Genomic DNA, 57,671 nt, shown 5'->3' with positions numbered 1-57,671 from the left:
ACTTCCGTATTTTTCTTTGTAATATTCTAAGGGTTTTAATAGCCTTATCATGGCTATACCACACTCATGTTTTAAAACATCACTCATTATAAAATTGCTTTCCTTTTTTTATTGTTCTTTTCAGAATTATAACAAATATGTGTTCTGAAATTTATTTTAAATTAAAAACGCGCTCAAAAATTGAGCGCGAAGTGTTATGATAATTCTATTTCAAACTGCGTTAGTTGCTTAAATTGCAGTAATCGTTTATGTACTTCTTCGTTTGATAAATTAACCATGCGCTCTGTTCCAAATTTTTCAACACAAAACGAGGCCAGTGTTGAGCCGTAAATAATAGCGTTTTTCATGTTTTCAAAAGAAAAATCGTTTGTTTTAGCAAGGTAACCTGCAAAACCGCCAGCAAACGTATCGCCTGCTCCTGTTGGGTCAAACACTTCTTCTAATGGTAATGCTGGTGCAAAAAACACGTTTTCATTATGAAATAGCAATGCACCGTGTTCTCCTTTTTTTATAACTACGTATTTAGGGCCCATTTCATGAATTTTTCTTGCAGCCACAACTAAGCTATACTCTCCAGTTAATTGTCTTGCTTCTTCATCATTTATGGTTATAACATCAACGCGTTTTATTACGTTGTGTAAATCTTGTAATGCAGAATCCATCCAAAAATTCATGGTATCTAAAATTACCAAATCTGGTTTACTTGTCATTTGATCTAGCACACTAGATTGGACGATTGGATGTAAATTACCTAACATTACCACATTAGCATCTTTATATTCACTAGGAACCACAGGGTTAAAATCTGCTAAGGTATTTAGTTCTGTAACTAAAGTGTCTCTAGAGTTCATGTCGTTATGATAACGTCCACTCCAGAAAAAGGTTTTACCTTCTTTAACAATTTCTACGCCTTGAAGATTGATGTTTCTGTTTGATAATAAATCTAAATATTCTTGAGGAAAATCTCCGCCAACTACTGATACGGCAGCGGTATCTACATTAAAATGTGATGCAGCTAACCCTATAAATGTTGCAGCACCACCTAAAATTTTATCGGTTTTCCCGAATGGCGTTTCAATAGCATCAAAAGCTATAGTGCCAACAATAACTAATTTACTCATAAATGAGGTGTGATAATTTTGTGCAAATATAGGGCTTTTAAATGCGCAACCAATATAATTTTTTAAGTGGAGTGACTTATTAAAAAATGTTGTGTCTTATAATCAAATGCTATTATTAATTTAATTATAATTGAGGGGCATGAGTTTACTTGTGTCCTTTGGTTTTTTTATTTTCTACCAAAATCGGCAGGAATTTCGCCCCATGCTTTTGTTTCCCATTTAACAATAATAGTAATGTAGGTATTGGTTTTTAGCCAGTGTTCAGCTCTTTCAATTAAATCGAAAAGCGTTTTGTTTTTGGTATTGCGTTCTAGTTTAGTGTTGCATTTTTTCTTCTTAACCCAACTTATAGCCGTTCTAGAATCGGTATAAATAATTCTGTTGCTGTCATGCTTTTGTAAAAATGCTAAACCGTGAACAATGGCTAAAAATTCACCAATATTATTGGTGCCTTCATCAAAGGGGCCTTGAATGAAAAGTTGTTTTTTTGTTTTAGTGTCAACACCACGGTATTCCATTTTACCAGGGTTACCGCTAGAGGCAGCATCAACAGCTATAGAGTTGTAATTGGGCTGTCCAATTTTTTTTAATTGAGCTTCTGTGAGTTCACTTTTAAAACTTTTATTTTTTCCAACGTAATCAAAATAATTACCTTTTAGTGCTTTTTTAGCTTCATCAAAAGTGGCGAAAGATTTATATTGCGCGCCTTCAAAATTGTTTATTTGTGCTTTACAATCGTTCCATGATTCAAAAATACCAGTTTTGTGGCCTTTCCATACGGTGTAATATTTCTTCTTTTTTTTTGACATTATTAGTATCCTGAATGTGTTTCAGAATTTGAATTATTAAGACTCTTTTTTACAAGTTATTCAACAGTTTCTCTACAACCTTTGGAAAGTGCTCCATTTCTAAGGCATGAATTTTTTCAGCTACGTCATGGGCGTTATCTGTTGGTAAAACTGCGCATTTGGCTTGAAAAATAGTGGCGCCTTCATCGTAGTTTTCGTTAACGTAATGTATAGTTATACCTGTTTCGGTTTCTTTATTTTCAACTACGGCATTGTGCACATTCATACCATACATACCCTTGCCACCAAACTTTGGAAGCAATGCCGGATGTACATTTATAACCTTATTTGGAAATTCATTTAAAATATTTTCAGGAAATTTCCATAAAAAACCAGCCAATATAATAAGGTCTGGTTTTGCTGTTTTTAAAATGTTTAAAACATCATTAGTTTTTGTAAAAGCAACCCTGTTAAATGACAATGCGCTTACTTGCAGTTTTTTAGCTCTGTCTAAAACTTTGGCATGAGGATTGTTGGTAAGCACTTGAATAACAGATACATTATCACTGTTTTGAAAAAACTTAATTAAATTTTCAGCATTAGATCCGCTACCGGATGCAAAAATTACTACACGCTTCATAATACAGCTTATAATGTTAAAATTATTACAGCAAAAAAAAGAATAATTATTAACATTTAGTGGGTAAAAACAAATTACTTGAAAGTTATTTATTAAATTACAAACACATTTTTATGCTAATGGTGTGTTTTAAAAATAAAGTTTTTTATTTTTGCCAACTGAATTAAAACTTAAAATTAAAAAATTATGTCAGACATTGCATCAAGAGTAAAAGCGATTATCGTAGACAAATTAGGAGTAGATGAAAACGAAGTAGTTGCAGAAGCAAGCTTCACAAACGATTTAGGAGCAGACTCATTAGACACTGTAGAACTAATTATGGAATTTGAAAAAGAATTCGATATTCAAATCCCAGACGATCAAGCTGAAAACATTGCAACAGTAGGTCAAGCTATATCATACATAGAAGCTGCAAAATAAGCTATTATATTCATGGAATTAAAGAGAGTTGTAGTCACAGGTTTAGGAGCTTTAACACCAATAGGTAATACCAAAGATGAATATTGGGATGCCTTAATAAATGGTAAAAGCGGTGCTGCGCCTATAACATATTTTGACACCGAAAATTTTAAAACTAAGTTTGCTTGTGAGGTTAAAAACTTTAAAGTAACAGATTTTATAGATCGTAAAGAATCTAGAAAAATGGACAAATTTGCGCAATACGCTATGGTTGCCGCAGATGAAGCTATTAATGATTCTGGTTTAAATCTAGACGAAGTAAATAAATTACGTGTTGGTGTTATTTGGGGAGCAGGAATTGGTGGATTAGAAACATTTCAGCAAGAAGTATTAAACTATGCTGAAGGAAACGGATCTCCAAGATTTAACCCATTCTTTATTCCTAAAATGATTGCCGATATAGCTCCGGCAAACATTTCCATAAAACATGGTTTTATGGGGCCTAATTACACAACGGTTTCTGCCTGCGCCTCTTCAGCAAACGCATTATTTGATGCATTAAACTCTATTAGATTAGGGTACACAGATGTAGTTGTAACAGGAGGAAGTGAAGCAGCAGTAACTATAGCAGGAATGGGAGGTTTTAATGCTATGCATGCATTATCAACAAGAAATGAAAGCCCAGAAACAGCCTCAAGACCTTTTGATGGAAACAGAGATGGTTTTGTTTTAGGTGAAGGAGCTGGTGCATTAATTCTAGAAGAATATGAACATGCAAAAGCCCGAGGTGCTAAAATTTATGCCGAAGTAGCAGGAGGTGGTTTATCTTCTGATGCTTACCATATGACAGCGCCACACCCTGAAGGCTTAGGTGTAGTTGAGGTTATGAAAAATTGTTTAGAAAATGCAGGACTTAAACCAGAAGATGTAGACCATATTAATACACATGGAACCTCTACACCACTTGGTGATGTGGCTGAACTTAAAGCCATATCAAAAGTATTTGGTGGTCATGCTAAAAACATAAATATTAATTCAACAAAATCAATGACAGGTCACCTTTTAGGTGCCGCAGGTGCTATTGAGGCTATTGCAAGTATTTTAGCAATAGAACACGGTATAGTACCACCAACAATTAACCATACAACGGTTGATGAAAACATTGATGCAGAGTTAAATTTAACACTAAACAAAGCTCAAAAACGCGAGGTAAATGTAGCAATGAGTAATACATTTGGATTTGGCGGTCACAACGCTTGTGTATTATTCAAAAAAATATAGATAGAATCCCGAGTGAAAAACATTCGTAACATACTAAATTCCCGTTTTAAACGCAACGGGAATTTTTTTATGGAATTAACCCAAATATTAGGGTTTAAGCCTAAAAATATTTTATACTTTAAAAAGGCATTTACACACAGGTCTATGAACTTAAAAGATGCTGAAGGAAATGCCATAAATTACGAACGCCTAGAGTTTTTAGGTGATGCCATGTTAAGCGCCGTAATAGCAAGCCATTTATATCAAGAAGTACCAAGTGGTGATGAAGGATACCTTACAAAAATGCGCTCAAAAGTAGTAAGTAGAGAGCATTTAAATGAGTTAGGTAAAGAGCTTAACTTAATAAAACTAGTTGAAAGTAAAATACCTCAAGGACAATTTGGTGATAATATACACGGTAATCTTTTTGAAGCCCTAGTAGGCGCTATTTTTTTAGATAAAGGGTATAAACACTGCGAAAAATTTATATTTAAACGCGTTATTATTCCGTATGTTGATATTGAAAAACTTGAGGGTAAAGTAATAAGTTACAAGAGTTTACTAATAGAATGGTGCCAAAAAGAAAAGAAAACATTTAATTACAATGTGTATGATGATACCGGTAATGATGATGTTAGGCACTTTGCAGTAAAACTATCAATAGATAATAAAATTGTGGCCAAAGCCCGAGCAACTTCAAAAAAGAAAGCAGAAGAAAAAGCATCAAAACGTGCATTTTTTGCGTTTCAAAATAAAATATCAAAAATGTTAGAATAAATTTCAGTTAAAAAAGAAATTAACTATAACGTTTTAGTTAGCTTTATCTTTAAGATTAAGTAAAACCTAACATAATTCAATATTATAAATATTATATTTACGCCAATTATATTTGGGTATGGCAATACACAAACTTGTTTTAGATGATGTTGAAGCAGACCTATATACCTTAGTGGCAATACACTGCACACTTGAAGATTATAGGCTAGCATATCTATTAAATAAGTTTTTAGGAATAACGCTTACAAGGAAACCTTCAGATTTAGATTTTAACAATGGAGAATTTACCTATTCAATTTTTGAGTGGGAAGACTGTAAGCAACAAACCCTTTGGAGCTTAGCAAAAAATGTTTGCAAAACCGAAGTATATAGGCAAGGTAACAACAACTCATTGTTTAATTTACAAGAAAAAACAACCAAGATAAATTACCTATTGCCAGAATTTAAAAAAGTAAATTATCTTTTAAAAATAGAAGACCAAATTAACTTAAGCAAACAAAAGCACATACTTAATAGTATTTTACAAATACCACAAGTTGCAACAGCTTACAGTATAGAAACCAATCAATTAAAATCTAAGGACCATTTAATTTTTAGCTAATGTCACAAAGAAAAAAAACCAAAATAGTAGCTACCTTAGGACCCGCTACAAGCAGTAAAGAAGTATTAAAAGGCATGCTTGATGAAGGTGCTAATGTATTTAGAATAAATTTTTCTCATGCAGATTATGATGATGTAAGTGAACGCATAAAAATGATAAGAGAACTCAATGATGAGTATGGTTATACTGCTTCAATTTTAGCAGATTTACAAGGGCCAAAACTACGCGTTGGGGTAATGAAAGAAGAGGTTGTTGTAAACCCAGGTGACGAAATAGTTTTTGCAACTGGCGAACGTTTTGAAGGCACAAAAGAACGTGTTTACATGACCTATAAAAACTTTCCGCAAGATGCCAAACCAGGTGAACGTATTCTATTAGATGACGGAAAATTAATTTTTGAAGTTGTATCTTCAGATTTAAAAAGCGAAGTAACAGCCAAAGTAATACAGGGTGGCCCGTTAAAATCTAAAAAAGGTGTTAACTTACCAAACACTAATATTTCTCAGCCAGCACTAACAGAAAAAGATATAAAAGATGCCATTTTTGCCATTAGCCAAGAGGTAGATTGGATAGCGCTTTCATTTGTACGTCATGCCGAAGATTTAATAGAATTACAAGATTTAATTAACAAACATAGCGAACACAAAATACCAATTATAGCCAAAATAGAAAAACCTGAAGCTATTGAAAACATTGATAAAATTGTTTCGCAATGTGATGGCATAATGGTGGCAAGAGGTGATTTAGGTGTTGAAATTCCTGCTGCCGATGTACCATTAGTACAAAAGCAATTAGTTTTACGTGCTAAAAAAGCAAGAATACCGGTTATTATTGCAACTCAAATGATGGAAACCATGATTTCTAGTTTAACACCAACTAGAGCAGAGGTGAATGATGTTGCAAACTCAGTTATGGATGGTGCAGATGCCGTAATGCTATCTGGTGAAACATCGGTTGGTAAATATCCTGTACAAGTAATTAGGCAAATGGCTAGCATTTTAACAAGTGTTGAAGATTCGCCATTAATTCAAGTACCACAATTACCACCGCATATTCGAACAAACCGATATATAACAAAATCTATATGTTATCACGCCGCTAATATGGCTAATGAAATTGATGCGAAAGCAATTTCAACATTAACAAATAGTGGTTATACAGCGTTTCAAATTTCAGCTTGGAGGCCATCATGTCATATTTTAGTATTTACTTCAAACAAGCGTATATTAACGCGTTTAAGTTTACTTTGGGGTGTAAGGGCTTTTTATTATGATAGGTTTGTAAGTACTGATGAAACTATTGAAGATGTAAATAAAATGGCTTGTGAAAAAGGTTATTTAGAAGAAGGTGATATGTTAGTAAGTTTAGCTGCTATGCCAATTCAAGAAAAAGGAATGGTTAATACATTAAGAGTTACTGAAATTACTAGTTGTAGCTTTTAATTTTTAAATATAAACTAAAAAAGAGAGACATTTGTCTCTCTTTTTTTATACAATAAGTTGATTACTTTTACCAAGCTCCAATAAAGTGACTACCATCTACATTTACTAATTCGGCACCTTTGGTTACGTTACCAGTTTCAGTATCTACAACGTAAATATTACCATTTTTACCAACAGGTGCAGCGGTTAAATAAATATTATTACCATCTACAGCATAGCTTTGGTATTGAAACATTTCCATATCTATTTCATAAGGAATGCCTTCTAATTTAGTGGCTGTTTTTGCGTTTAAATCTATTAATGCAAAGTAAGACTCTGGTCGTCCAGAGATACCATCTTGAGAACCATCATGTCGGTAAGCCAATACAGCTTTACCATTAGCTGCTGGCCTCCAAGCTAAAGCATAAGCTCCTGTAACACCTAAGGCAGCATCTAAGCTAAACACATAAGAATCGTCATAAGTGTTATCTGCACCAATTTTTAAAATGTGAGAGCCATTGGGGTCACTTTGTGTAGCTTGATAAACGGCACCATTATATTCAAATGAATTAATGCTACGGTAACCGTTTGTATTACCAGTACCTACACTAGATGTAATAACCTCTGGGTTAAATAGTGTTGGGTAATCTACTACAATAGATTTTGCTGCTAAAATTTCGTAACCACTATCGCTTTCAATTGTAGTTGGGTTTACTTTTCTTAACCACCCGCCAATGTATAGTTTATCACCTGCAGCGTTTAATGTAGGCATATCTACTCTACCAAAGTAATAACCTTTGGCTTCTTCTTCAGCAGATAAAGGCACGCTAAGTTCTTTAAAGTTTAGTATTTTAGAGTTTACTAAATCTAATAGAACAATACCAACTTTAGCTTCGGTTCTTAAGTAGGTGTCATCGGTAGCATCATCAGGTGTACCATTATCATCTATTTGGTGTTCAGTATCAACATATACGGCACACCCCGTTTTATCACCATCAAAAAGTTTAATCCATCTAGGGGCGGTGCCAACGTAGGGTGCAATGCTAATTTCAGAACCTGTAGGTGTAAAGTTTTGGCCACCATTTGCTAAATATTTAGAATAATTTCCGCCAGTATCACCAGCATAACTAATGTTAAAAATGGTGCTACCATCTTCAGATGCTTGTAAACGTGCTGTACGGTTAGATGGTACTATAAATCCATTATCAAAAGGCGCTATAGATACATTTGGGTTTTGTGCATCTTCTTTACTAAGTGCGTATATTAAAGTACCACCGTTACCATCGCCAGGGTTTGTACCCATTCTTGCAGCAGCTACGGTAATCCATCGGGTGTCTTCTTGTTGTTCTTCTTCCTCTTCAGAAGGTGTAGAATCATCATCACTACAGCTAAAAGTAAGTACTAAAGCACTTAAAGCTAATGATAAAAATTTAATATTAAAAGATTGGTTTTTCATAATTATGATAGTTTTAAAATTTATTAATTGTGTAATTTAATTTTATGTAGAATGCGCGTCCGGGTTTTTGTACCGAACGATTATCATAAGCAGCTTCATTAAAAATATTTTTAGCATCAAAGCTTAATACAACGTTTTCTTTTGGGAAGGTGTAACTTAAACCAAGGTCGTTTATAAATTGTGTAGGTACTAAATTTCTACCGTCGTCTCTGGTGTTTCCGTATACAATAATGTATGAGAATTCATCAGTAAAATAGGTGTTATAGAAAAGGTTTAAACTGGCTTTATTTTGAATAAAGTTTTTAATAGAATAGCGCAAAGCACCATTTATGGTAAACAATGGTGTATTAGGAACATCGGTAACATTACCATATTGATTTTTAAACTCTAAGCTTAATTTTGAAAGGTTGAAATTGAAACCTAAATTTTTGTTGTAAGTATAATTAAGTTGTAGCTCAATACCCTTTGAAGTTGTTTCTTCGTTAAAGTTATTGTATTGAACAAGTTCATCATTTTCCCAACGGTCTCCGGCGTTTGGAGGTAGCCCAATTAAGTCTTGTATTTTTCTAGAGAAAAGATTAGTAGTTACAAGAAATTCATGTTTATTAAAATTGAATTTACCAAACCTAAAACCTACATTTATATTGTTGCTTATTTCGGGTTTTATGCTTGTGTTTTCTACGGTATTATCTCCAGCATCACCAAATACCTCTGTTTCGTTTGGTAAACGAATAGCTCTTTCTGCAGATGCTAATAGAGTAAAGTTTGTTGTAAAACTATATGATGAAGCAAAACCATAGCCATTGTAATGTTTGTTACTTGTGTAAATATCATTTACAACTTGGGTGTTATCATCATTAAATTGGGGTTTAATACGTTCTACTTTTTGGCGGTAGTGCTTACCAAATACATTAAATTTTAGCTTGTTATTAAAGGTGGTTAGTTCGTAGCTTAACGAATAAATATTTTTATGTAAGTTACTTGTTTGCTTGAAGGTGTTTTCTAATAAAGATATCATTTCATCATGGTCTTCTCTGTCTACACCACTATAAATATGGTTTAATAAAACCTTGTGATTTTTGTTAATTTCATAAGTAATACCTGAACGAATTGAAGCTACTTTTCTGTTTATATTAAGTAAGGTTGGGCCACCTTCTTGCTGAGAACCCCAAGCGTTTTCTAAATCCATGGTTTCGCCATCAGGATTTGAGAAATCTACAGGGCGTTGTTGCCTTACACCAAGCCAAGTATATGCATAAGCTGTAGTATCATTAACAATTCTATTACGCTCACCAATAAGTCCATTTGTATTAATATCTAAACCTTTTACAAACAAATCCTTTTTTTGGTAGCTTAGGTTAGTTAAAAGCGCATCAGATTCTAAAAATCTGCCTTTATAAGGGTGTATGGTCATAAAAGCACCGTGTTGCACTTCTTTGTAATCATCAGATCCTGTTATGCCAATAAAAAATTGGTCGGCCCATTTTACATTGGTATAACCAACTTGAAACATACCTCCAACAGATCTGTAAGCATCATTAAAACGTCTAGCAGTTATGGGTACTTGGCTACCATCGGCTTCAATGTGTTTTACTTGCCCACCCCATACTTTGTAGTCGTTATCAGAGGCATTATAAAACCCTGAGGCCTTAACTGTAAACCCTGTTTTATCAAATCTATGTAAGCCATTAACACTGCTTTGAAATGTATTAAATGAACCGTATGATACCGACGCATTCAAATTACTTTTTGCACCTTTTTTTAGTATAATATTTATTACGCCACCAAGAGCATCATCGGCTAAATGACCCGGCACTACGCCTTTATAAATTTCAATATTTTCTATCATTGAAGGCGGAATGCTGTTTAGGTTAAAAGAAGACCCGTACATTGATATAGGAATACCATCAATAAAAATGCGAACAGAGTTACCAGACAAACCATTTAAACTATACTGAACTTGCGAGCCTAAACCGCCATTTTGCCTAAGTTTTACACCAACTGTAGTATTTAAAAGTTCATTGGTTTGTATGTTTCTTAAACTGGCTTCTTTAGTTTCAATAAGGTTAACTGAAAAGCCTTTGGTTTCAGTTTTTCTTTTTTCGGTTTCGGTTTTAACTAAAACTTCACTTAAGCTTTGGTAATTAGTTACTTCTAAAATAACATTAACTGTTTTTTTATTAGAAAGTATTTTAATTTGTTGTGTTTGCGTTTTTGCGTTAAGCGAACTAACAATTAGTGAATAAGTACCTAAAGGAAGGTTTTTAAATAAAAATTCACCATTAATTCCTGCCGATGTTTCTTTTTTTAAATGTGCGTTTTGAATAACTATTGTTGCGCCTAATGCAGGTTTATTATTATCAAATAACACATAACCTGAAAGCGAACTGTTTTGAGCGTACACGCTTAAACTAAAAGAAATAGTAACTAAAAATAATAACAACTTTGCCAAAATACTGGTTTTATATTTTGAGCAAAATTACATTTATTTAGACTAAGTCCAAATAAAAATAAATATTTTTTTAGAATGAGTATAAATAAGGTTTTTGGCTATTAAGTGAAGGAGTTAATTTGTTTTATACATGTTAAAACCCAAACTTTAGTTGCACACTAATACTCTTTTTGTCTGGTTTTTTTTCGGGCTTTTCGGTGTTTAAATTAGATAATGATATGCCCAATAACCTTACTGAATTTTGTAGTTTTTCTTGGTAGAGTAAATCTTTTGCAGTTTCTAAAATTATACTTTTATCACTAATAAAATAAGGCAATGTTTTGCTGCGTGTTTGTAGTGAAAAATCACTGTATTTAATTTTTAAAGTTACTGTTTTACCAGCAACGTTGCTTTTGTTTAGCCGTTTTGATACTTCTGCAGCAATATGTTTAAGTTTTTCAAGCATAAATATTTCGCTAGATAAATTTTCGCTAAAAGTACGCTCAGCAGCTAAGCTTTTACGGGTGCGGTGTGGTTTTACTTCACTGGTATGAATACCTCTTACAATGTAATAATAGTAGGCACCAGATTTTCCAAAGTTGGTTTCTAAATATTCTAGTGATTTTTGTTTTAAATCGGCACCTGTAAAAATGCCTTTTTGGTACATTTTTTCGGCTGTTACTTTGCCAATACCATAAAATTTTCTAATGTCTAAATCTTCAAGAAACTGCAAAACTTCTTCAGGGTTTACCGTTTTTTGTCCGTTAGGTTTATTGTAGTCGCTAGCAACTTTGGCAATAAATTTATTAATAGAAATACCTGCCGAAGCAGTAAGGCCAATATCGGTTAAAATACGTTCACGAATTTCTCGTGCAATTAAAGTAGCGCTTGGGTTTCCTTTTTTATTTTGGGTAACATCTAAATATGCCTCGTCTAAAGATAATGGTTCTACTAAGTCGGTATAATCATAAAAAATGGCTCTAATACGTTTTGAAATTTCAGAATAACGTTCAAAATTAGGCCTCACAAAAATTAATTCAGGACACAATTTTGCAGCCAATGAGCCAGACATAGCACTTTTAACACCAAATTTTCTAGCTTCGTAACTAGCTGCACTAACAACACCACGTTTACCGCCACCACCAACCGCTATGGGTTTTCCCTTCAGTTCCGGATTATCCATTTGCTCAACCGATGCATAAAAAGCATCCATATCTACATGAATAATTTTTCGTTTTGGTAAATTGTTAAACATACCACAAAATTATGCTAATTTTGATTACGAAAACACAATTCACAAAGTTTTGAAAATGGTGTTTTTTTAATGAGTTTATACTTTGTTATGATAGAAATAGAACGCAAATTTTTAGTTAAAAACACTAATTTTAAAGCACAAGCAACTAACAAAACCAAAATTGTACAAGGCTTTTTAAACACTCATAAAGCGCGCACAGTTAGAGTTAGAATTAAAGGCGATGTTGGTTTTTTAACGGTGAAGGGAAAAACATCTGAAAGTGGATTATCTAGGTTTGAATGGGAAAAACAAATAACACTTAATGAGGCTACTAGTTTGTTAAATATTTGTGAACCTGGTGTTATAGATAAAATTCGTTATGAAGTACAAGTAAAAAACCATACTTTTGAAATAGATGAGTTTTTTGGTGATAACCAAGGTTTAATTGTTGCTGAAGTTGAACTAAATGATGAAAATGAAGCGTTTGAAAAACCAAGTTGGTTAGGTGATGAAGTTACCGGAAATGTAAAATATTATAATTCTCAATTAAGTAAACATCCGTTTTGTAATTGGTAACCACAATAAAAACTAAGTTTAAGCATTGCTTTTGTGATGCGTTTTTGAACTTTGTAAAACTAAAACCCTAAAACATGAAAAAAGCACTGTTTGCATTAAGTTTTTTAGCTATTGTAGTTTCTTGTAAAGAAGAAACCAAAGCAAACTTACCCGATATAAAACAAGTTGTTGAAGAAGAAACAACCAAACAACAAGATACTGTTAAATTAGTTGAAGTTGTAAAACCTAAAACTACGCAGCAAATAAAACAAGAACTTAAAGAACAAGGCTTTGAGGTTTTTGACTATGTTGATGAAAAAACTAAAGATACCGTTTTAATGCAACAATATTTTATAGCATTTTTAAAAAGCGGCCCAATACGCACACAAAACGAAGAAGAAGCTGCTCAAATACAAAAAGAACATTTAGAGCATTTAGGCAAAATGTATGAACTTGGATATGCCGATATTTCAGGGCCTTTTGGTGATGATGGTGATATTAGAGGTATAACAATTTATAATGTACCAACCTTAAAAATGGCCGATAGTTTAGCAAAATCTGATCCTGCAGTAAAAGCAGGTCGTTTAGAAATTGAAATACATCCGTGGTGGGCAGCAAAAGGATTTCCGTTGCGTTAATTTTAAAAGTTTTCAGGTTTATTTTTCAATGTATAAATGCAGCCTGTGTTACCGCACTTTTAACAATTCATTTTATTATAAGAGAAAGTACTTATAAAACATCATTGTTTTTTTATAGCTTTCCGTTGCCCGTAATTATTAGTATAGTACTTTTTCTTTCAGTATTTATTGGTAAAAAATTTAGAAGCATTAACCTTGTGTTAGCAGGCGTGTTATTACTTATTTGGTTAGGCCGAAATTTTAAAATTAGCATAGCAGAAAGTATTAATAATACTGATGTTGAAGTTGTTTTTTGGAATGCCTCGCATGATAGAGATTTTATTGATGTTTTTAAGGAATTTAAAAAAATACCCAATGTTGTAGTTCTATCAGAATATCACGGGAATTATTTAACTGAAACCAAAAAACAATACCCTAATTATTATTTTTATGAAAACAAAAACGAAGCTATTGGTGTGTTTTCAAAACAGCCTATTTCAGTTAAAAGCATTAAACCATCAAAATACAATTCAACAGTTATAAATTTTGAAACATACAATATAAACTTTTATGCGGTTGATGTTTCAGGAAGTTTTGATGTTCCTAGAAGTTGGGAGCTTAATTTTGTTTCTAAAAACATTTTAAACAATAAAAACACATTGGTTTTGGGCGATTTTAATGTGCCTTATGAATCTAAGTTATTAAAACCTTTAAAAACTAATTTTAACCATGCTTTTAATAAAAAAGGATTTGGGTTTAGAGAAACATGGTTTTATAATTTACCTCTTTTATCATTAGATCATATTTGGGTTTCAAAAGATTTAAAAATTTTAAAAACCAATAAAGTTTGTACCTTTAAAAGTGATCATGCTATTATTAAAACTGTTATAAAAAACTAAGTTTATTTACGTACCTCAAAAATACGTTTTGCTTCATTGCCAAAACTATCAACTACTGTTAGGGTGTGTGTACCTTCTTTTGGTAAAATAGCTAGCTCATGTAAGTTTTTAGTGCTACCAACAAACTCACTATTTAAATACCAAAATATAGTACTTTCGGGTTTAGAGTGTGCTACTTTTAAAACGAGTTCGTTGGTGTTACCCTCAAAATCTTTTGGTAAAAACACATTATTATTATCGTTTGGATAAATAAATGCCATTGAAATAGTGGTGTTACCCAAACAGTCATTTCTAAAAGGAGGTAATGTTTTGTAAAACGGATTATTAGTTTTGTAATAATAAGCCATTAATGGAGGCAATACAAACCAAGAGGTGTGTTTTATATTACGCACATCTTCGCAAGATGTATTTACTTGAAAGGTTTCAGTAATATCTAAATGAATTAATTTATGATAGGGGCAAGCTTTGGTTTTCAATCCGCTTAATTGAATGTAAGCAAGCTCAGTATCGTTACAGTTTAAAGAAGCTCTGTGTCCGCTTTGTTTACAAATGGTTACTTGTTGCATTTCGTCAAAAGGTTTAGCAAACCATTGTGTTTTAGGTAGTAAATTAAACACGTCAAAAAGTATTGGTGCTGCAGTTTGCACGCCTACAAGTCCGGGTCTGCCTTCGCCATCAGCATTTCCAACCCAAACGCCTACAACGTAGTCTTTGGTGCTGCCAATGGCCCACGCATCTCTAAAACCAAAACTGGTACCGGTTTTCCAAGCTATTTGTTTAGAGTCATCAAAAAACTCCCAATTTTCGTCGCCTTCGGGTCTGTTAACATGTTTTAAACTTTCAAAAGTTAAATAAATAGAAGCGGCATCAAACACAGTTTTTTCAGTTTGTAATTTTCCGAAGTTAACATTTTCTGAAGCCAATAAAACCGGTTCGCAAAATTCGTTGGTATAATATTCACTTGAAGTTTCAGCAAAATGGTTAACTGTTGATGCCATTGCAGCGTAACTTTTGCATAAATCCCATAAATTACTTTCGGCACCACCTAAAATTAATGATAAACCGTAATGGTTGGCGCTTTGTATGAGATTTTTTAAGTGAAGCTGTTTTAAATAATGATGAAACCTATTTAGCCCAAATGCTTGTAACATTCTAACCGACGGTACATTTAAAGATTGTGAAAGTGCTTTACTTGCAGGAATTGCACCAGCATATGTTTTGTTAAAATTTTCGGGGTTATAGCTGCCAAATTGGCTAGGTACATCGGCAACCAAAGTGTTGGGTAGCATATCGCCAGCGTCTAACATGGCGGCATATAAAAACGGTTTTAAAATACTACCTGTGCTTCGGGGTTTATCAATAATATCAACATCTTTTTGATGTGTTTTTGTAGTTGGTGTATTACCTACGTAGGCCAAAACCTGTCGTGTTTTTACATTTAAAACCAAAACTGCCGCATTATTAATTTCGTTTTGTTTTAAAACATTATAGTGTTGCTTTACAATGGTGTTTACTTGTTTTTGAAGCGAAACATTAATGGTGGTTTTTAGGGTTTGCCCTTGGTGCGTTTTAGTTAATTTTTGTAACACATGCGGTGCTATTTGAGGTAGCGGATATGGTTTTTTAGGTAAATTTTCAGCAATAGATAAACTATAGGTTAATGAGTCAATAATATTATTTTGAAGTAATTTTTTAAGCAATTTATTACGTTTATTACGCAAATGAATTTCATTTTTACCCGGATAAATTAAACTTGGTGCGTTGGGTAAAACAGCTAAAGTAGCACTTTCTGCCCATGATAGGTTATGAGCTCTTTGGTTAAAATAGCGCCATGAAGCAGCGTTTAAACCAACTACATTACCACCAAAAGGCGCATTATTGGCGTAGTAGTTTAAAATATGTTCTTTAGAGGTTCTTAATTCTAAACGAGTGGCTAAAATGAGTTCTTTTAATTTTTCAAAATAGGTTCTTGCTTTGCCTTGCCTAGATAAACGAATTACTTGCTGTGTAATAGTGCTACCACCACGTTTTATGGTGCCAGATTTTAGGTTGTTTTTTAAGGCCTTAAATATTGAGATAGGATTAAAGCCTGGGTGTTTATAAAAATATGCGTCTTCAAACTGAATAATACAGGCTTTAAATTTGTGCGGAATACTATCGCTATGCGGAAAGCGCCATTGACCATCACTGGCTATTTTTGCGCCAATAAGTGTGTTGTTAGAACTGGTTATTACTGTTGAGGTTGGTGTTTTAAAAAGCTGTTTTGGTAAGCAAAAATAATAGGCTACTAAAAGTATAGTTAAGATGCAAAACCTAACCTTTCGTTTTTTTATGTAGCCTAGTATTTTTTTCAATTTTTGTATGTATTATTATTTAGGGTGTTACTAAGCAATTTATTTTATAAACTGCTTCAGTTTTTAATTTCTGGTAACAATAATTAATTATTAGCACCCCATTGGTACATTAAAAGCAATTGTTTTTTCAATAGTTTCATCAAACATGGTAGTAAAAATAACTTTAAAATATATTTTACTAACTCCTATAGATGATGCGCCTTTGTTTATTTTTTTCTCATCTTTAATCATATTATACCAAACTTCACCGCAATGTTCTTTCACCGCGTTTTTAAATTCTGAAACATCCACACTTATAAACTTATTTTGGGCTTTATTACTGTAAGTTATGGTTTCAAAAACACCGGCTTTTTTAGCTTTTAAAGGTTCCCAAGCAGAGTAGAAATGCTTCCAATCGGTTAAATCGCAGTGAGGTCCTTCGGCCTGAATAGAAATACTATTTTCATGACGCTGAAATACTTTTATGCTTTTGTATTTTGAATGATGCCTAACACGTATAGTTTTGCCTTCAACCGTTTCGCCCATTTCAATAATGGCGTCAATATTATTGTCGGGGTGTGTTGATAGTTGTTCATTGCCAATAATTTCAGCTTTTAAATTATTAAATTCTAAAGTGAAATCTTCAAAATCTACACTAAAACGTTTATCTATTTTTGTTTCCGATAAAAAGCCATTAAACACATAACCACTGCGGTTGTTGTAAATATCATCTTTACAGGTTACTTTAACCCATTGGCCTGAAATTATGTTGTTATTATCTTTAACATCTAGTTTTAAATTGGTACGTTCAGTAATTTCTAATGCGGTACCGTAAACAAGTTTATCAATTCGTTTTGAGTTTTGGCTTGGGTTGTCTCTTAAAAATAAGCCGTTGCTGGCGTTTACGTATCTAATTTCTTGTGCGTTGGTAATATTGAATACCATCAATAGTACCACTATATAAATATATTTTGTCATTTTTTTTATAAAGTTTTTTATAAAGTTTCTTTTTAACAGCATAGTTTTTCCCATGGCTAGTAATGTAAAGCAACCTTGTTAATAATTCAAAAATTATTAAACAAATTACTTTTGTTGTACCTGTTTGGTAATAAGGGTTCAACTATATGTATTAGAAACTTTAATTATTTAATTACATTAATCCACTGCCCTTTAGTTCGTACTAAAAAGTCGTTATCATACATAGCTTCCGCCTGAATTCCTGGTAAATAATAGTTGCCTAAGTAAGCAGCATTTAGCATTACCGAGAATGTTTTGGTACTATTGGAATTTCCATGTTTGCTTAAGTCAAAATAGAAATTCACGCGGTCGTCTCTAATGTCTGTATAGCGCGCTTCATTAGAGGTGGCAGCCCCAAAATCTGTAAACCGGGTATTTACAATTTCCCATCCCGAAGGGAAAATTTGAGTAAGTGCCACATTATTTATTGCAGCATTTTTAAGGTTACTAACCTTAACCGTAGCTACAAAATCTTGTCCTTGTTTTAAGTTGGCAATATCTATATTATTACCTTGTAAATCTTTATATGTGTAGTGAATGCTTAAACCACGTTGTTCGGCAATTTCTTGCCCAAGCGGAAGTTTTCCAGTGTTTAAAACACGCACATAAACTACGTTATTTTGGTTGTTGGTTATGGTTAATGCGTTAATGCCATTATTAATTTTTAGTGTGCGTTGCGCAATAGCATTTTTAGTATTTATTAATTCGTTTTTTCCGTTTATAGCATAGCTTAAATTCATGGCTTTTCCACCGTTTTTATTAACCATTTTAGCCATAGCTAATAAGCTGTAAGCGGTGGTTTGTGTACTCATCCAGCGGTTGCTAGATAAATCTTTGGCAATATCTTCAGCTAAGTTTCGGGTTTGTTTATTGTTGGTTAATACCATAGTTTCTAAAGCCATGGCTCTGTTTCTGTTAACCGATCCGTATGAATAATAATCATATGTATTAGGTGTGAAATTAATGTTAGCCTGTTGCGAAATGCGTTCACTAGCTTCTTGTTGTCCTGCCAATGCATAAGCTGCCGTTAAGCGCCATTTAGCATTGTTTGATAGTTCTGAAAACTCACGCAAACGGTTCATGGCAGCTAAATCTGGACTACCAGCTAATGCTAAAGTATATAACCTGTAAGCCTGGGCTAAATCAGAATTATAGCGTTTATAACTAGGGCGCCAATTTCTGGCGGCTTGTTTTTGATAAGCTATCCAATTGCTTTTAAAGGTTAGCGGTAATACATAGCCTTTCTTTTCAGCTTCAATCATAAAATGACCTGCGTAACTTGTGCCCCAATCATCTGTACTATGTTCACCCATCCAATAACTTAATCCGCCATTTGGTTTTTGGAAATGCCCAAGGCGTTTAATACCATTTTTAATGTTTTCTTGAATGCGTTGTTTTTTATCTACAGTTAAATCAAAAACATCACTTAAAAACAACTGCGGAAATACGCTTGAAGTTGTTTGCTCTACACACCCATGCGGATACTGAATTAAGTATTGCATTCTGCGAGAGAAATCCATTGGAGGTAAGGTTGAAAACTCAACCGTAGCTGAATTTGTTCCGTTAACACCAAAAGTTTCAAAATTAACAGTTTCTGAAGCATTGGCGGTTATGGTTTTATCTAATGTTTTAGATGTAAACGGATTAGGGTTAATAACATCAAGTTCTACTTTATAGGTTGAAGTTTCACCATTGCCATTAGCAATTACTTCAATAGTATTAATGCCTTTGGCTTTACTAACATCTAAAGTGAAGTAAGCCATTTTTTCATCTGGTTTAGCAAAACTTAGTCGTTGTGTTTTTTCGCCTTCAATTGTAATGCCATTGCTTAATTTTAGGCTAATATTTACGTTTTTAACTTTAGGTTCCATAGCAAAAACGGTTACAGGTAAAGTAACTTTTTCGCCAGGGCTTAACTTACGCGGTAGTGTTGCTAATACCATTAATGGCTTTTTAACTTGTACAGTTTTATCAGTACTTCCGTAGGCTTCTTTGGTGTGGTTTCCAGCTACAACCATGGTTCTAACAGCACCAATATAATTTGGCATTTTTATGGTATGCGATTTTTTTTCACCTTTATTTAAAGTAAATGGGCCAAAATATTTTACTACAGGTTTAAAGCGGTTGGCTTTTTTCTTTTTACCAGCGGCGGCACTACCATCGCCACCAATGGCAAAAACCTGATCTATACTTCCAGAATAAGCGCCTACAACATCATCAAAAACATCCCATGTTTTTACACCCAAAGCTTCGCGTGCGTAAAAACTATTCCAAGCATTTGGTGTTTTAAAGCGTGTTAAATCTAGTAAGCCTTCTTCAACCATGGCAATAGTGTAGGTCATTTCTTTTTTATGTTTTTCAGAAACGGTTACCTTAAATGTTTGTTCTGGTTGTAATGCATTGGGCATGTTTATTTCGGGTTCTAATTTGGTGTTTGGGTCTTCAACCATCATAGGAATAACCCCGTATAGCCTTATGGGTAAATTATTTGCGGTAATGGCGTGTGGTTGTAGTAATGATATATTAACAAACACGTTTGGTGCCATTTCTGGTGTTACAGGAATAGTAACTGTTGTTTCACCTTTTTTAGTTTTTACCCATTGGTAATCTATAACTTCGGTGCCGTTTTCAATGCTTACTAACGCGCGCCCTTCGTTACCAGATTGAAAAGTTATTTTAGCAGTTTCGCCAACGTTGTAGGTTTCTTTGTCACTTGCAAAAATGAGCATTTTAGCAGCTTCTTTATTGCCAGAACTAGCATTTTGCCACCAATTTTTGTAGAAATATGCGGTTCTGCCTGTAGCGTGCCCACTAATAGGGTCTTCAATTCTAATTAAATAGCGCCCACGATCATGGTCTGGAACATTAATAGTGAAACTTGCTTTACCACTAGCATTGGTATTTATTTTTGATGTTGAATAAGGCTTGTGATAACTACTAGACACGTAACTTGATAAATTATCATAAGATGAGTTCCACCACCAACGCCATTCAATTTTATAAACTTTTACTTGAAGGTTATTGCGCTTTACGGGTTTGCCTTCAGCATTTACTACCACCACATCAAAGGTTTGGTTTTCATCAGTAAAATATGAACCATAAGCATTGCCTTTTGGTGAACGTAAACCCACAAATGAGCTGTAAGGCGCATACTTTTTTGTAAATGCATCAATAGAAAAATCGCCACCGTTTTCAAAAGCTCTTACTAAAAACTGAACATTTAACATGCCCGGAGCTTTCTTTTTTACATGTATTTTTTTGTTTATGTTGGCTAAACCTTCTTCATTGACTTTGCCATCAAATACGTTAAATTCTTCTGAAGAAAATTGTCGTGTTGGGTCATTAAACACATAGTTTTTATAGTTGCTAAAGCCAGTATGTGATGAGCTAAATTTAGCTTTAATTTCTGCTTTTAAATTTTTTCCAGGTGCACCGTGCAGCCATTTTACATCTAAATTTCCTGTTAATGGTTTTGTGGCAGAGAGTACTTCTTCATCAAAATCTATTTTAATTTTTAAACGGTTTGGTTTAACCGTTTCAATTTTTAAACCTTTGTTAAATGTTGCCCCACCAACCGCTATTTTGGCGTTGTAATTACCTGTTTTATCTTCGGTTGAAGTTGGTACGGTGAATTTGTATACATTGTTTAGGTTGTTACTGGTTACGTTTTTATAAACTAGTTTTCCGTTAGGATTTGTAATTTCTAGCTTAACTGGGTGTCCTTTGGGTAATTTATTAGCATTATCATTTAGCATAAATGCTAAGTGTAGTGTGTCGCCAGGTCTCCAAACACCACGCTCACCATAAATATAACCTTTTAAACCGCGTTGTAGTTTGCTGCCAGATACATCAAATTTACTTAATGATAGAGCGTTTCCGTCATGTAATTTAACGTATGTATTGTTGTTACCTTTTGAAACAATAGCAAAATTTGCATGTTTTTCAGCGTCTATAATTGCTAAACCCTCATTATTAGTGGTGGCTGTTTCCATTTTTTGCTGCTGAAAATTGTAAAGACCTACTGTTGCATTGGCTTCAGGTTCTGTGGTTAAAATATTGGTAACTGCAAAAAAGTACGATTTATTGGTGCCTTGTTTGGCAATAACACTTAGGTTTGAGGCTATTAAATTTTGTGATGCTATTTTACTTTCGCCATAGTAAGCATCATGGCATGGGTTGTTTTCTTCGCGCCAATTGTATGTGTAATTTTTGTAGCGATAAAGTAGGTTATCCCAGTATTTTTCTTCGCGAAGTTCTTCGTTTTCATCATTAAAATTTTGGGTGTCACCTTCATAAAAATCATCTTCATAATAAGCATCTTCATCAGTGTTTGCTGTTTCATTATTTTCTTCACAATCATATAAAGAATAGTTTTTATTGAAACTAATTTCAACACGATAAATAGCGCCAACATCGGCTTTAAAATAGTTTGATAAATCTATGCTGTAAGCCTTCCATTTACCAGTGTTTTCGGCAGCTGTTTGTAATTTAATGGTTTGTTTTGCAATACGACGGCCAACTTTTTTAATGTCATATTGGTTATTGCTATTTAGGTTGTTTTCTTGTAAAAATTGTAAAATATTGTCTTGGTAAATTTTAATAACCCTAACATCAACAGCACTTAAATTTACAGCCTCAAAATTGAATTTTAATTCTTGCGAGTTTGGTAAAATATTACCACTATTTAACAAGCGCACTTGAGGTTTTAATGATTGGAAGGCTACCGTTTCTGAAAATGGTTTTTTTAGTTTAAAACCATCAGTGTTTTTAATGCCTTGAAACACATTAACATTAATATTTCCTACCAGTTTAGTGCTTGGGTACACTTTTAAAACATTGCCATCTACCACATATTTTGGGTTTTTTGCTTTTTGAATTGATACCAAACCATCAAAATTTTGTTGTTTTTTTAAAGGGTCTGAAAAATTAATAAGCAAATACTGTTCGGGTGATTGGTATACTTCGGTTTTTGTAATGGTAAAATTGTTTATGCCGGGTATTACTAGGGTATTTTCGCCTTTATTATCAGCATTAATAGCGTTACCATTCCATGAAATTTCAATTTTACTATCGTTTATAGTACGATTAATACTATCAATTTTAAACTCAAAAGCGGCACTATTTTTATAGCTTTCGTTAAAAACAATATTTAGGTTTTTACCGTTTTGTTTGGCAGTAATTAAATTTTTAGCATTTTCAATAGAAATAACGTCGGCCGATTTTATAACACCTTCTAAATATTGCCAGTTTTTGCTATACGACTGTAAATTGTTTGTAACCACGCTAAAACTAGGTGTAATGGTTTTAAACTGAAAGGTGTAGTTTTTATAATTTGAAGGCACATTTTCATAAATTTCAGATAGTTTTACTGTTACCGTATACTCGGTTGATGGTTCTAAATTTTCATAGGGTGTAAAAACTAATGCGTTGCTGTTACTTACAGCTAATTTACCTTCTACATGCGGTTTTATGTTTATAATGTTTGTGTTAATTTCTTTAGTAGTTTCCCAGCCTTTAACCGCTTTTGCTAAGTTAATTTCAATAGGTTTAGTAACTGAAGTAATACCACTTGTAGTGTAGCTAATGTATGCCTTGTACTTAAAAATATTATCGGTTTCAACAGTTTTTTCTTTACAGGAAATTATTACTGAAAGAGTTAAAAGGGCGATAAATAGTTTTTTTAAATACATGAGAAATAGATTTTAAATGAACACAAACAAAAAACTGTGCGGTGTTTCCTGTTAATAAAGTTACGTTAACTATTGTTAACACGGTCTTTGTGAGAGTGTTAAAAAAGTATTAATATTTTAAAGTTTTTTTTGAATTAATACCGATGAACTGCAAGGTTTTTAAGTGGCAAATGTATTTTTTTAAATTTTTTATAGCAACAAAGGTGTAACAAATGTATATTGAAAGTCCCAAATTATTATATCATGAAAACTTACAATTTAACTTCATTTAAGTATCTGGTTTTTTCTTTATCATTAATGTTTAGTGTATTAGCTTGTTCTAAAGATGATGCAACAGATAATGAAACTGGTAATATTGAAACGCTAACAACCGCCAATGAAATTTTATTACTTGTAAATGAACATAGAAAAAGTATTGGTAAAAATACTTTAGCTAAAAACGCATTAGCCACAAGTTTAGCTAAACAGCATACTGAATATATGATTGTTCAAAACGACATTAGTCATGATAATTTTGATGAACGATCAGACGCATTAATGAAAGAAGAAAACGCCAAAAAAACAGGAGAAAACGTAGCTAACGGGCAAAAAAATGCGGCATCTGTAATGGCAGCATGGTTAAATAGTACAGGCCATAAAAAAAATATTGAAGGCGATTTTACACACATAGGCATTGCCGTAATTAAAAACAATAAAGGCGTGGCTTACTACACGCAGTTATTCTTAAAAAAGTAGTTATAGTTGGTTTGTTAAAAACAATACTTATTTTAGTAAACACTAATTAAACTATGTAATTTATGACACTTTTTAATATTGATGACACCTTAAAACAATTAGGAATACAAAACATAAACAATGGCACTTCTACAGGCGTAAAAAACTTTTCTAACGGAAATATTTTAGAAAGTTTTTCACCCGTTGATGGAAAGCTTATTGCAAGTGTAAAAACAACATCAAAAAGTGATTATGAAACTGTAATGGCCACAGCTACTAAAGCTTTTAAAACATGGCAATTAATGCCTGCACCACAGCGCGGAGATATAGTGCGCCAATTTGGTGATAAATTAAGAGAAAAAAAAGAGGCTTTAGGTAAACTAGTGTCTTATGAAATGGGTAAAAGCTACCAAGAAGGCTTGGGTGAAGTACAAGAAATGATTGATATTTGCGACTTTGCCGTTGGGTTATCACGTCAGTTACACGGGTTAACCATGCACAGTGAGCGCCCAGGACACCGTATGTATGAACAATATCATCCGCTTGGGGTGGTTGGTATTATTTCAGCATTTAATTTTCCGGTAGCAGTTTGGTCATGGAACACCGCTTTAGCTTGGGTTTGTGGCGATGTTTGTGTATGGAAACCAAGTGAAAAAACACCACTCTGCGGTATAGCGTGCCAAAATATTATAGCCGAAGTTTTAAAAGAAAACAACTTGCCAGAAGGTATTTCATGCTTGATTAATGGCGATTATAAAGTTGGTGAGTTTATGACTAAAGATGTTAGAATTCCGTTAGTTTCTGCAACAGGTTCAACCAGAATGGGTAAAATTGTAGCCAAAGAAGTGGCTGGCAGATTGGGCAAAACCTTATTAGAATTAGGAGGAAATAACGCTATTATTGTTACACCCGATGCCGATATAAAAATGACGGTTATAGGTGCTGTTTTTGGCGCTGTTGGTACCGCAGGACAACGCTGTACAAGCACACGCCGTTTAATTATTCATACTAGTATTTATAACAAAGTAAAACAAGCCATTGTTGATGCGTACAAACAAATAAAAATTGGAAATCCGTTAGACCAAACCAATCACGTTGGGCCATTAATAGACAAAGCTGCTGTAAATATGTATAAAGATGCTTTAACAAAAGTTGAACAAGAAGGCGGTACTATTTTAGTTGAAGGTGAAGTGCTTTCAGGCTCAGGTTATGAAAGTGGTTGTTACGTAAAACCAGCTATAGCCGAAGCAGAAAATAGTTTTGAAATTGTACAACACGAAACCTTTGCACCTATTTTATATTTGTTAAAATATGAAGGTGGTGTTGAAAACGCTATTGAAATCCAAAATGGTGTAGCACAAGGTTTAAGTTCTGCAATAATGACTAATAATTTGCGTGAGGCCGAACATTTTTTAAGTCATGCCGGTAGTGATTGTGGTATTGCTAATGTAAATATAGGAACATCGGGTGCCGAAATAGGAGGCGCCTTTGGTGGCGAAAAAGAAACTGGAGGCGGTAGAGAATCTGGTTCTGATGCTTGGAAAGTTTATATGCGTCGTCAAACAAACACCATAAACTACACCACAAAATTACCCTTAGCGCAAGGTATAAAGTTTAATTTATAGGTTGAATGAACTTTTAATGTGACTTTTTTCGGGTTAATGTTTCTTAAATAATATGTAAAGTATTATATTACAAACACTTAAATATTAACCAAAAACAGTCTTTTAAAATGAGTAAAAAAACATCCTATCTTTTAGGAATTCTACTCACAATCATTCTTGGTACTATTCTGTATTATTTTTTTTGCTGCAACCAATGTTGTGGTAAAAATGCAGCTACAGAAAAACCAAACCAAGAGCCGTTGGTAGAAACCCCACAAGCCAAAGAAGCTACTAAAAATGCTTTCTCTATTTCAGATGAAAAAAGTGATTTTAATCTAGAAATTGCTGAAAATTTCAATTTCAAAACTTCAAACTACACCATTTTAGAACCTGTTTCTAAAAATGTTGAAGAAGGTGTTTTAAAATTAAAGAATTATTTAATTAATAATCCGTTAAAAGATGTTGAAATCACTGGTTTTTATAAAAGTGATGAGGAAAACAACTCAGCCTATCCTAATTTAGGTTTAGCAAGAGCCAATGCTGTTAAAAACTATTTAGTTTTACACGGTGTGCCAGCTAAACAAATTGATACGTTTGGTAAGTTAAATGATGCTATAAATCCTGATGATGCTAACACACTTTATGGGCCATTAAATTTTAGCATGTTAACTATAGATGCTTCAGATACATCATTATTAAAAGCTTTAGAGCAAGCTTGTGATTCTGTTAGGGCTAACCCATTGGTACTTCATTTTAAAACAGGGCAAGCCGCTATTAATTTAACCGAACAACAACGCCAAAAAATTGCCAATATTTCACATTGTGTTGATAAATTAGGTGTAAAAGTTCAAGTAGTTGGGCATACTGATAATACAGGAAATGCCAATAATAATGTGGCTTTAGGTAAACAGCGAGCAGATTTTGCAAAAGGCTACTTGGTTAAAAATGGCATTTTAGAGCAAAATATTGAAACATCATCTAAAGGGCCACACGAGCCAATTGCAGATAACGCAACCGAAGAAGGTAGAGCACAAAACCGAAGAACCGTAGTAACAATTAATTAAAATATAAAAAAATATACAATCATGACTTTATTAGCAATTTCAATACCGTGCTGGTTAATTCCTTTATTAGTAGGTGTAATTTCAGCAATTTTAGGATATTTATTAGGCAAACTTATGGGTGGCGGAAATAATGATGATGGTGATAAAATAGCAAAATTAGAAGCTGATTTACAAGCATGTTTAAAAAGTAAAACAGCTTTGAAAAACGATTTAGATACTTGTTTAACCAGCAAAGAAACTTACAAAAGAGAATTGAATACCACCAAAACATCGTTAGCAAATTCTTTGGCTGCTAATTCAATGGCAGCTGCAGCTCCTTTAATTGCTTTTGATGCCGCCGGTGCTAAAGCTGTTTTTGGTAAAAAAATTAAAGAAGATGATTTAACAGTAGTTGAAGGTATTGGGCCTAAAATTCAAGGGTTATTTCATGATAGTGGTGTAAAAACTTGGAAAGCGCTTTCTGAATGTTCAATTGAAAAATGTAAAGAGGTTTTAATTAATGGTGGCGATAGGTTTAAAATGCACAACCCAGGCACATGGCCAAAACAAGCCCAATTAGCTTATGAAGGTAAATGGCAAGAACTTAAAAATTGGCAGGACCAATTAGATGGTGGAAGGTAAAACACATAGTATAATTGTAATAAATAAAAGCTGTTTCGTTTTTTGAAACAGCTTTTTTTATATCTTTCATAATTAAACCTTTTTAAATTATTAAAGTCTAAATGATTACAGTGTTTTTTTAGTTTTAATTTATAATATTAGTTATGGAGCAAAAACATATTTTACATTTATACAGGCGCTTAGGTTTTGGTATTTTACCTAGTGAATTAGATGAAATTTCTAAAAAAAGTAAAAAGCAAATAGTAAATAATTTGTTTGATGCTTCAAAAACCATAACACCATTAACCCAAGATACTTCAAAATTAAAAGCTTTAATAGGAGATTCTTATGTAACGGCAAAAGAAAATCTGCGTGAAATTCAAAAGTTAAGTAGGCAATTAACACCAAAACTTAATGTGGCGTGGATTGATAGAATGAGTAACTCAACAGAAGTAGTACGTGAAAAAATGACACTTTTTTGGGCTAATCATTTTGTGTGCGAAGACAACAATTATATATACACTCAAAAATATCACAATACCTTGCGTAAACACGCTTTAGGTAATTTTAAAGACTTTGTAAATGCGGTTTCAAAAGAAGCTGCCATGACAAAGTATTTAAACACTAAGCAAAATAAAAAGCAAAAACCTAATGAAAATTTTGCCCGTGAGCTTATGGAGCTTTTTACTTTGGGTGTTGGTAATTACACTGAGCAAGATATAAAAGAGGCTGCAAGAGCTTTTACAGGGTATGCACATGATTTACAAGGCAATTCTTTGTTTAGAAAACGTTTGCATGATCATGGTGAAAAAACATTTTTTGGGCAAACTGGCAACTTCCAAGGAAACAATATTGTTGATATTATTTTAAACCAAAAGCGTTGTGCGCAATACATTTGCGAAAAATTGTACCGCTACTACGTAAATGACGTTATAAACAAAGCACATGTTGAAGAAATGACACAAGTGTTTTATAAAAACTATAATATTGAAGCGCTTATGCGTCATGTTTGTAGCTCTAAATGGTTTTATGCTGAAGAAAATATTGGTAATAAAATTAAATCGCCCATAGAGCTATTAGTTGGTATACAAACATTAGTGCCAACCACATTTAAAAACCAAAAACAATTATTGTATTTGCAGCGTTTATTAGGGCAAGTGCTTTTAGATCCGCCAAATGTTGCGGGCTGGAAAGGTGGTAAAAACTGGATAGATAGTAATACCATAACCATGCGTTTAAAATTACCATCGTTATTATTAAACAGTGCCTATATTTCTAAAACAGAAGAAGGCGCATCAGATGTTTTAATGGCGCAAAAAAAGAACTATTTTAAAAAGAATTTTGGTAAGCGTTTTAATGTTGAAAGTAACTGGAACTACTTCAATAAACATTTTAAAAATATTGATATAAACCACTTGCAACACTATGTTTTAGCTTGTAACATTTCGCCTGTAGCCAAAAATTATTTAAACGGATTGCAAAAGGTTTCAAAGCAAGAATACTGTGTGCAATTAATGTCTTTACCTGAATATCAAATGTGTTAATTATGGATAGAAGAAAATTTTTAAAACAATCATCATTAGCAAGTAGTTTATTTTTTGTACCAAGTTTTGTTAAAGCTTTTGAAAATGTTGCTAGTGCAAGTTTAGGGTATAAACGTTTGGTAATAATTCAATTATCTGGCGGAAACGACGGGTTAAATACCGTAATTCCATTTGAAAATGATACTTACTACAACGCACGCCCCACATTAAGTATTGCTAAAAACAATGTTTTAAAGCTTACAAATCAGGTTGGTTTGCACCCTAGTTTAGCACCTTTAAACAGGCTTTATGATGAGGGTTTTTTAACAATAATAAACAATGTGGGCTACCCAAACCCAAACCGATCGCATTTTAGGTCTACCGATATTTGGCAAACAGCAACCAATGCTAATGAGTATTCGCAAAGTGGTTGGATTGGTAGGTATTTAGATTATTATGGCCAAAAACCATATGCTGCCATTGAAATTAACGACAGTTTATCTTTAGCCATGAAAGGTGAAACCACCAATGCCATTGCCACACAAGATGCCAAAGCGCTATTTAATTTATCTAGAGACCCGTATTTTAAAAACTTATATAACCATCAAAATGATGCGCATTTAAATGAACATAATTTAGGGTATTTATATAAATCTATGATTGAAGCACATGCATCAGCTAAATATATTTATGAATCTAGCAAAACCGTATCATCAAACATAGAATATCCTTCAAATAAATTTGGTAAACAATTAAAAACAACGGCTCAATTTATTAATTCGCATTTAGAAACTAAAGTGTATTATGCGGCTTTAAATGGGTTTGATACACATGTAAACCAGTTGGGTACACAAAAACGCTTGTTGAGTCAGTATGCTGAAGCTGTTGAGGCTTTTGTTAAAGATTTACAAGCAGGTGGCACCTTTAATGATACGTTAATTTTAACCTTTTCAGAATTTGGAAGGCGTGTAAAACAAAATGGTAGCGCTGGCACAGACCATGGTGCTGCTAATAATTTATTTATTATTGGTAATCAGTTGCGTAAACCTGGTTTATATAACAATATGGCCAATTTGGAAGATTTAGATGCTAATGGCGATTTAAAATTTGAAATAGACTTTAGAGCTATTTACGCTTCAGTTTTAAATAAATGGTTAGATGTAAATGATGAAAAAGTACTTAAAAAATCATTTAAACAATTGCATTTTATATAAATAAAAAAAACCTTGCTTCAGTGCCAAATTTTATGGGAGAAACAAGGTTATATCTTAAAAAGATTAATAGCATTGCAAAAGTAAAGTGTTTTTTATTATTAGCAAAGCTTTAACGTTAACTAAAGGTTAATTTTTGTGAGAAATTAACTGTATTTCACTTTTCGTAAAATACGCATGGTTTCTTTGTATAATTGATAAACTTTTAAGTTGTGTTGTTTTAAATATGGTTTGGCTTCTTTTAATTTATTTATAGCATCATGAAATAAATTTAAGTAACAAATTAAATAAGTTGCTGGTAAGTTTAGCAAGTCTGCTTCTTCGTTTTTTGTTAGAGCAATCCCTTTTTTTAGTTTACTAAGTATGGTGTTGTTGGTGTTGTATATATGGTGCAGTACTTTTTTGTCAAACTCTGGTGGCTCAAATAAAAGTTTGGTTTCTATGTTGTAATTAGCGTTGTTTTCAAACTTAATGTGTGTTTCTTCTAGTTTGTAATATTTTCGTTTGTTTTGAAGTCCTAAATTAACGTACTCAACAATTTTAAAACTATCTTCGTTGTATACAATTGACACTTCATCAAGCGCCGAAAAGAATAAGCGCACTTGTTCGTTTACCAACTCAATATCAACCCTAGAGAAAAACGTTTCATTTTTTACAACCTTTTTTTGTCCGCTCCAGCATAGTACAAAATACTCTTTAAAAACTTTGTATTTGGCATTGTAGTCTTTACGTTTATTCATAAAATCAAAAACTCCATTTAGCGTATGTTCAATGTTGTTTTGGGCATTGTTTTCAATAGCTTCAACAATTTTAGAGTTAACATCTTTTATTTCAATATCAAACACTTTGGGCATGCTCATGCTGCCATCTCTAAAAAACACTGAACCGCCGTAATATTTCCAAATATTTTTTCTGAGTGATGTAAGTTTTCCTGTAGGCCTAATGGTAACTAACCCCACAACTTTGTCATCGGGTAAGTGCGGAAAAGGAATGTTTTCATATTGCACTATGGGTGGGCTTGTTAAATAGGCGTTAATTAAGTTTTGTATTTTGCTATCATCAAAAAAATCAACACCAACAATGTTATTATCTTCATCTTCAACACCAATTACAATGTAGGCATTATTTTTTGGGTTGCTATTTGATAGTGCACAAATATGCTTTAAAAATTTAGCCTTTCCTTCTTTATGGCTAATATCAACCTTTCGTTTCTTGTCATAAAAACTGTTTTCATCATTATGAGCCAAAAGGTGTTTAATAAGTAGGCGCTTGTTAATCATGGTGGCTATTTCTTTTGAAAAGAAAATATTATGCTGTATAAAAATACTTAAAACAGATTAAAAAAAATATGTAATGCTGTTTCAATTTAATTTATATGCAAACTATTGATAATACGGCATCTTTGCTAAATATTTTTAACCAATTTTTAACAGCAAGTCAGTAAAAATTTTAACAATTTGCAACACTCAATGAAGCTTATTATATTCGGGCTTCAAAAAAAATAAAAATGATGCAAGAAACTGGTACAATTGATATTAAGTCTATTAACGAAAAGATTGAAAAAGAAAGTGCTTTTGTAGATTTACTCATGCTAGAAATGAACAAGGTTATTGTAGGCCAAAAGCACATGGTAGAACGTTTGCTAATTGGTTTGCTTGGGCAAGGGCATATTTTACTTGAAGGTGTGCCTGGGCTAGCTAAAACACTGGCAATTAACACGCTGTCTCAGGTAGTTGATGGTAGTTTTAGCAGAATACAATTTACACCAGATTTATTACCAGCCGATGTTGTTGGTACATTAATTTACAACATAAAAGAAAACGATTTCTCAATAAAAAAAGGACCCATTTTTGCAAACTTTGTATTAGCCGATGAGATAAACCGTGCACCAGCAAAAGTACAATCTGCCTTATTAGAAGCTATGCAAGAAAAGCAAGTTACTATTGGCGATGAAACCTTTATACTAGACAAACCCTTTTTAGTAATGGCTACCCAAAACCCAGTTGAGCAAGAAGGAACATACCCTTTGCCTGAGGCGCAAGTAGACCGTTTTATGCTAAAAACAGTTATAGATTATCCTAAAATTGATGAAGAGCAACTTATTATTAGAGCTAACCTAAAAGGCGCTTTTGAAAAAGTAAACCCTGTGGTTTCTGTGCAGCAAATACTTAATGCACAAAAAGCTGTAAAAGAGGTTTACATGGATGAAAAAATTGAAAAATATATTCTAGATATTATTTTTGCTACCAGATATCCTGAAAAATATAAATTAGCAGACTTAAAACCATTAATTTCTTTTGGGGCTTCACCTCGTGGTAGTATAAATTTAGCAACTGCAGCCAAATGTTATGCATTTATAAAACGAAGAGGTTATGTAATTCCTGAAGATGTAAGAGCCGTAGTGCACGATGTGCTGCGCCACAGAATAGGTATTACCTACGAAGCTGAGGCAGAAAACATAACTTCATTAGACATCATAAACAAAATAGTAAACGAAATTGAAGTACCTTAAAATTGCTCAATTGATAATTGCCAATTGATTATTGAGAGTTAATAATCAATAATAAATATTCAATAGACAATTAAACGATGGATACTAAAGAATTACTAAAAAAAGTACGCAAAATAGAGATTAAGACACGCCGTTTGTCTGATCATGTATTTGGAGGCGAATACCACTCTACCTTCAAAGGGCGTGGTATGACGTTTTCTGAAGTACGCCAGTATCAATTTGGTGATGATGTTAGAAACATAGACTGGAATGTTACAGCCAGATACAATGAGCCATTTGTAAAAGTTTTTGAAGAAGAACGCGAATTAACCATGATGCTTATGGTTGATGTTTCAGGCTCAGAATTTTTTGGTACCGAGCAGCAATTTAAAAACGAAGTAGTTACCGAAATTGCAGCAACTTTAGCATTTTCGGCCACACAAAATAACGATAAAATAGGGCTTATTTTATTTTCTGATAAAGTAGAACTTTACATTCCGCCAAAGAAAGGGCGGTCGCATGTACTCAGAATTATACGTGAATTAATAGAGTTTCAGCCAGAAAGTAAACAAACAAATGTTGCCGAGGCTTTAAAATTCTTATCAAACGTTATGAAAAAGAAAGCCATAGTATTTATACTTTCTGATTTTATAGCCGATGATTATCAGCACACCATGAAAATTGTATCGGGTAAACATGATGTTACCGGCATTAGGGTGTTTGATAAACGCGAAGAAAACATACCAAATTTAGGTATGGTACAAATGCAAGACGAAGAAACTGGCGAGCTTATGTTAGTAAACACGTCATCAAAAAAAGTTAGGCATAATTATGCTAAGTTTTACAAACAAAAAGTAGACTATTATAAAAACAGCTTTACCAAATCTGGAGCAGGCTCTATTGATTGTAGGGTAGATGAAAGCTACGTGAAAAAATTATTAGGATACTTTAAACGAAGAGGATAATATTAAAAGTTAAAAGTTAAAAGTTAAAAGTGATAAGAGATAAGAGATATAATTTGTTTTTTTACAAAAAAAGTGCAGTAGCTTTTTTAACTAGTGTCTTGTGTCTTTTTTCTAGTGTCTTATTTGGTCAAGTTACAGCGTCCATAGATTCCACAACAATAAAAATTGGCCAGCAAATAACCTTTAAGGTTGAGGTTGAAACAGATACTACTCAATTAGTGGTTTTCCCCGAAGGACAAACATTTTCGCCATTAGAAATGATAGAATCTTACGCTGTTGATACCGTTAAAAAAAACAGCAAATACAACCTTATAAAAAAATACGGTTTAACACAATTTGATTCTGGTGCATATACCATTCCAAAGCAAAAAATAGTAGTAGGCAACAAAACATTTTTTACAGATTCTTTACAGGTTATTGTAAATAATATTGTTGTAGATACCACAAAACAAGGTTTGTATGATATAAAACCAATTATTGAAGTAAAAAAAACAAGCGGTAATTGGTTAAAATATCTTTTAATATCACTGTTAATTATTGGCGTAGTTGCTGCATTACTTTGGTGGTTTATTTGGCGAAAAAAACCATTAACCGAAGCAGAGCAAATAGCACTTTTACCACCATATGACAGAGCCAAATTAGCTTTAAAAAAACTAGACGAAAGCCATTATTTAGAGCACGAAGACTTAAAAACATATTACTCTGAACTTACACTGGTTATTAGAAAATACTTAGATGAAAAAGTATATGACCACGCATTAGAAAGTACCACCGATGAGTTGGTTACAAGGCTTAACCTTTTAAAACAAGGTAATCAAATAGATTTAAGTGCTGAAACTATAAAAAATATTGAAAGTATTTTGAAGCGTGCCGATTTGGTAAAATTCGCAAAATCTGCACCCGATGTTGCTTTAGCCGAATTAGATAGAAATACCATTGATGCAGAAATTGATCATGTAAAAGACGTATTGCCTGAACCCGATGAAGAAGAGAAGTTACTTGATGAGCAATACAGAAATGAGCAAGCACAAAAAAAGAAACGCAAAAAAATGATTATTACCGTAGCAATTTGTGTGTTTTTATTGCTAGCAACTATTGGTGGTTTTTCATTAAAATATGGGTTTAACTACGTGAAAGACACAATAATTGGGCATCAAAGTAAAGAACTTTTAGAGGGCAATTGGGTAACAAGTTCATATGGTTTTCCGCCAGTATCAATTTCAACACCAAAAGTTTTAAAACGTATGGATGCTAATATTCCAGATGAGTTAAAACAACAAGTAGATATAACAACATTTGGGTACGGTAGTTTAATAGATAAATTTAACGTTGTAGTTGCTACAAGTAAATACAAAAACCTAGGCGAAAACAAAATAGATGTACAGCAAGCTATTGAAGCTAATTTAAAAATGTATGAAGCCGCAGGTGCTAAAAATATTATTACCAAAAATGAAAAGTTTGAAACACCAAACGGAGCACAAGGCTTAAAAGTATTTGGTACACTTAGCATGCCAATACCTGGTACTAGTAAATTAGAAAATGGTAAATATGTTATTTTAGGGTTTACAGCTCAAAATGTTATGCAACAAATAGTATTAACATGGCGAGAAAATGATACCTACGCAGACCAAATTGTAGAGCGCATTTTAAATTCAATAGAACTTAAAAAAGAAGAAAGCAAATGATAGAAGGCGTTCAATTTTTAAACAAACAATGGTTTTGGTTGCTGTTAGTGTTACCATTACTTATACTTTGGTATATTTTTAAACATAAAAAACAAACTGCCGAACTTAAAATATCAAGTTTAAAAGGCTTTAAAGTAACAAATACATGGTTGCCAAAATTAAGGCATGCATTGTTTGTTTTAAGGCTTTTAGCATTAATACTTTTAATAACAGCGTTGGCAAGACCACAAACGGTTGATGTTTCTACAAAAACAAAAACAACAAAAGGTATTGATATTGTTATGGCTATTGATGTTTCGGCAAGTATGTTAGCCAAAGATTTATCGCCAAACAGATTAGAAGCCCTAAAAAAAGTAGCTGCAGAATTTATAAAAGGCAGACCAAATGACCGTATTGGCTTAGTTGAATACGCTGGAGAAAGTTATACCAAAACACCAATTACCAGTGATAAAGCCATTGTGTTAAGAGCCTTAAAAAGCATAAAATATAACAACATTATAGAAAGTGGTACGGCAATTGGTATGGGTTTAGCAACAGCTGTAAACCGCTTAAAAGACAGTAAAGCCAAAAGTAAAGTTATTATTTTATTAACTGATGGTGTAAACAATGCAGGTTTTATAGATCCTATTACAGCAAGTGAATTAGCTGTAGAATATGGTATAAAAACCTATACAATTGGTTTAGGCACTAATGGTATGGCACTATCGCCAGTGGGTATTTTACCAAACGGAAGTTTTCAATATGGGCGTATTCAAGTTGAAATTGATGAAGACCTACTAAAAGAAATTGCTCAAGCAACTGGTGGCGAATATTTTAGAGCCACAAACAATAAAAAACTAGAAGACATTTATAACGAAATAAATAAACTTGAAAAAACGGAAATTGAAGAATTCAAATTTTATAATTACGATGAAAAATACAGACCACTAGTACTACTAGCAGGTGCATTATTGCTGTTAGAAGTGTTACTAAGGTTCTCAATTTTCAGAAGTTTTGTATAACATTAAAAGTTGAATTTTTTAATTTTTTTTGAATATTAATACATGTATCAATTAGAAGAAAAAATATGGTTTTGGGCATTGTTGGTTATTCCGGTAATCATACTATTCTTTGTAGTGCTTCAAATCTGGAAACACAAAACACAGCGTAAGTTTTCAGATAAAGCCTTGTTAAAAAGGTTAAGTCCAAACACATCACTATTCAAATCAGTATTAAAAATTATTGTTTTAAGTTTAGCATTTTTGTGTTTAACCTTAGCGCTAGTAAACCCTAAAATAGGTACTAAACTAGAAACCGTTAAGCGCGAAGGTGTAGATATAGTTTTTGCAGTTGATGTATCAAAAAGTATGCTAGCTGAAGATATTGCACCAAACAGGTTAGAAAAATCAAAACAACTTGTAACGCAAATAATAAACAACTTAGCTAGTGATAGGGTTGGTATAATAGCCTACGCCGGTAAAGCTTTCCCGCAATTACCCATTACAACAGATTATGCTTCGGCAAAAATGTTTTTACAAGGTATGAATACCGATATGCTTTCATCACAAGGAACAGCCATTAGCGAAGCCATAAAATTAGCATCAACATATTTTAATGACGAAGAGCAAACCAACCGCGTTTTAATAATTATTTCTGATGGTGAAGACCACACTGAAGAAGCTGCAGCAGTAGCAGAACAAGCCAGTGAAGAAGGTATTAGAATTTTTACAATTGGTGTTGGCGATGCAAAAGGAGGCCCAATACCAATTAAGCGAAATGGTGTAGTTTTAAATTATAAAAAAGATCAGCAAGGTGAAACCGTTATAACACGTTTAAACGAAGAAACCTTGCAAGCCATAGCACAAGAGGCCAATGGCGCATACATAAACGGAAAAAACACAAACAATGTTGTTGAAAATATAAGAGACATTTTAACCAATATGGATAAAACAGAATTTGAAGCCAAACAATTTGCAGATTTTAAAGACCAATTTCAATGGTTTTTAGCCTTTGGCGTATTTTTTTTATGTATTGATGTGTTCTTGCTAGAACGTAAAACAGCCTGGTTAAAAAAGCTTAATTTGTTTAATGAGAATTTATAAAATCTTTAACTAAAAACAACACAAGGTTTTATATATTAAAGTATTAAAACACAAAAAAATGAAACGTTTACTACGGGTTATACTAACACTATTTGTAGCGGTTTCTTTTGCGCAAAACAACAAAGAAAACAAACAGCAATTATTGGCTTTAAAAAATGCCAATAATTATGTTTATGAAGGCAATAAAGTTGTTAATGATGATTTTGTATTGGCTGAAATGGAATACCGTAAAGCCATTTATGAAAACCCAAACGCAATAGCAGGAAGCTACAACTTAGGAAATGCATATTACAAATCGGGTAATTTAGATGAAGCCTTATACCGTCTTGAGCAAGCCGTTAACAACAGTACTTCAAAAGCAGAAAAACATAAAGCATTTCACAATATTGGTAATATTTTAATGCAAAATAAAAAATGCACTGAAGCTGTTGAAGCTTACAAAAACGCATTAAGAAATAACCCAACTGATGATGAAACACGTTACAATTTAGCTTTAGCAAAAGAGTGCGCTAAAAACGAACAAGAAAATAAAGACCAAAACGAAGACGATAACAATAAAGAAAACAAAGAAGACCAACAAGAAAAAGACCAAAACGAAGACAAGAATAAAAACAACGAAAACGAAGGCGATAACAAAGACGAACAAGAAAATAAAGACGAAGGCGACGAGAAGGAAAAAGAAGGTGATGACAAAGAAGATGAAAATGGCAAGCCTGAAGATGAAAAAGATGATAAAGGTAAACAAGGCGATAAAAAAGATGATGAAAAAAAGCAGCCGCCAAAACCACAACCAGGAAAAATGTCGCCACAACAAATAAAAAACTTGCTAGAGGCTATGAATAACCAAGAACAAAAAGTTCAAGAAAAAATGAATGCCGAAAAGCAAAAAGGAATAAAAGTAAAAACAGATAAAGACTGGTAATTTAGGTGTGTTTGTAAAAAAATCATGTCATACAGCACATAAGCAAAGCATCTCAATATAAAATGAAGGTATTAAAAAATCAAATATTAATAACGCTTTTACTACTAGTATCTAGTATTACCTTAGCGCAAGTTAAATTTGAAGCCAAAGTAAGCAAAAGCAAACTTGGGGTAAATGAACGCTTACGTATAGAGTTTGAAATGAACGAAGATGGCGATAATTTTAATCCGCCAAGTTTTGATAATTTTACAGTTGTTGGTGGCCCAAACCAATCAGTAAGTAACTCGTGGATAAATGGCGTAAGAACCTACAAAAAAACATACACCTATTTTTTATCACCCAAAAAAAGAGGTGTCTTTACCATACAACAAGCCACAATAACAATAAAAGGCGAAACTTATAAAACTACACCTGTTAAGGTTGAGGTTACCGCAGCCGTTGATATTCCAAAAGATCCTAATGACCCTAAATATATTGCTTCAGAAAATATTCATTTAGTTGCCGAAGTTTCAAAAACCAATCCGTATTTAAATGAAGCTATTACAGTGGTATACAAATTGTACGTATCGCCTAAAATAGCTGTTGATAATTGGAATGAAATTGATAGTCCGCGTTACAATGATTTTTGGAGCCATAACATTAGTACACAAGGTCAGAAAGTGCAAAACGGTACTTACAATGGTGAAGATTACCGATTTTTGGTTTTAAGAAAAACAGTACTATATCCGCAAAAAACAGGCAAGTTAAACATTGAGCCACTAACGCTAGATATTGCTATGCGTGTACCCACAAACAGGCGCGATATTTTTGGCAGTTTGTTAATGACGCGAGTTAACAGAACCATTTCTGCAGGTAACAAAACCATACAAGTTAAAGCATTACCAGAAACAGGAAAACCACTAGATTTTACAGGAGCTGTTGGTAATTTTAATTTAGATGTTTCGGCATCAAAAACAGAACTTGATGCTACAGAATCTTTACAAGTAAAAGTAAGTGTTAAAGGTAACGGAAATTTAAAATTATTTAAGTTGCCAAAAGTGTCTTTACCAAGTTCGTTAGAGGTTTTTGAGCCTGAACATACTGAAAACGTGAAAACAAATTTATCTGGCATGAACGGTTTTATTTCTGATAGTTACACCGTGGTGCCACAATACAAAGGCAAATACCCAATACCTAGTATTTCCTTTTCGTATTTCGATTTAAAAACCGAAAGCTATAAAAGGCTTTCAAGTGATGAAATTGTAATAAACGTGTTAAACGGTCCTGCATCAAACACTAATACAGAAAATAATGCAGTAGCAAATACTAATAAACAATTGGTGGTTTCAAACAATAATCAGTTTGCGTTTATTAAAACCAAAACTAGTTTTCAAAATATAAAACAAGCTTATTTCTTTAAAACATCACTTTTTTGGAGTTTGTTATTGCTGCCTTTTTTAGCCATTCCATTAGCTATTTTTATAAGAAACAAAAAAGCCAGTAGAGATGCCGATGTTTATGGAAACCGTATTAGAAAAGCCGATAAATTGGCCAGAAAATATTTAAAAGGCGCTAAAAAATCGTTGGGTCAAAAAGAAGCTTTTTATATAGCTTTAGAAAAAGCATTACATAACTATTTAAAAGCTAAATTACATATTGAAACCAGTGATTTTAGTAAAGAAAAAATAACCACACTACTTAAAGAAAAACAAGTAGATGAAAATACCATAAACCAATTTATAGGTATTATTGAAAATTGTGAACTTGCAAGGTATACACCTATAGACACGGTAACAATGCAAGAAGATTATGAAAAAGCAGCAACAACCATTTCACTAATTGATAAACAAGCCAAATAAAGCAAACAAAACAAATTAAGCACTAATGAAATATATAATTTACATATTAATTGCTTTTTCAAGTTTTGGTATAAATGCACAAAACCAAGATTTGTTTGCACAAGGCAATGCGCTTTACAATAAAGAAAAATATGCCGAGGCTATAGATAAATATATGGCTGTTTTAAATACCAAAAAGCATTCGGCAGACTTGTATTTTAATTTAGCAAATGCACACTACAAGCTTAATAATATTGCGCCAAGTATTTATTACTATGAAAAAGCACTAATGTTAAACCCTAATGATGCCGATATACAAAACAATATTGCTTTTGCTAAAAACATGACTATTGATGCCATTGATGTAGTACCCGATGCAGGTTTTTCAAAATTAGTTAAAAGTACCACCAATACTTTTACTTTTGATGCTTGGGCTACAGCTGCAGTAGTATTAGTATTTTGTTTTGTTGTGCTGTTTTTAGTGTATTATTTTTCATTTTCAACAGTTATAAAAAGGCTAACATTTATTAGCAGTATAATTGCATTAACGGGTGCTTTTATAACCTTGGCATTTGCATTTCATAAATTTAATATAGACAAAAAAAATAATCCGGCTATAGTTTTTGTGCAAGAAGCAAAGATTAAAACAGACCCTAATTTAAGAAGTGAAGAAGCTTTTAGGTTGCATGAGGGCACCAAAGTGCAAGTGATTGATAACTACAATAATTGGAAAAAAATTGAGCTAGCCGATGGTAAAACAGGATGGATAAATTCTGAAGATATAAAATTGTTGAAAGAGTTTTAATAGTAAATTAATAATTAATAACCTATATTTGTTTGTAACCAAACTTCAACACTAAAGTGTCTGTTCGTATAATATCAATATTTTTCTCCTTTATTTTTGTGGTGTTTTTAACAACACCAACAATAGTAACACTTATTGATAGTTCTATTGATATTTCAATGTATTATACTTCAGCTGAGGAAGAAGAAAAAGGAAACGAAAAAACAAAAAACTGCGAAAAGTTGTTTTTTGAAAACCCACACATAGAGTCTGCATTCTCTTTAATAGAAAGCGAAGATAACTTAGGGTATTACATAAAAAAATACCCTAAACCTCATTTAAACCTTATATCACCACCACCAGAATTAAACATAGTATAATTGTAGTTTTTGGCGGTATAATTTCTCCGCTCAAGTTAATTTTAAAACACAACCTAAATTATCTTTTGGGTTAAAATTTATATATATGTTTAAAACAATTAAAAATGATTTACCGGCAAGTATTGTCGTTTTTTTCGTAGCACTACCATTATGTTTAGGTATTGCTTTAGCAAGTGGTGCACCACTTTTTTCAGGCTTAATAGCAGGTATAGTTGGTGGTATAGTTGTAGGTGCCATAAGTGGTTCTAACATTGGTGTTAGTGGTCCAGCAGCAGGTTTAGCAGCTATAGTTTTAGCAGCTATTACATCATTAGGCTATGAAAACTTTTTAGTAGCTGTTGTAATAGGCGGTGTTATACAATTACTATTTGGTGTACTACGTTTAGGTATTATTGGGTACTTCTTTCCATCATCAGTAATTAAAGGTATGCTTACTGGTATTGGTATCATTATCATTTTAAAACAAATTAGATTCTTTTTTGGAATGGATGCTAATGTTGAAGGAAATATTGATTTTCTTAAAGTAGAATGGAACAATTTACTATCGGGCCTTTTAAATGATATTAATGCTTTATTAAGCGGAAATATTAGCATAGGCGCTACTTTAATAGGTGTAATATCAATAGGTATTTTATTATTATGGTCAAACGTTCTATCAAAAAAAGGAAAAATATTTCAGTTAGTGCAAGGGCCGTTAGTAGCCGTTATTGTGGGTATTATATTTTACCTTTTTACTAAAGATGGCGCTATGGGCTTAGTAGATAGCCAATTGGTTTCTGTGCCAGTACCTGATAGTTTAGATAGCTTTAAAGGGCAATTTAGCTTCCCTAATTTTTCGGTAATTACCAAACCAGAAATTTGGTTAACAGGTTTTACTATTGCTTTAGTAGCATCTTTAGAAACTTTACTTTGTGTTGAGGCTACAGATAAACTAGATCCGCATAAAAATGTAACCCCAACAAACCGCGAGTTATTTGCACAAGGAACAGGAAATATAGTTTCAGGTATGATTGGAGGTTTACCAATTACACAGGTTATTGTACGTAGTTCAGCCAACATTCAATCTGGTGGTAGGTCAAAAATGTCAGCAATCATTCACGGTTTTTTTCTGTTAATTTCAGTAATTTTAATTCCAACACTTTTAAATAAAATTCCATTAGCAGTATTAGCGGCTGTTTTATTTATAGTAGGTTTTAAACTAGCAAAACCATCAACCTTCAAAAGTATGTTTGCTCTAGGTTGGAAACAGTGGGTGCCTTTTATGGCAACAGTTTTACCAATGGTAATTACCGGAGATTTACTACTAGGTATTGGTTTAGGTTTAATAGTTGGTATTTTTATAATACTATTAAAAAGTTTCCAAAACTCACACTTTTTACACAAAGAAGGCGAAGATGTTGATGATGGAAAAATTAAAATGACTTTAGCCGAAGAAGTAACCTTTTTTAACAAAGGTGCTATTTTAAATGAATTAGACAGAGTTCCTGAAAACTCATTTTTAGAGTTAGATGTAAGAAATACAAAGTATTTAGATAACGATATTATTGAAATTCTTGAAGATTTTGGGTTAAAAGCCAAAGAAAGAAACATAACAGTAAAACTAGTATCACAAAGAGGCGAAGAAGAAAACCCAGAAAGTTACATTGAGTTTTTTAAACAAGAATTAAAACCTAAATACAAGAATTAGAATACTAATAACAATATTGAAAAAAATACATATGAAAGCACATACACAAGAAACACAAGCAACAATGACACCAGATAAGTCATTGCAATTTTTAAAAGAAGGCAACCAAAGATTTGTTCAAAACTTAAAAGCAAACCGTAACCTTTTAGAACAGGTAAATGATACAAAAGAAGGGCAATTTCCCTTTGCAACCATTTTAAGTTGTATAGACTCAAGAGTATCGGCAGAATTGGTTTTTGATCAAGGTTTAGGTGATATTTTTAGTGTAAGAATAGCAGGAAACTTTGTAAACGAAGACATTTTAGGCAGTATGGAATTTGCCTGTAAACTTGCAGGAACAAAACTAATAGTAGTTTTAGGTCACACAAGTTGCGGAGCTGTAAAAGGCGCTTGTGATCATGCCGAAATGGGTAACTTAACAAAGCTAATTCAAAAAATTACACCAGCAGTAAACGCAACAACAGAACCTAAAGATGAAAGCTTACGTAACTCCAAAAACCTAGATTTTGTTGACAGCGTTTCAAAAAAGAATGTAGAACTTACTATTGAAAGAATACATAATGAAAGCCCAATTTTAAGCGAAATGGAAAAAAATGGAGACATTAAAATAATTGGTGCCATGTATGATATTAACACAGGAGCTGTTAATTTCTACGAATAAAAAGTTAACATGAAAAATAAAGCATTTAGAGTAGCATTAACCTTAACGTTAATGCTACCTCTATTTATAAGCGCACAAGACAGTAATTTTGGTAATTGGTTAATTTACATAGGTAATAAAAAACTTAATAGTAAATGGAATATTCACAACGAAGTACAATACCGAAATTATAATGCAGTAGGAGATTTAGAACAATTATTATTAAGAACAGGCCTAGGCTACACCTTTAACCAAGGAAAAAGCAACGTGCTTTTAGGTTATGGCTACATACTTTCAGAAAACTATTTAGGTGATACTGATACTAAAGAATCTGTAAATGAACACCGAATTTTTCAGCAATTTATATCAAAACAGCATATAGGAAGCGTAGGTTTAAGTCATAGATATCGTTTTGAACAACGCTTTGTTGAAGACGATTTCAAAATGAGATTTCGATATTTTTTAGCATTTAAAATACCATTTAAAACAAAAGAAGGCAACCAAAGTAAGCTATACGTATCGGCCTATAACGAAATATTTTTAAATACTGAATCATCAGTTTTTGATAGAAATAGGGTTTACGGAGGTTTAGGTTATACCTTAAACAAAAATGTAAGGTTAGAGGCTGGTTACATGAATCAGTTTTTTGAAACCTCAGGCAGAGATCAATTTAATATTATTGCATTTGTTAATTTATAACTAATTTAATAACCTCATGAAAAATCTATTTTCAAATATAAAAGGTGATGCTTTTGGCGGAATAACTGCCGGAATTGTTGCTTTACCCTTAGCTTTAGCTTTTGGTGTATCATCTGGTTTAGGGCCTAGTGCAGGATTATATGGTGCTATTTTCATCAGTTTTTTTGCAGCACTTTTTGGTGGCACAAATACACAAATTTCTGGTCCTACAGCTCCAATGACTGCCGTAAGCATGGTAGTTATTGCAAGTATAATTGCTGTAAACGATGGCAATATTGAAAAAGCATTACCAGCCATTTTAATGGTGTTCTTTTTAGCAGGTTTAATGCAAATAGGTTTAGGTGTTTTAGGCTTAGGAAAATACATTAGATACATTCCTTATCCTGTAGTATCTGGGTTCATGACGGCTATTGGAGTTATAATTTTATTAACGCAAATTTTACCAGCAATTGGCTACTATCCTAATGAAGATGAGGCATTTGTAAAAACCTTTGAAGCGCAAGCCAAAACAAACTTATTAAGCAATGTTTTAGAAGAAAACGTTAGTGAAAAAACATTAGTTTTAGATGCTTTAAACGAAACCATTGCAGATGCCGAAAGTATTACACAAAACAATGTAATTAATGAGGCTAAAAATATAGCCAAAAGTAAAGCAAAAAAACCTCAAAGTGTTATTATGCTTTTGCCAAGGGCGCTATCAAATATAAATTGGTTAGAATTAGCATTAGCCTTGGGCACAATAATTATAATTTACGGTTTTAAACGTATTACAAAAGCAGTGCCAAGTACGTTAGTTGCTTTGGTGGTAATGACGGCAATTGCACTTGGTTTTAAACTTAATTACAGACCAATAGAAGCTATACCAAGTGGTTTTCCGGTGCCAAATTTAGAAATATTTACCAATTTTAAAATAGGCAGTATTATGCCCTATTTTTTTACGGCATTAACATTAGCATTGTTAGGCGCCATAGACTCGCTGCTAACTAGTGTGGTAGCCGATAATATGACTAAAACCAAACACAAACCCAACAGAGAACTAGTAGGGCAAGGTATTGGTAATACCATTGCATCGGTATTTGGTGGTATTCCAGGAGCAGGCGCTACCATTAGAACGGTTGTAAATATTCAATCTGGCGGAAAAACTAAATTATCAGGCATGATTGCTGGTGTATTATTACTAATTATCCTTTTAGGGTTTAGCGGTATAGCATCAAAAATACCTACCGCCGTTTTAGCAGGTATATTACTAACTGTTGGTATTGGTGTTATGGATTATAAAGGTTTAAAAGCCATACCCAGCATGCCCAAAGACATAAAAATTGGACCAATAAAATTGAGTTCAGAAGTATTAATCATGCTCATTGTATTGGTGCTTTCAACCTTTTGGGATTTAATATTTGCTGTTGGTATTGGTTTAGTGATATCGTCATTAATGTTCATGAAAAAAATAGGTCATGTAACAGCACAAATGTCTGATGTGAAACCTTTAAAAGAAGAGGCTTGGGATGATGAAATAGGGTTTCCTGAAAACTTAAAAGAAGAGGTGTTTATAAAACACATAAAAGGGCCCTTGTTTTTTGGCTCAACTAACGATTTTCAGCAACTAGCAACACAAATTCCTGCCACAGCCAAAACAGTTATTTTAAGGTTTGGTAGAATGCAATACATGGATCAATCTGGCCTGTATGTTTTAGAAGATATTTTACTAGATTTAAGAAAAAACGGTGTGCAATTTTTAATAGTAGATTTATTGCCACAACCCCGTTATTTAATGGAGCGTATTGATATTATACCAGATTTAATACCTAATGAACACATATTTAAAACATTTGATGACTGTTTACAATGGATAAAGCAGCACGTAGAAAACAAATATCAGTAAATAATATATAATTATTTATTAGGTGGAAAGAAATAAAAGTCGCTATAAGCGGCTTTTTTTATGCCTCTAAATGCAATCCATTTTCGTCTGCTTCAGTATTACTATCACTTGTTTTATCACCTAAAATACTCGGAAAAATAGTAGGCACTAAGTTTTTAACAGGTTGGTATAAAACAGACGATTCTAAATCTTCCGCATCAGCAAACGGAATGGTCTTGTTAAACCTATCAAAAATTATAAGAACAACACTTAAAATGGCAGCAATTTTAAGCGCCCCAAAAGCAGCACCCAAAATTTTATTAATAATGCCTAAAGCAGCAAAATCTGCCAATTTAGTTAATGCTTTACCAGCAAGGGCAATAGCTAATACAATAACCACAAAAGTAATGGCAAAGGCCACAATATTTATAGTTTTTTCGTTCCAATCAACCTTTTCAGTTAAAAATTCGGCAGCAAAATTACTAAAATGAATAGCACCATAAACACCAGCAACCAATGCAATTAATGAGGCTACTTCAACAAATAACCCTTTCATTAAACCGCGTATTAAACCAAATAAAATTAATGCACCTAAAACAATATCAATAACAGCCATAATAATACAATTTCAACAAATATAAACTAACTTTGCAACTTTCAAACTTATACCTTTAACTTACATGTCTAGAGACCAAGAACTAAAAGAACGTTGGGAGCAGGTAGTACAAAAACTATCTAATCAGTTTGCAGATGGAGATACTTTAGATCTTGATGCCATAATTTACCTTATTGGCGTACAAGAACTTGGGCAACTTAACCGTAGCTTTAAAAAAGACCAAAAGCTAGACCTCATGCACATTGCCATTTGCAAATTATTAACACCCTATGGCTATTACCAGTTAGATTTTGTAGATGAAGACGGGTGGCCACACTACAAAATGCTAGAACAATTACCCAACCTAAAAGCAGGAGAACAAAGCATTTTAATGAAAGAAGCCATAGTAAACTATTTTTTAGAAACCGCATATATAAACTAGGGCGTTCCCTTACAGGTCGGGCTTTCACTACTCAATCTTTTTACTTTTTTAAAAAAGTAAAAAGGATTTCAAACAAATAGCTCAATCCCTAACGCAAACCAGTTCGCAGCAATTTTATATATTACTTTGGTAGTTTCAGCCCACTAATGCCAATTTTTTAATTAAATTTGCTACCTATTTTTAAACATCATGATTGATAAATTAAAAGAACTTATAGCCGAAGCCGAAGCTTTTAAAGCACAAACAAAAGATGAAGTTGAAACATTCCGTATTAAATACTTAGGTAAAAAAGGATTGTTAAATGAATATTTTGCAGAGTTTAAAAATGTGGCCAACGAACAAAAACGTGAATTTGGTCAAACCATAAACCAGCTTAAAAAAACGGCTGAAGATAAAGTAAAAGCCTTAAAAGAAGAATTAGAAAGCAACGAAGAGGTAAAAGGCATATATGGCGATTTATCGCGCCCAGGCGAGCCCATTCAAATAGGTGCCCGTCATCCTATTTCAATTGTTAAAAATCAAATTATTGATATCTTTTCGCGTATTGGGTTTAACGTAAGCGAAGGACCTGAAATTGAAGACGACTGGCATAATTTTACAGCTTTAAATTTACCTGAATATCACCCAGCACGTGATATGCAGGATACGTTTTTCATTCAAACAAATCCAGATATTTTATTACGTACGCACACCAGTTCAGTACAGGTGCGTTACATGGAAAATAATAAACCACCAATTCGTACAATTTCACCGGGTCGTGTGTACAGAAACGAAGCTATTTCAGCGCGTTCACACTGTTTTTTCCACCAAGTAGAAGGCTTGTATATTGATAAAGATGTAAGTTTTGCAGATTTAAAACAAACGCTGCAATATTTTACAACCGAAATGTTTGGCAAATCTGAAATTAGGTTACGCCCGTCATACTTCCCATTTACAGAACCAAGTGCAGAGGTTGATGTGTATTGGGGTTTAAAAACAGAAACCGATTACCGCATTACAAAAGGTACAGGTTGGTTAGAAATTATGGGTTGTGGTATGGTAGATCCTAACGTTTTAGAAAACTGTGGTATAGATTCTAAAGAATACTCTGGTTTTGCATTCGGTATGGGTATAGACCGTATTGCCATGTTATTACACCAAATAGGTGATATTCGTTTATTAAGCGAAAATGATGTGCGCTTTTTAGAGCAGTTTAAATCGGCACTTTAAAACAAAATTGTCATCCTGAATTAATTTCAAGATGAAATAGATACCAAACTAAAAAACCTTGAAACTATCAGGGTTTTTTTATGCAGAAAGTATCACATCTTGTTTTTTCATAAAACTAAAACTATCTTCATAACCAATTTTTAATTATGAAGGAAAATAAAGAACTTGACCTTGCTTGGAGTTTTGTTACCAAAACCAATCGTAATATATTTTTAACTGGTAAAGCAGGTACAGGTAAAACTACGTTTCTTCATAAATTAAAAAAAGAATGCCATAAGCGTATGGTTGTTGTGGCGCCAACAGGTGTGGCTGCCATTAATGCCAAAGGTGTTACTATTCATTCATTTTTTCAAATGCCTTTTGGTCCAATTTTGCCAAATGATAACTTGCAAAGTAGTTCTAAATTCAGCCGAAAATTTAGTAAAACAAAAATCAATATTATTAAGTCGTTAGACCTTTTGGTTATTGATGAAATAAGTATGGTTCGTGCCGATTTACTGGATGGCATCGATAAAGTTTTACGTCGTTTTAAAAACAAAATGTTACCATTTGGTGGCACACAATTACTCATGATTGGAGATTTGCAACAGCTATCACCAGTAATTAAAGAAAATGAGTGGCAACTGTTGCAACCTTATTACAAAAATGCTTTTTTCTTTAGTAGTTTGGCGTATCAGCAAAGTAAAGCCATAACCATAGAGTTAAAACACATTTACAGACAAGAGAATCCCGTTTTTATTACTATTTTAAATGAAATTAGGAATAATAAATTAACGCAACAATCGGCCGATGAACTCAATAAAAGATATCAGCCTAATTTTATACCAAACGAGGAAGAAGGTTACATTTCTTTAACTACTCACAACCGAAAAGCTATTGCCACCAACGAGCAAAAACTTTCTGATTTAAAAGAAAAGCCCAAAATCTACAAAGCATCTATTGATGGTAACTTTCCGGAGCATGCTTACCCAAACGACGCTGTTTTAGAGTTGAAAGTAGGTGCGCAAGTTATGTTTATAAAAAACGATAGCTCTCAAGAAAAGGAATATTTTAATGGAAAAATAGGCAAAGTTATTGCTTTAAATAAAGACGAAGTTGTAGTGCGTTGTCCGCAAGATAATTTTGATATTACCACCAAATTTGAAACTTGGGAAAATATAAAATACACCGTAAATAAAGAAACTAAAGAAATTACCGAAGATAGAATAGGCAGTTTCTCGCAAATACCGTTGCGATTAGCGTGGTCTATCACCATTCATAAAAGTCAAGGTTTAACCTTCGAAAAAGCTATAATTGATGCCGAATCTGCCTTTGCGCATGGGCAAACTTATGTGGCGTTAAGCCGTTGTAAATCGTTAGAAGGTTTGGTGCTAAAAAGTAAAATTTCTCCGCAACAGCTTATAACCGATAGCCATGTGCTAACCTTTAACGAAGAAGCCGCAAATAATGAGCCAGATGAAGAAGTTTTATTGGCTTCTGAGCGCGATTTTCAACTTGATTTAATTGCCGAACTTTTTAATTTTTATCCCTTTTTGTATCCAACAAATCGTGTTTTAGATATTTTTTACAAAAACAGAGGCAGTATTGAAGGTAACGTTGAAACGTCAGCAATTACAATAAAAGATACCGTTGCAAATTTGCTAAAAGTTGGTAATGCTTTTAAAAGTCAATTGCAACATTTAGTTGAAAAAAACGAAATACCAGAAACCAGCGAATCATTACAAGAACGTTTTGCAAAAGCCATTCACTATTTTAACGAACAAACTAAAACCAATATTGAAGCATCTTTAAAAGCTTTAAATTTTACAACCGATAATAAAGCCATAGAAAAAGATTTAGAAAAACAACTTGACATTTTAGAAGAACTTTTAACCGAAAAACAACTGTATTTTAAAGGCTTACCGCACGCTTTTAGTGTAAGTTTTTATTTAAAATTACGAACCGATGCCGTGTTTATTGCCAAAAAGCAACCTAAAAAACAACGCAAACAAGTTATTGATGGTACTGTAAATGTCGATCTTTTTGAATTGTTACGTGTGCTAAGAAACGAAATTGCTGAACGCGAAGGTTTGGTACATTTTCAGGTTTTTACACAAAAATCGCTGTATGCCATGTGCGAACTATTGCCAACCAATACAAAAGAATTACTGGCTATTCATGGCATGGGTAAAACCAGAGTAGATAAATATGGCAAAGAAATTTTAAAGGTTATTACCAAATTTGTTGAAGAAAACGATATTGAAGTTACCAACCAAGTTGAGTTAGAAGAAGTACCTAAAAAACTAAAACGCCAAAAAGGAGATACTCAAAAAGAATCATTAAAACTCTTTAAAAAAGGAAAATCTATTGAAGAAATAGCCAATATACGTGAACTTAATGAAAACACTGTTTTTGGGCATTTGGCTAGTTTTATTCCTTCAGGTGAAATAAAAATAACCGATTTAGTTTCTTTAGAACATTACACCGAGTTAAAAGAGCTTATACCCACAATAACATTCGAAAATCTTTCCGATTTAAAATCGCAATTAGACGATAAATATAGCTATGGTGAAATTAAACTCATTCTAAATGAGTTAAATAGCGCGTTTTAAGATTTGTTATAATATATTTAACAACACTTTAACTTCGTTTAGTTCGGTTTGTTCCGAACCTAATGTATTTTTGCAGCATAATTTTTTAAAATAATTTATGACGAAAGATATATGTAGCAAAAAAATGGCACTAGTTGAAAAACTTGGTGTGCATTTAGAAAGCAGAGAAAACCTAGCACCTGTTGCTGCGCGTATTATGGCATATGTAATTTTAACAGGTAAACGTGGCACTACGTTTGATGAAATGGTTACGGTACTTCAAGCAAGTAAAAGCACCATTTCTACGCATTTAAACCACTTGCAAGATTTAAAGAAGTTAGAATACTTCACTAAAACTGGTGACAGGAAAAAGTATTTCATCATTAATAAAGATTCTGTTTTACATCATATTAATGAAATGATTAAAGAATGGGAAGAAGTTGCTACACTTCACAAAGAAATGAAAGCATACAAAGAAGCCATTAACGAACATATTACAGATGAAGAAGAAAAATTCGATTTAACGTTTCATAACGATTATTTGAAGTTTGTTAGAGATGCTTCAGCTTCAATAGAAAACTTAAAAGAAAACCTAATTAAAAACAAATTCAACCTTTAAAATAATGACAACAAATAAATTAATTTCAATATTAACCATAGCTAGTGTTTTTCTAGTCGTGGTTAGCTGTGGTAATAAAGACAATGCGCAAGCAGCTGCAGCACAACAACAGCAAGTGTTGCCATTTCCGGTAACTCAAATTCAAACCCAAACAGTACAAGGTTTTAACGAATATCCTGTAAATATAGAAGGTATTGTAAACAGTGATGTGCGTGCAAAAACTTCGGGATACATTCAAAAAGTATTGGTAGACGAAGGCGCTAGAGTACGCAAAGGTCAACCGCTTTTTAGGTTAGAAACGCAATCGCTAAGTCAAGATGCCGAAGCGGCAAAAGCACAAGTTAACGTGGCTCAAGTTGAGGTTGATAAGTTAAAACCTTTAGTAGAAAAAAACATTATTAGTCCTGTACAACTAGAAACTGCAAAAGCCAATTTAGCACAAGCCAAAGCGGCTTACAGCAGTATTGCTGCAAATATTGGTTACGCAACCGTAAAAAGTCCGGTTGATGGTTACGTAGGTTCTATTAATTTTAGAGAAGGTGCTTTAGTAAGTGCTGCCGACGCAACACCATTAACTACGGTTAGCGATATTAGTCAAGTATATGCGTTTTTCACCTTAAACGAAGCGCAATACATAGACCATTTAAAACGAATGACAGGTAAAACCAAAGCAGAACGTATTAAAAATTCGCCAGACGTAAGTTTGGTATTGGCAAATGGCGATATATATGCTGAAAAAGGTCGTATTCAAACCAGTACTGGTCAAATTAGCGAAACAACTGGTACCATTAAAGTAAGAGCAGCTTTTGATAATCCAAACGAGCTTTTAACTAACGGAAACAGCGGTAAAATACGTATTCCTTCAACTTATGAAAATGCAGTAGTTGTACCACAATCGTCAACCTTTGAGCAACAAGGTAAAGTGATGATTTATACGTTAGGCGAAGACAATAAAGTAAGCAGTAAAATTATTGAAGTTGAAGCTAAAGTAGATAATCTATATGTGGTAAAATCGGGCATTGATGCTAGTACCAAAATTGTGGCATCTGGTGTTTCAAAATTACGCGATGGTATGCCAATTGCGCCACAAGAAATTCCGTTTAACGAAGCCACTAAAAAAGTAGCTACTTTATTTAAAAACTAAATTATTCCTTAAACATATTTATTAGTTATGTTAAAAACATTTATTGAAAGACCAGTGCTTTCAACAGTAATCTCTATTATCATAGTTATACTAGGTGTTATCAGTATAACATCCTTACCTATAGAGGAATATCCAGATATTGCGCCGCCAACTATTAAGGTTACGGCTAACTATACAGGTGCAAATGCAGAGACTGTTTTAGAGAGTGTAATTGTACCTATTGAAGAGCAAATTAATGGTGTAGAAGGTATGACGTATATTACATCTACAGCATCAAATAATGGTACTGCCGAAATTACCGTGTATTTCGACCAAACTATGGATGCCGATATTGCTGCGGTAAACGTTCAAAACCGTGTAGCACGTGCAAATCCGTTGTTACCTTCAGAAGTTATCCAAACTGGTATTGTAACGCAAAAACAAGAAACCAGTGCATTAATGTTTATTGCTATGTATTCTGATAGCGAAGATTATGATGCTACTTTTATTCAGAATTACTTAAAAATAAACGTAATTCCTGCAATGCAGCGTATTAAAGGTGTTGGTGATGTATCTGTATTTTCTCAACAAGATTACGCTATGCGTGTTTGGTTAAAACCTGAAAAACTAGCAGCTTATAATTTAATTCCATCAGATATTACAGCTGCTTTAAACGAGCAGAATTTAGAAGCTGCAGCTGGTTCTTTAGGTGAAAATAATGGTGAGTCGTTCTCTTATATTTTAAAGTATAGCGGAAGATTTAAAGAAGAAGGACAGTATGCAGACATCGTAATTAAAGCTTTAGGAAATGGCGAATATTTACGATTAAAAGATGTCGCAGATATCGAGTTAGATGCGCAATCGTATTCATCTAACGCCACAAGTTTAGGACATCCAGCGGTATTTATGGGAATTTTCCAAACCAAAGGATCTAACGCTGCCGAAATTATTGAAAACATAAAAACCACCTTAGCAGATGTTGAACAAGGTTTGCCTGATGGCTTAAACTTCTTTGTACCTTACGATACAAGTTTATTCTTAAACGCATCTATAGACAAGGTAATTAGCACACTTTTAGAAGCCTTTTTATTGGTGTTCTTAGTGGTGTTTATCTTCTTGCAAGATTTCCGTTCTACATTAATTCCTGCAATTGCAGTACCGGTTTCTATTATTGGTACTTTCTTTTTCTTAAATGTTTTTGGCTATTCCATAAACCTATTAACACTTTTCGCATTAGTGCTGGCTATTGGTATTGTGGTAGATGATGCTATTGTTGTTGTAGAAGCTGTACACGCCAAAATGGATGAAGGTGAGAAAAAACCGAAAAGCGCCACATTAAAGGCTATGAGTGAAATTTCGGGTGCTATTATTTCTATTACGCTTGTAATGGCAGCGGTATTTATTCCGGTAACTTTTGTAACTGGTCCAACAGGTGTATTCTACGAGCAGTTTGGCGTTACTTTAATTATAGCCATTTTAATTTCGGCAGTAAATGCCTTAACGTTAAGTCCGGCATTATGTGCATTGTTATTAAAAGAACATAAAGACGATGAAGAATTAAAAGGAAAAAATGCACTTCAAAAATTCTATACTGTATTTAACAGAGGATTTGATGCAACGGTAAATAAATACGGTAAGTCATTACAGTTTTTATATAAAAACAAGTTTGTATCAGTAATGTTATTAATCATTGCTGGTGTAGGTATTTATTGGGCTGCAACAACAACACCAACAGGATTTGTGCCAAATGAAGATAGAGGAATTATTTTCGCAAATATAGAATTACCTGCAGGTGCATCATTAGACCGTACCGAAGCAGTAACTAAAGAATTATACGCAAAAATTAAAGACCTTGATGGTGTAACGGATGCTAGTTTTATTAAAGGACGAAGTTTAATTAGTGGTGCTGGTAGTAATTTTGGTATTGGTTTCGTGAAGTTAGATGATTGGTCTGAAAGAGAATCTGAAGCCTTATCTGCACAAGCCATAACAGGAAAATTATTTGGTATTGCGGCAACTATTCCAGAAGCAAAAATTATTTTCTTCTCGCCACCAAGTATTCGTGGTTTCGGTAACTCAGCTGGTTTTGAGGTGAATTTATTAGACAAATTCGGTGGTGAATTTACCGATTTAGATAAAGCAAATAAAGAGTTTGCAGCAGCCTTAATGAGTCATCCAGAAATTCAGTATGCGCAATCAGCATTCAATACTAATTATCCACAATACGAAATGGAAGTTAATGTGCCTTTAGCTAAAGAAAAAGGTGTCGCTATTAACAGCATTTTCGGGACGCTTCAAGGTTATATTGGTGGAATTTACGCGTCAGATTTTAGCCGATTTGGTAAACAGTATCGTGTATACATTCAGTCGCTACCAGAAGACAGAGCTGATGAAAACGACCTAAACAGTATGTATGTGAGAACTAGTTCTGGTGAAATGACACCAATTACACAGTTTGTAACTTTAAAACGTGTGTATGGTCCGCAATCGGTAACGCGTTTCAACCTATTTAATTCAACAAATATAACAGGTGCAACTAATCCTGGATTTAGTACAGGTGATGCTATTAGAGTGATTGAAGAAGAAGTGGCAAAACTACCAAGTAATTACACCGTTGCATATTCTGGTTTAACACGAGAAGAGGTAAATGCAGGTAACCAAACTACGTTTATTTTCATCTTAAGTATTCTGTTTGTGTATTTCTTATTAAGTGCGCAGTATGAGAGTTATATTTTACCATTTTCGGTATTATTATCGCTGCCATTTGGTGTATTTGGTGCGTATATAAGCACGAAATTCTTCGGATTGGAAAACAATATCTACTTCCAAATTGCACTGATAATGCTGGTTGGTCTGTTGGCTAAAAACGCCATACTTATTGTTGAGTTTGCATTGCAACGACGTAAACAAGGTGAAAGTATTGTAAATGCCGCAATAGATGGCGCTAAGTCTCGTTTACGACCAATTTTAATGACATCGTTCGCCTTTATACTTGGGTTAATGCCACTTGTATTAGCCAAAGGTGTTGGTGCCGAAGGAAATAATTCTATTGGTACAGGTGCAGCTGGCGGAATGTTAATAGGAACCATTTTAGGTGTATTTGTTATCCCAATTTTATTCATCTTTTTCCAATGGTTACAAGAAAAAGTATCGCGTAAACCAGAAGTAGAAACAATTGAAGCTTAAAAAAATGAAATCAACTATAAATAAAAATTTTAGTAAAGGCGCATTAGTTTTAATGCTGGCGCTAACACTGCAAAGTTGTTTTGTGGCGAAGGATTACACACGTCCTGAATTAGAAGAAACAGAACATTTGTACAGAACCGATAACTTACCACAAGACAGTATCTCGTTAGCAGATGTATCGTGGAAAGATATGTTTAAAGACCAATATTTAGCGCAATATATTGAAGAAGGTCTTCAAAACAACTTAGATATTCGTGTGGCTATTCAGCAAATTGCTATTGCTAATGCCTATATGAAACAAGGTAAAGCAGGTTATTTACCAACGTTAACTGGTACAGCCCAAGCAACACATCAAGAACTGTCTGAAAACAGTCAGTTTGGTGGTTTTTTCTCGTCTGTAGATCAATATGAATTATCAGGAAGTTTATCTTGGGAAGCCGATATTTGGGGTAAAATAAGAAGTAATAAACGCGCAGGTGAAGCTAGTTATTTACAAACAGTAGCAGCGCATAAAGCTGTAAAAACCGAATTAATTTCGGCAATAGCCTCAACCTATTATCAGTTATTAGCGTTAGATGAACAATTAGAAATTACTGAAAGAACTATTGCCACCAGAGATAGTAGTGTTTACACTATTAAAGCATTAAAAGATGCCGGAAACGTAACACAAGTTGCAGTAGACCAATACATAGCGCAGTTTAACAACGCCAAAGCGTTAAAAGTAGATTTACAAGCAGCCATTTTTAGAACAGAAAATACGTTGAATTTTTTATTAGGAAGACCTGCAGAACCGATTGAACGTAGTAAGTTAACCGAGCAACAGTTAAATGAAAACATTACACTTGGCGTGCCAGCAACCTTGTTGAGAAACAGACCAGACGTTATTGCTTCAGAATATAATTTAATCAATGCGTTTGAGCTAACCAATGTGGCAAAAAGTAACTTTTATCCATCGTTAACTTTAACGGCAAGTGGCGGATTTCAAAGTTTAGAATTAGATAAATTATTTAATGCTAATTCATTATTTGCAACAGTTGTTGGTGGTTTAACACAGCCAATTTTTAATCAGCGTAAAATAAAAACACAACACGAAGTAGCCAAAGCACAGCAAGAACAAGCGCTTTTAAACTTTAAGAAAACCTTGTTAACTGCAGGAAACGAAGTGTCGAACGCACTTTACGTTTACAATGCTGAAACCGAAAAATTTGAATACCGTAAAAATGAAGTTGAAGCGCTACGTCAAGCCGAAGCAAACTCAGAGGAATTATTGCAAAACGGTTTAGCTAATTATCTAGATCTATTAACAGCAAGAGAAAGTGCGCTTAATGCTGAGTTAAACGTTATAGACAACAAATTACAACAATTGCTAAGTGCGGTAACTTTATACGAAGCACTTGGTGGTGGTTGGAAATAATATTAAAAAAGCAGAAAGCAAAAGTTAAATCATAGTTACTATGATTTAGGTTTGATTGTTGTTTTGGTTTGTGAGAGAGGGTTTAAATAGTTAATATTTAAATCCTCTTTCTTTTTTAATATTAGTCGTTAGTTACTTTACTGTTCCACCAATTAGCGTTAGGTTCAAAATCTTCCGATAGTACTTTTAAACGCTCTTTTTCCTTGTTAGGTAATAAGGTGTTTATAATATCGTTATCACGTTGTTGATCTTTTTCAGCATCGTATAAAGTATCTTTTTTAGGAAACTTAGCCTGCACTTCATCTAGCCAATTTAGCAACTGTTTTTCTAGTTTTGTGGTTAAAGTAGTTTGCGCTTTGGCCAAATTGTTTTTTTCATAAGGGTCTGTTTCTAAATCATACAACTCATTACGGTTGTCTTCCCAATAATAGATTAATTTCCAGTTGCCGTTTCTAATTATTGAAGAAGGTTCGCCTCCTTGATTCCCGTAGTGCGGATAATGCCAATACAGTGGGCGGTTGGCCATTTTAAAGGTGTTATCTTTTA

General features: G+C 33.2%; 47 protein-coding genes (2 of these 47 only partly in view). 34 read left to right on the top strand and 13 right to left on the bottom strand.

Annotation, left to right across the window (positions count from 1 at the left end; translation table 11 throughout):
- The 4 genes from FUA26_RS03500 to purN form a co-directional block, all read right to left on the bottom strand.
- Positions 1-87: the beginning of an amidophosphoribosyltransferase gene (locus FUA26_RS03500; protein WP_147131619.1), read on the bottom strand. It extends 1,812 nt beyond the left edge of the window; only the first 87 of its 1,899 coding nucleotides appear in the window; its start codon is at positions 85-87; the stop codon falls past the left edge of the window.
- A 107-nt stretch (positions 88-194) separates the two neighbouring features.
- Positions 195-1,121, bottom strand: a complete 927-nt coding sequence (locus FUA26_RS03495; protein WP_147131616.1) for a PfkB family carbohydrate kinase — start codon at positions 1,119-1,121, stop codon at positions 195-197.
- A gap of 167 nt (positions 1,122-1,288) precedes the next feature.
- On the bottom strand, positions 1,289-1,930 hold the full coding sequence (locus FUA26_RS03490; protein WP_147131614.1) for a ribonuclease H1 domain-containing protein: 642 nt from the start codon (positions 1,928-1,930) through the stop codon (positions 1,289-1,291).
- A gap of 49 nt (positions 1,931-1,979) precedes the next feature.
- Positions 1,980-2,549 (bottom strand): phosphoribosylglycinamide formyltransferase, encoded by a 570-nt coding sequence (gene purN, locus FUA26_RS03485; RefSeq protein ID WP_147131611.1) that lies wholly within the window; start codon positions 2,547-2,549, stop codon positions 1,980-1,982.
- A gap of 186 nt (positions 2,550-2,735) precedes the next feature.
- Here purN and FUA26_RS03480 point away from each other — a divergent pair, with 186 nt between their 5' ends.
- From FUA26_RS03480 to pyk, 5 genes are all read left to right on the top strand, one after another.
- Entirely contained in the window at positions 2,736-2,969 is a 234-nt protein-coding gene (locus FUA26_RS03480) for an acyl carrier protein (RefSeq protein WP_076698750.1), read from the top strand.
- A 12-nt stretch (positions 2,970-2,981) separates the two neighbouring features.
- Positions 2,982-4,229, top strand: coding sequence for a beta-ketoacyl-ACP synthase II (gene fabF / locus FUA26_RS03475; protein WP_147131609.1), 1,248 nt, complete (start codon positions 2,982-2,984; stop codon positions 4,227-4,229).
- A gap of 12 nt (positions 4,230-4,241) precedes the next feature.
- On the top strand, positions 4,242-4,985 hold the full coding sequence (gene rnc / locus FUA26_RS03470) for a ribonuclease III (protein ID WP_147131607.1): 744 nt from the start codon (positions 4,242-4,244) through the stop codon (positions 4,983-4,985).
- 118 nt (positions 4,986-5,103) lie between these two features.
- A complete protein-coding gene (locus tag FUA26_RS03465) occupies positions 5,104-5,586 on the top strand; it encodes an IPExxxVDY family protein (protein ID WP_147131604.1) in 483 nt (160 codons plus the stop codon).
- Positions 5,586-7,028 (top strand): pyruvate kinase, encoded by a 1,443-nt coding sequence (gene pyk / locus FUA26_RS03460; protein ID WP_147131602.1) that lies wholly within the window; start codon positions 5,586-5,588, stop codon positions 7,026-7,028. The genes FUA26_RS03465 and pyk overlap by 1 nt, the downstream gene beginning before the upstream one ends.
- A 67-nt stretch (positions 7,029-7,095) precedes the next feature.
- Here pyk and FUA26_RS03455 read toward each other — a convergent pair whose 3' ends face one another.
- The 3 genes from FUA26_RS03455 to dinB form a co-directional block, all read right to left on the bottom strand.
- On the bottom strand, positions 7,096-8,463 hold the full coding sequence (locus tag FUA26_RS03455) for a hypothetical protein (protein WP_147131599.1): 1,368 nt from the start codon (positions 8,461-8,463) through the stop codon (positions 7,096-7,098).
- A gap of 13 nt (positions 8,464-8,476) precedes the next feature.
- Positions 8,477-10,915: a TonB-dependent receptor gene (locus FUA26_RS03450; RefSeq protein ID WP_246109061.1), complete on the bottom strand. Its 2,439-nt coding sequence runs from the start codon at positions 10,913-10,915 to the stop codon at positions 8,477-8,479.
- A 133-nt stretch (positions 10,916-11,048) separates the two neighbouring features.
- The gene (gene dinB / locus FUA26_RS03445; RefSeq protein ID WP_147131594.1) at positions 11,049-12,149 is read right to left on the bottom strand and encodes a DNA polymerase IV; all 1,101 of its coding nucleotides are present in this window, start codon (positions 12,147-12,149) and stop codon (positions 11,049-11,051) included.
- Positions 12,150-12,236: 87 nt separating this feature from the next.
- Here dinB and FUA26_RS03440 point away from each other — a divergent pair, with 87 nt between their 5' ends.
- The 3 genes from FUA26_RS03440 to FUA26_RS03430 all read left to right on the top strand — a co-directional run bounded on the left by FUA26_RS03440 (position 12,237) and on the right by FUA26_RS03430 (position 14,199).
- Positions 12,237-12,704 (top strand): CYTH domain-containing protein, encoded by a 468-nt coding sequence (locus tag FUA26_RS03440; RefSeq protein ID WP_147132620.1) that lies wholly within the window; start codon positions 12,237-12,239, stop codon positions 12,702-12,704.
- Between the two features lie 74 nt (positions 12,705-12,778).
- Entirely contained in the window at positions 12,779-13,321 is a 543-nt protein-coding gene (locus FUA26_RS03435; RefSeq protein ID WP_147131591.1) for a YciI family protein, read from the top strand.
- A 104-nt stretch (positions 13,322-13,425) separates the two neighbouring features.
- Positions 13,426-14,199: an endonuclease/exonuclease/phosphatase family protein gene (locus FUA26_RS03430; RefSeq protein ID WP_186826847.1), complete on the top strand. Its 774-nt coding sequence runs from the start codon at positions 13,426-13,428 to the stop codon at positions 14,197-14,199.
- A 2-nt stretch (positions 14,200-14,201) separates the two neighbouring features.
- On the opposite strand, the gene pbpC is transcribed toward FUA26_RS03430, so the two are convergent.
- The 3 genes from pbpC to FUA26_RS03415 all read right to left on the bottom strand — a co-directional run bounded on the left by pbpC (position 14,202) and on the right by FUA26_RS03415 (position 23,239).
- Positions 14,202-16,553, bottom strand: coding sequence for a penicillin-binding protein 1C (pbpC, locus tag FUA26_RS03425; protein ID WP_147131586.1), 2,352 nt, complete (start codon positions 16,551-16,553; stop codon positions 14,202-14,204).
- A gap of 90 nt (positions 16,554-16,643) precedes the next feature.
- The gene (locus tag FUA26_RS03420; protein ID WP_186826846.1) at positions 16,644-17,510 is read right to left on the bottom strand and encodes an SH3 domain-containing protein; all 867 of its coding nucleotides are present in this window, start codon (positions 17,508-17,510) and stop codon (positions 16,644-16,646) included.
- A 164-nt stretch (positions 17,511-17,674) separates the two neighbouring features.
- Positions 17,675-23,239 carry an Ig-like domain-containing alpha-2-macroglobulin family protein gene (locus FUA26_RS03415; protein ID WP_147131580.1) on the bottom strand — a complete coding sequence of 1,855 codons (5,565 nt, stop codon included), beginning with the start codon at positions 23,237-23,239 and terminating at the stop codon, positions 17,675-17,677.
- A gap of 243 nt (positions 23,240-23,482) precedes the next feature.
- On the opposite strand from FUA26_RS03415, the gene FUA26_RS03410 reads away from it, so the two are divergent.
- The 6 genes from FUA26_RS03410 to FUA26_RS03385 all read left to right on the top strand — a co-directional run bounded on the left by FUA26_RS03410 (position 23,483) and on the right by FUA26_RS03385 (position 29,958).
- Positions 23,483-23,974: a CAP domain-containing protein gene (locus FUA26_RS03410; RefSeq protein WP_147131577.1), complete on the top strand. Its 492-nt coding sequence runs from the start codon at positions 23,483-23,485 to the stop codon at positions 23,972-23,974.
- Positions 23,975-24,036: 62 nt separating this feature from the next.
- Positions 24,037-25,578 carry an L-piperidine-6-carboxylate dehydrogenase gene (gene amaB / locus FUA26_RS03405; RefSeq protein WP_147131575.1) on the top strand — a complete coding sequence of 514 codons (1,542 nt, stop codon included), beginning with the start codon at positions 24,037-24,039 and terminating at the stop codon, positions 25,576-25,578.
- 107 nt (positions 25,579-25,685) lie between these two features.
- Positions 25,686-26,621, top strand: a complete 936-nt coding sequence (locus FUA26_RS03400; RefSeq protein ID WP_147131572.1) for an OmpA family protein — start codon at positions 25,686-25,688, stop codon at positions 26,619-26,621.
- Positions 26,622-26,642: 21 nt separating this feature from the next.
- Positions 26,643-27,242, top strand: a complete 600-nt coding sequence (locus FUA26_RS03395) for a hypothetical protein (protein ID WP_147131569.1) — start codon at positions 26,643-26,645, stop codon at positions 27,240-27,242.
- Positions 27,243-27,385: 143 nt separating this feature from the next.
- Positions 27,386-28,765 carry a DUF1800 domain-containing protein gene (locus tag FUA26_RS03390; protein ID WP_147131566.1) on the top strand — a complete coding sequence of 460 codons (1,380 nt, stop codon included), beginning with the start codon at positions 27,386-27,388 and terminating at the stop codon, positions 28,763-28,765.
- Positions 28,766-28,767: 2 nt separating this feature from the next.
- Entirely contained in the window at positions 28,768-29,958 is a 1,191-nt protein-coding gene (locus tag FUA26_RS03385; protein ID WP_147131564.1) for a DUF1501 domain-containing protein, read from the top strand.
- Positions 29,959-30,101: 143 nt separating this feature from the next.
- Here the strand turns inward: FUA26_RS03385 and FUA26_RS03380 are convergent, their stop codons facing one another.
- Positions 30,102-31,235 (bottom strand): ATP-binding protein, encoded by a 1,134-nt coding sequence (locus FUA26_RS03380; protein ID WP_147131562.1) that lies wholly within the window; start codon positions 31,233-31,235, stop codon positions 30,102-30,104.
- A 230-nt stretch (positions 31,236-31,465) separates the two neighbouring features.
- Between FUA26_RS03380 and FUA26_RS03375 the strand changes: the two genes are divergently transcribed.
- From FUA26_RS03375 to FUA26_RS03315, 13 genes are all read left to right on the top strand, one after another.
- Entirely contained in the window at positions 31,466-32,467 is a 1,002-nt protein-coding gene (locus FUA26_RS03375) for an AAA family ATPase (RefSeq protein WP_147132617.1), read from the top strand.
- A gap of 77 nt (positions 32,468-32,544) precedes the next feature.
- Positions 32,545-33,411, top strand: coding sequence for a DUF58 domain-containing protein (locus FUA26_RS03370; protein ID WP_147131559.1), 867 nt, complete (start codon positions 32,545-32,547; stop codon positions 33,409-33,411).
- A gap of 29 nt (positions 33,412-33,440) precedes the next feature.
- Entirely contained in the window at positions 33,441-35,096 is a 1,656-nt protein-coding gene (locus tag FUA26_RS03365) for a hypothetical protein (protein WP_394344909.1), read from the top strand.
- A complete protein-coding gene (locus tag FUA26_RS03360) occupies positions 35,093-36,097 on the top strand; it encodes a vWA domain-containing protein (RefSeq protein ID WP_147131557.1) in 1,005 nt (334 codons plus the stop codon). Before FUA26_RS03365 ends, FUA26_RS03360 begins: the two co-directional genes overlap by 4 nt.
- Before the next feature lie 42 nt (positions 36,098-36,139).
- Entirely contained in the window at positions 36,140-37,177 is a 1,038-nt protein-coding gene (locus FUA26_RS03355; protein WP_147131554.1) for a vWA domain-containing protein, read from the top strand.
- 58 nt (positions 37,178-37,235) lie between these two features.
- Positions 37,236-38,099 carry a tetratricopeptide repeat protein gene (locus FUA26_RS03350; RefSeq protein ID WP_147131552.1) on the top strand — a complete coding sequence of 288 codons (864 nt, stop codon included), beginning with the start codon at positions 37,236-37,238 and terminating at the stop codon, positions 38,097-38,099.
- A 62-nt stretch (positions 38,100-38,161) separates the two neighbouring features.
- Complete coding sequence (locus FUA26_RS03345) at positions 38,162-39,937, top strand: BatD family protein (protein WP_147131549.1); 1,776 nt, start codon at positions 38,162-38,164, stop codon at positions 39,935-39,937.
- Positions 39,938-39,962: 25 nt separating this feature from the next.
- Positions 39,963-40,721: a tetratricopeptide repeat protein gene (locus tag FUA26_RS03340; RefSeq protein WP_147131546.1), complete on the top strand. Its 759-nt coding sequence runs from the start codon at positions 39,963-39,965 to the stop codon at positions 40,719-40,721.
- A 56-nt stretch (positions 40,722-40,777) separates the two neighbouring features.
- Positions 40,778-41,080: a hypothetical protein gene (locus FUA26_RS03335; RefSeq protein ID WP_246109059.1), complete on the top strand. Its 303-nt coding sequence runs from the start codon at positions 40,778-40,780 to the stop codon at positions 41,078-41,080.
- An 85-nt stretch (positions 41,081-41,165) separates the two neighbouring features.
- Complete coding sequence (locus FUA26_RS03330; RefSeq protein WP_147131543.1) at positions 41,166-42,767, top strand: SulP family inorganic anion transporter; 1,602 nt, start codon at positions 41,166-41,168, stop codon at positions 42,765-42,767.
- Positions 42,768-42,798: 31 nt separating this feature from the next.
- Complete coding sequence (locus tag FUA26_RS03325) at positions 42,799-43,428, top strand: carbonic anhydrase family protein (RefSeq protein WP_147131540.1); 630 nt, start codon at positions 42,799-42,801, stop codon at positions 43,426-43,428.
- A gap of 9 nt (positions 43,429-43,437) precedes the next feature.
- Positions 43,438-44,106 carry a DUF2490 domain-containing protein gene (locus tag FUA26_RS03320; protein WP_147131537.1) on the top strand — a complete coding sequence of 223 codons (669 nt, stop codon included), beginning with the start codon at positions 43,438-43,440 and terminating at the stop codon, positions 44,104-44,106.
- Positions 44,107-44,122: 16 nt separating this feature from the next.
- A complete protein-coding gene (locus FUA26_RS03315; RefSeq protein ID WP_147131534.1) occupies positions 44,123-45,988 on the top strand; it encodes a SulP family inorganic anion transporter in 1,866 nt (621 codons plus the stop codon).
- A gap of 58 nt (positions 45,989-46,046) precedes the next feature.
- Here the strand turns inward: FUA26_RS03315 and FUA26_RS03310 are convergent, their stop codons facing one another.
- Positions 46,047-46,583: a CvpA family protein gene (locus FUA26_RS03310; protein ID WP_147131532.1), complete on the bottom strand. Its 537-nt coding sequence runs from the start codon at positions 46,581-46,583 to the stop codon at positions 46,047-46,049.
- 64 nt (positions 46,584-46,647) lie between these two features.
- On the opposite strand from FUA26_RS03310, the gene FUA26_RS03305 reads away from it, so the two are divergent.
- From FUA26_RS03305 to FUA26_RS03275, 7 genes are all read left to right on the top strand, one after another.
- Positions 46,648-47,004 carry a hypothetical protein gene (locus FUA26_RS03305; protein ID WP_147131529.1) on the top strand — a complete coding sequence of 119 codons (357 nt, stop codon included), beginning with the start codon at positions 46,648-46,650 and terminating at the stop codon, positions 47,002-47,004.
- Positions 47,005-47,193: 189 nt separating this feature from the next.
- Positions 47,194-48,213 carry a phenylalanine--tRNA ligase subunit alpha gene (gene pheS / locus FUA26_RS03300; protein WP_147131527.1) on the top strand — a complete coding sequence of 340 codons (1,020 nt, stop codon included), beginning with the start codon at positions 47,194-47,196 and terminating at the stop codon, positions 48,211-48,213.
- A gap of 146 nt (positions 48,214-48,359) precedes the next feature.
- Positions 48,360-50,804, top strand: coding sequence for a helix-turn-helix domain-containing protein (locus FUA26_RS03295; protein ID WP_147131525.1), 2,445 nt, complete (start codon positions 48,360-48,362; stop codon positions 50,802-50,804).
- Positions 50,805-50,901: 97 nt separating this feature from the next.
- Complete coding sequence (locus tag FUA26_RS03290; RefSeq protein ID WP_147131522.1) at positions 50,902-51,402, top strand: GbsR/MarR family transcriptional regulator; 501 nt, start codon at positions 50,902-50,904, stop codon at positions 51,400-51,402.
- A 4-nt stretch (positions 51,403-51,406) separates the two neighbouring features.
- On the top strand, positions 51,407-52,546 hold the full coding sequence (locus tag FUA26_RS03285; protein WP_147131519.1) for an efflux RND transporter periplasmic adaptor subunit: 1,140 nt from the start codon (positions 51,407-51,409) through the stop codon (positions 52,544-52,546).
- 27 nt (positions 52,547-52,573) lie between these two features.
- Positions 52,574-55,711 carry an efflux RND transporter permease subunit gene (locus FUA26_RS03280; RefSeq protein WP_147131516.1) on the top strand — a complete coding sequence of 1,046 codons (3,138 nt, stop codon included), beginning with the start codon at positions 52,574-52,576 and terminating at the stop codon, positions 55,709-55,711.
- Positions 55,712-55,715: 4 nt separating this feature from the next.
- The gene (locus tag FUA26_RS03275) at positions 55,716-57,125 is read left to right on the top strand and encodes an efflux transporter outer membrane subunit (RefSeq protein WP_147131513.1); all 1,410 of its coding nucleotides are present in this window, start codon (positions 55,716-55,718) and stop codon (positions 57,123-57,125) included.
- A 121-nt stretch (positions 57,126-57,246) separates the two neighbouring features.
- Here the strand turns inward: FUA26_RS03275 and FUA26_RS03270 are convergent, their stop codons facing one another.
- Positions 57,247-57,671, bottom strand: the 3' portion of a protein-coding gene (locus FUA26_RS03270; protein WP_147131511.1) for a sulfatase. The gene runs 1,162 nt beyond the window's last position; 425 of the gene's 1,587 nt are visible here — the last part of the coding sequence; the start codon falls outside the window, past its right edge; its stop codon occupies positions 57,247-57,249.

The organism is Seonamhaeicola algicola (assembly GCF_007997385.1).
Classification (GTDB): Bacteria; Bacteroidota; Bacteroidia; order Flavobacteriales; family Flavobacteriaceae; genus Seonamhaeicola; species Seonamhaeicola algicola.
Note: the sequence above shows the minus strand (reverse complement) of the source record. Positions and strands in the feature narration are given on the sequence as shown.

Excerpts from the sequence above, each read along its gene's own strand:
- FUA26_RS03495 (WP_147131616.1), bottom strand. The coding sequence starts at position 1,121 with ATGAGTAAATTAGTTATTGTTGGCACTATAGCTTTTGATGCTATTGAA.
- FUA26_RS03490 (WP_147131614.1), bottom strand. The coding sequence starts at position 1,930 with ATGTCAAAAAAAAAGAAGAAATATTACACCGTATGGAAAGGCCACAAA.
- purN (WP_147131611.1), bottom strand. The coding sequence starts at position 2,549 with ATGAAGCGTGTAGTAATTTTTGCATCCGGTAGCGGATCTAATGCTGAA.
- FUA26_RS03480 (WP_076698750.1), top strand. The coding sequence starts at position 2,736 with ATGTCAGACATTGCATCAAGAGTAAAAGCGATTATCGTAGACAAATTA.
- fabF (WP_147131609.1), top strand. The coding sequence starts at position 2,982 with ATGGAATTAAAGAGAGTTGTAGTCACAGGTTTAGGAGCTTTAACACCA.
- FUA26_RS03465 (WP_147131604.1), top strand. The coding sequence starts at position 5,104 with ATGGCAATACACAAACTTGTTTTAGATGATGTTGAAGCAGACCTATAT.
- pyk (WP_147131602.1), top strand. The coding sequence starts at position 5,586 with ATGTCACAAAGAAAAAAAACCAAAATAGTAGCTACCTTAGGACCCGCT.
- FUA26_RS03455 (WP_147131599.1), bottom strand. The coding sequence starts at position 8,463 with ATGAAAAACCAATCTTTTAATATTAAATTTTTATCATTAGCTTTAAGT.
- dinB (WP_147131594.1), bottom strand. The coding sequence starts at position 12,149 with ATGTTTAACAATTTACCAAAACGAAAAATTATTCATGTAGATATGGAT.
- FUA26_RS03440 (WP_147132620.1), top strand. The coding sequence starts at position 12,237 with ATGATAGAAATAGAACGCAAATTTTTAGTTAAAAACACTAATTTTAAA.
- FUA26_RS03435 (WP_147131591.1), top strand. The coding sequence starts at position 12,779 with ATGAAAAAAGCACTGTTTGCATTAAGTTTTTTAGCTATTGTAGTTTCT.
- FUA26_RS03420 (WP_186826846.1), bottom strand. The coding sequence starts at position 17,510 with ATGACAAAATATATTTATATAGTGGTACTATTGATGGTATTCAATATT.
- FUA26_RS03415 (WP_147131580.1), bottom strand. The coding sequence starts at position 23,239 with ATGTATTTAAAAAAACTATTTATCGCCCTTTTAACTCTTTCAGTAATA.
- FUA26_RS03410 (WP_147131577.1), top strand. The coding sequence starts at position 23,483 with ATGAAAACTTACAATTTAACTTCATTTAAGTATCTGGTTTTTTCTTTA.
- amaB (WP_147131575.1), top strand. The coding sequence starts at position 24,037 with ATGACACTTTTTAATATTGATGACACCTTAAAACAATTAGGAATACAA.
- FUA26_RS03400 (WP_147131572.1), top strand. The coding sequence starts at position 25,686 with ATGAGTAAAAAAACATCCTATCTTTTAGGAATTCTACTCACAATCATT.
- FUA26_RS03395 (WP_147131569.1), top strand. The coding sequence starts at position 26,643 with ATGACTTTATTAGCAATTTCAATACCGTGCTGGTTAATTCCTTTATTA.
- FUA26_RS03390 (WP_147131566.1), top strand. The coding sequence starts at position 27,386 with ATGGAGCAAAAACATATTTTACATTTATACAGGCGCTTAGGTTTTGGT.
- FUA26_RS03385 (WP_147131564.1), top strand. The coding sequence starts at position 28,768 with ATGGATAGAAGAAAATTTTTAAAACAATCATCATTAGCAAGTAGTTTA.
- FUA26_RS03380 (WP_147131562.1), bottom strand. The coding sequence starts at position 31,235 with ATGATTAACAAGCGCCTACTTATTAAACACCTTTTGGCTCATAATGAT.
- FUA26_RS03375 (WP_147132617.1), top strand. The coding sequence starts at position 31,466 with ATGCAAGAAACTGGTACAATTGATATTAAGTCTATTAACGAAAAGATT.
- FUA26_RS03370 (WP_147131559.1), top strand. The coding sequence starts at position 32,545 with ATGGATACTAAAGAATTACTAAAAAAAGTACGCAAAATAGAGATTAAG.
- FUA26_RS03360 (WP_147131557.1), top strand. The coding sequence starts at position 35,093 with ATGATAGAAGGCGTTCAATTTTTAAACAAACAATGGTTTTGGTTGCTG.
- FUA26_RS03355 (WP_147131554.1), top strand. The coding sequence starts at position 36,140 with ATGTATCAATTAGAAGAAAAAATATGGTTTTGGGCATTGTTGGTTATT.
- FUA26_RS03350 (WP_147131552.1), top strand. The coding sequence starts at position 37,236 with ATGAAACGTTTACTACGGGTTATACTAACACTATTTGTAGCGGTTTCT.
- FUA26_RS03345 (WP_147131549.1), top strand. The coding sequence starts at position 38,162 with ATGAAGGTATTAAAAAATCAAATATTAATAACGCTTTTACTACTAGTA.
- FUA26_RS03340 (WP_147131546.1), top strand. The coding sequence starts at position 39,963 with ATGAAATATATAATTTACATATTAATTGCTTTTTCAAGTTTTGGTATA.
- FUA26_RS03330 (WP_147131543.1), top strand. The coding sequence starts at position 41,166 with ATGTTTAAAACAATTAAAAATGATTTACCGGCAAGTATTGTCGTTTTT.
- FUA26_RS03325 (WP_147131540.1), top strand. The coding sequence starts at position 42,799 with ATGAAAGCACATACACAAGAAACACAAGCAACAATGACACCAGATAAG.
- FUA26_RS03320 (WP_147131537.1), top strand. The coding sequence starts at position 43,438 with ATGAAAAATAAAGCATTTAGAGTAGCATTAACCTTAACGTTAATGCTA.
- FUA26_RS03315 (WP_147131534.1), top strand. The coding sequence starts at position 44,123 with ATGAAAAATCTATTTTCAAATATAAAAGGTGATGCTTTTGGCGGAATA.
- FUA26_RS03310 (WP_147131532.1), bottom strand. The coding sequence starts at position 46,583 with ATGGCTGTTATTGATATTGTTTTAGGTGCATTAATTTTATTTGGTTTA.
- FUA26_RS03305 (WP_147131529.1), top strand. The coding sequence starts at position 46,648 with ATGTCTAGAGACCAAGAACTAAAAGAACGTTGGGAGCAGGTAGTACAA.
- pheS (WP_147131527.1), top strand. The coding sequence starts at position 47,194 with ATGATTGATAAATTAAAAGAACTTATAGCCGAAGCCGAAGCTTTTAAA.
- FUA26_RS03295 (WP_147131525.1), top strand. The coding sequence starts at position 48,360 with ATGAAGGAAAATAAAGAACTTGACCTTGCTTGGAGTTTTGTTACCAAA.
- FUA26_RS03290 (WP_147131522.1), top strand. The coding sequence starts at position 50,902 with ATGACGAAAGATATATGTAGCAAAAAAATGGCACTAGTTGAAAAACTT.
- FUA26_RS03285 (WP_147131519.1), top strand. The coding sequence starts at position 51,407 with ATGACAACAAATAAATTAATTTCAATATTAACCATAGCTAGTGTTTTT.
- FUA26_RS03280 (WP_147131516.1), top strand. The coding sequence starts at position 52,574 with ATGTTAAAAACATTTATTGAAAGACCAGTGCTTTCAACAGTAATCTCT.
- FUA26_RS03275 (WP_147131513.1), top strand. The coding sequence starts at position 55,716 with ATGAAATCAACTATAAATAAAAATTTTAGTAAAGGCGCATTAGTTTTA.